At 41.7% G+C, this 57,671-nt stretch carries 50 protein-coding genes, 2 tRNA genes and 1 riboswitch (1 of these 53 running past the window's edge); of the genes, 21 read left to right on the forward strand and 31 right to left on the reverse strand.

The genetic code is table 11. The features are described 5' to 3' along the window. Window positions 1–3 precede the first annotated feature (3 nt). From F975_RS01380 to secA, 4 genes are all read right to left on the reverse strand, one after another. Window positions 4–80 (reverse strand) — tRNA-Pro (locus tag F975_RS01380). A gap of 246 nt (window positions 81–326) precedes the next feature. Further along, window positions 327–1,547 carry a bifunctional glutamate N-acetyltransferase/amino-acid acetyltransferase ArgJ gene (gene argJ, locus F975_RS01385; RefSeq protein WP_004749675.1) on the reverse strand — a complete coding sequence of 407 codons (1,221 nt, stop codon included), beginning with the start codon at window positions 1,545–1,547 and terminating at the stop codon, window positions 327–329. A gap of 138 nt (window positions 1,548–1,685) precedes the next feature. Further along, on the reverse strand, window positions 1,686–2,003 hold the full coding sequence (locus F975_RS01390) for a hypothetical protein (RefSeq protein WP_004749676.1): 318 nt from the start codon (window positions 2,001–2,003) through the stop codon (window positions 1,686–1,688). Window positions 2,004–2,137: 134 nt separating this feature from the next. Further along, window positions 2,138–4,867, reverse strand: a complete 2,730-nt coding sequence (gene secA / locus F975_RS01395) for a preprotein translocase subunit SecA (RefSeq protein ID WP_004749677.1) — start codon at window positions 4,865–4,867, stop codon at window positions 2,138–2,140. 282 nt (window positions 4,868–5,149) lie between these two features. On the opposite strand from secA, the gene F975_RS01400 reads away from it, so the two are divergent. Both F975_RS01400 and F975_RS01405 read left to right on the forward strand, forming a co-directional pair. Then, complete coding sequence (locus F975_RS01400) at window positions 5,150–5,791, forward strand: peroxiredoxin (protein WP_004749678.1); 642 nt, start codon at window positions 5,150–5,152, stop codon at window positions 5,789–5,791. 123 nt (window positions 5,792–5,914) lie between these two features. Continuing rightward, window positions 5,915–6,514 (forward strand): dual specificity protein phosphatase family protein, encoded by a 600-nt coding sequence (locus tag F975_RS01405; protein WP_004749679.1) that lies wholly within the window; start codon window positions 5,915–5,917, stop codon window positions 6,512–6,514. A 2-nt stretch (window positions 6,515–6,516) separates the two neighbouring features. On the opposite strand, the gene F975_RS01410 is transcribed toward F975_RS01405, so the two are convergent. From F975_RS01410 to F975_RS01435, 6 genes are all read right to left on the reverse strand, one after another. Beyond that, window positions 6,517–7,704 carry an SPOR domain-containing protein gene (locus F975_RS01410; protein WP_004749680.1) on the reverse strand — a complete coding sequence of 396 codons (1,188 nt, stop codon included), beginning with the start codon at window positions 7,702–7,704 and terminating at the stop codon, window positions 6,517–6,519. Beyond that, entirely contained in the window at window positions 7,704–8,978 is a 1,275-nt protein-coding gene (gene folC / locus F975_RS01415; protein ID WP_034425548.1) for a bifunctional tetrahydrofolate synthase/dihydrofolate synthase, read from the reverse strand. The genes F975_RS01410 and folC overlap by 1 nt, the downstream gene beginning before the upstream one ends. A gap of 1 nt (window position 8,979) precedes the next feature. After that, complete coding sequence (accD, locus tag F975_RS01420) at window positions 8,980–9,873, reverse strand: acetyl-CoA carboxylase, carboxyltransferase subunit beta (protein WP_004749682.1); 894 nt, start codon at window positions 9,871–9,873, stop codon at window positions 8,980–8,982. 2 nt (window positions 9,874–9,875) lie between these two features. Then, window positions 9,876–10,673 (reverse strand): tryptophan synthase subunit alpha, encoded by a 798-nt coding sequence (trpA, locus tag F975_RS01425; RefSeq protein ID WP_004749683.1) that lies wholly within the window; start codon window positions 10,671–10,673, stop codon window positions 9,876–9,878. A 421-nt stretch (window positions 10,674–11,094) separates the two neighbouring features. Then, the gene (gene trpB / locus F975_RS01430) at window positions 11,095–12,324 is read right to left on the reverse strand and encodes a tryptophan synthase subunit beta (protein WP_004749685.1); all 1,230 of its coding nucleotides are present in this window, start codon (window positions 12,322–12,324) and stop codon (window positions 11,095–11,097) included. After that, complete coding sequence (locus tag F975_RS01435) at window positions 12,299–12,949, reverse strand: phosphoribosylanthranilate isomerase (RefSeq protein ID WP_034425550.1); 651 nt, start codon at window positions 12,947–12,949, stop codon at window positions 12,299–12,301. Before F975_RS01435 ends, trpB begins: the two co-directional genes overlap by 26 nt. Window positions 12,950–13,083: 134 nt before the next feature. Further along, a riboswitch (cobalamin riboswitch) is annotated at window positions 13,084–13,277 on the forward strand. Between the two features lie 36 nt (window positions 13,278–13,313). Between F975_RS01435 and F975_RS01440 the strand changes: the two genes are divergently transcribed. The 5 genes from F975_RS01440 to F975_RS01460 all read left to right on the forward strand — a co-directional run bounded on the left by F975_RS01440 (window position 13,314) and on the right by F975_RS01460 (window position 19,483). Continuing rightward, window positions 13,314–15,170 carry a TonB-dependent receptor plug domain-containing protein gene (locus F975_RS01440; protein ID WP_004749688.1) on the forward strand — a complete coding sequence of 619 codons (1,857 nt, stop codon included), beginning with the start codon at window positions 13,314–13,316 and terminating at the stop codon, window positions 15,168–15,170. A gap of 87 nt (window positions 15,171–15,257) precedes the next feature. Beyond that, on the forward strand, window positions 15,258–15,830 hold the full coding sequence (locus tag F975_RS01445; protein WP_004749690.1) for a cob(I)yrinic acid a,c-diamide adenosyltransferase: 573 nt from the start codon (window positions 15,258–15,260) through the stop codon (window positions 15,828–15,830). A 48-nt stretch (window positions 15,831–15,878) separates the two neighbouring features. Next, a complete protein-coding gene (locus F975_RS01450) occupies window positions 15,879–16,604 on the forward strand; it encodes a glycerophosphodiester phosphodiesterase (RefSeq protein WP_004749691.1) in 726 nt (241 codons plus the stop codon). A gap of 160 nt (window positions 16,605–16,764) precedes the next feature. Beyond that, window positions 16,765–17,928 carry an acyl-CoA desaturase gene (locus F975_RS01455; protein ID WP_004749692.1) on the forward strand — a complete coding sequence of 388 codons (1,164 nt, stop codon included), beginning with the start codon at window positions 16,765–16,767 and terminating at the stop codon, window positions 17,926–17,928. 112 nt (window positions 17,929–18,040) lie between these two features. After that, window positions 18,041–19,483: a protein adenylyltransferase SelO gene (locus tag F975_RS01460; protein WP_004749693.1), complete on the forward strand. Its 1,443-nt coding sequence runs from the start codon at window positions 18,041–18,043 to the stop codon at window positions 19,481–19,483. A gap of 32 nt (window positions 19,484–19,515) precedes the next feature. On the opposite strand, the gene F975_RS01465 is transcribed toward F975_RS01460, so the two are convergent. After that, on the reverse strand, window positions 19,516–20,202 hold the full coding sequence (locus F975_RS01465; RefSeq protein ID WP_004749694.1) for a response regulator: 687 nt from the start codon (window positions 20,200–20,202) through the stop codon (window positions 19,516–19,518). Window positions 20,203–20,206: 4 nt separating this feature from the next. Next, on the reverse strand, window positions 20,207–21,886 hold the full coding sequence (baeS, locus tag F975_RS01470; protein ID WP_034425553.1) for a sensor histidine kinase efflux regulator BaeS: 1,680 nt from the start codon (window positions 21,884–21,886) through the stop codon (window positions 20,207–20,209). Window positions 21,887–22,029: 143 nt separating this feature from the next. On the opposite strand from baeS, the gene F975_RS01475 reads away from it, so the two are divergent. From F975_RS01475 to F975_RS01495, 5 genes are all read left to right on the forward strand, one after another. Continuing rightward, window positions 22,030–22,425 (forward strand): hypothetical protein, encoded by a 396-nt coding sequence (locus F975_RS01475; RefSeq protein ID WP_004749696.1) that lies wholly within the window; start codon window positions 22,030–22,032, stop codon window positions 22,423–22,425. Window positions 22,426–22,706: 281 nt separating this feature from the next. Beyond that, complete coding sequence (locus F975_RS01480) at window positions 22,707–24,509, forward strand: acyl-CoA dehydrogenase C-terminal domain-containing protein (RefSeq protein ID WP_004749697.1); 1,803 nt, start codon at window positions 22,707–22,709, stop codon at window positions 24,507–24,509. A gap of 134 nt (window positions 24,510–24,643) precedes the next feature. Beyond that, window positions 24,644–26,422: an acyl-CoA dehydrogenase C-terminal domain-containing protein gene (locus F975_RS01485; RefSeq protein ID WP_004749698.1), complete on the forward strand. Its 1,779-nt coding sequence runs from the start codon at window positions 24,644–24,646 to the stop codon at window positions 26,420–26,422. A 119-nt stretch (window positions 26,423–26,541) separates the two neighbouring features. Next, entirely contained in the window at window positions 26,542–27,027 is a 486-nt protein-coding gene (locus F975_RS01490) for a phosphate-starvation-inducible protein PsiE (RefSeq protein ID WP_004749699.1), read from the forward strand. A gap of 46 nt (window positions 27,028–27,073) precedes the next feature. Continuing rightward, window positions 27,074–27,520: a hypothetical protein gene (locus tag F975_RS01495; protein ID WP_004749700.1), complete on the forward strand. Its 447-nt coding sequence runs from the start codon at window positions 27,074–27,076 to the stop codon at window positions 27,518–27,520. Between the two features lie 133 nt (window positions 27,521–27,653). Here the strand turns inward: F975_RS01495 and F975_RS01500 are convergent, their stop codons facing one another. Together F975_RS01500 and znuD are read right to left on the reverse strand one after the other, a co-directional pair. Continuing rightward, complete coding sequence (locus F975_RS01500) at window positions 27,654–29,117, reverse strand: phospholipase D family protein (RefSeq protein WP_004749702.1); 1,464 nt, start codon at window positions 29,115–29,117, stop codon at window positions 27,654–27,656. 103 nt (window positions 29,118–29,220) lie between these two features. After that, entirely contained in the window at window positions 29,221–31,236 is a 2,016-nt protein-coding gene (gene znuD, locus F975_RS01505) for a zinc piracy TonB-dependent receptor ZnuD (RefSeq protein WP_004749703.1), read from the reverse strand. Between the two features lie 121 nt (window positions 31,237–31,357). On the opposite strand from znuD, the gene F975_RS01510 reads away from it, so the two are divergent. From F975_RS01510 to F975_RS01535, 6 genes are all read left to right on the forward strand, one after another. Continuing rightward, window positions 31,358–32,131 carry a DUF4184 family protein gene (locus F975_RS01510; protein WP_004749704.1) on the forward strand — a complete coding sequence of 258 codons (774 nt, stop codon included), beginning with the start codon at window positions 31,358–31,360 and terminating at the stop codon, window positions 32,129–32,131. A 132-nt stretch (window positions 32,132–32,263) separates the two neighbouring features. After that, window positions 32,264–34,051, forward strand: coding sequence for an aspartate--tRNA ligase (aspS, locus tag F975_RS01515; RefSeq protein ID WP_004749705.1), 1,788 nt, complete (start codon window positions 32,264–32,266; stop codon window positions 34,049–34,051). A gap of 313 nt (window positions 34,052–34,364) precedes the next feature. After that, window positions 34,365–35,249, forward strand: coding sequence for a lysophospholipid acyltransferase family protein (locus tag F975_RS01520; RefSeq protein WP_004749706.1), 885 nt, complete (start codon window positions 34,365–34,367; stop codon window positions 35,247–35,249). A gap of 147 nt (window positions 35,250–35,396) precedes the next feature. Next, the gene (locus F975_RS01525) at window positions 35,397–35,615 is read left to right on the forward strand and encodes a hypothetical protein (protein ID WP_004749707.1); all 219 of its coding nucleotides are present in this window, start codon (window positions 35,397–35,399) and stop codon (window positions 35,613–35,615) included. Window positions 35,616–35,657: 42 nt separating this feature from the next. Continuing rightward, a complete protein-coding gene (locus F975_RS01530; protein ID WP_004749710.1) occupies window positions 35,658–36,710 on the forward strand; it encodes a glycosyltransferase family protein in 1,053 nt (350 codons plus the stop codon). Beyond that, window positions 36,703–37,545 carry a glycosyltransferase family 25 protein gene (locus tag F975_RS01535; RefSeq protein ID WP_004749711.1) on the forward strand — a complete coding sequence of 281 codons (843 nt, stop codon included), beginning with the start codon at window positions 36,703–36,705 and terminating at the stop codon, window positions 37,543–37,545. Before F975_RS01530 ends, F975_RS01535 begins: the two co-directional genes overlap by 8 nt. A 4-nt stretch (window positions 37,546–37,549) precedes the next feature. Here F975_RS01535 and F975_RS01540 read toward each other — a convergent pair whose 3' ends face one another. The 17 genes from F975_RS01540 to F975_RS01620 all read right to left on the reverse strand — a co-directional run bounded on the left by F975_RS01540 (window position 37,550) and on the right by F975_RS01620 (window position 54,780). Next, complete coding sequence (locus tag F975_RS01540) at window positions 37,550–38,206, reverse strand: hypothetical protein (RefSeq protein ID WP_212749268.1); 657 nt, start codon at window positions 38,204–38,206, stop codon at window positions 37,550–37,552. 165 nt (window positions 38,207–38,371) lie between these two features. After that, window positions 38,372–38,584 carry a glycosyltransferase family protein gene (locus tag F975_RS01545; protein ID WP_034425558.1) on the reverse strand — a complete coding sequence of 71 codons (213 nt, stop codon included), beginning with the start codon at window positions 38,582–38,584 and terminating at the stop codon, window positions 38,372–38,374. Window positions 38,585–38,605: 21 nt separating this feature from the next. Then, the gene (locus F975_RS01550; RefSeq protein ID WP_004749716.1) at window positions 38,606–39,454 is read right to left on the reverse strand and encodes a glycosyltransferase family 2 protein; all 849 of its coding nucleotides are present in this window, start codon (window positions 39,452–39,454) and stop codon (window positions 38,606–38,608) included. Between the two features lie 55 nt (window positions 39,455–39,509). Continuing rightward, entirely contained in the window at window positions 39,510–40,247 is a 738-nt protein-coding gene (locus F975_RS01555; protein ID WP_004749717.1) for a hypothetical protein, read from the reverse strand. 179 nt (window positions 40,248–40,426) lie between these two features. Next, window positions 40,427–41,491 (reverse strand): glycosyltransferase family 4 protein, encoded by a 1,065-nt coding sequence (locus F975_RS01560; protein ID WP_004749718.1) that lies wholly within the window; start codon window positions 41,489–41,491, stop codon window positions 40,427–40,429. A 16-nt stretch (window positions 41,492–41,507) separates the two neighbouring features. Next, the gene (rfbC, locus tag F975_RS01565; protein WP_004749719.1) at window positions 41,508–42,083 is read right to left on the reverse strand and encodes a dTDP-4-dehydrorhamnose 3,5-epimerase; all 576 of its coding nucleotides are present in this window, start codon (window positions 42,081–42,083) and stop codon (window positions 41,508–41,510) included. Window positions 42,084–42,107: 24 nt separating this feature from the next. Next, complete coding sequence (gene rfbA, locus F975_RS01570) at window positions 42,108–43,007, reverse strand: glucose-1-phosphate thymidylyltransferase RfbA (RefSeq protein ID WP_004749721.1); 900 nt, start codon at window positions 43,005–43,007, stop codon at window positions 42,108–42,110. Beyond that, window positions 43,004–43,912, reverse strand: a complete 909-nt coding sequence (gene rfbD, locus F975_RS01575) for a dTDP-4-dehydrorhamnose reductase (protein ID WP_004749723.1) — start codon at window positions 43,910–43,912, stop codon at window positions 43,004–43,006. Before rfbD ends, rfbA begins: the two co-directional genes overlap by 4 nt. Before the next feature lie 10 nt (window positions 43,913–43,922). Next, window positions 43,923–45,002, reverse strand: a complete 1,080-nt coding sequence (gene rfbB, locus F975_RS01580; RefSeq protein ID WP_004749724.1) for a dTDP-glucose 4,6-dehydratase — start codon at window positions 45,000–45,002, stop codon at window positions 43,923–43,925. 83 nt (window positions 45,003–45,085) lie between these two features. Continuing rightward, complete coding sequence (locus F975_RS01585; RefSeq protein WP_004749725.1) at window positions 45,086–46,117, reverse strand: ELM1/GtrOC1 family putative glycosyltransferase; 1,032 nt, start codon at window positions 46,115–46,117, stop codon at window positions 45,086–45,088. After that, window positions 46,110–47,105, reverse strand: coding sequence for a glycosyltransferase (locus tag F975_RS01590; protein WP_004749726.1), 996 nt, complete (start codon window positions 47,103–47,105; stop codon window positions 46,110–46,112). The genes F975_RS01585 and F975_RS01590 overlap by 8 nt, the downstream gene beginning before the upstream one ends. Before the next feature lie 12 nt (window positions 47,106–47,117). Continuing rightward, the gene (locus F975_RS01595; protein ID WP_416201875.1) at window positions 47,118–47,891 is read right to left on the reverse strand and encodes a polysaccharide deacetylase family protein; all 774 of its coding nucleotides are present in this window, start codon (window positions 47,889–47,891) and stop codon (window positions 47,118–47,120) included. Window positions 47,892–47,936: 45 nt separating this feature from the next. Continuing rightward, window positions 47,937–48,827, reverse strand: coding sequence for an ELM1/GtrOC1 family putative glycosyltransferase (locus F975_RS01600; RefSeq protein ID WP_004749728.1), 891 nt, complete (start codon window positions 48,825–48,827; stop codon window positions 47,937–47,939). Window positions 48,828–48,893: 66 nt separating this feature from the next. Then, window positions 48,894–49,820 (reverse strand): branched-chain amino acid transaminase, encoded by a 927-nt coding sequence (locus F975_RS01605; RefSeq protein WP_004749729.1) that lies wholly within the window; start codon window positions 49,818–49,820, stop codon window positions 48,894–48,896. Between the two features lie 26 nt (window positions 49,821–49,846). Next, window positions 49,847–52,591, reverse strand: a complete 2,745-nt coding sequence (gene glnE, locus F975_RS01610) for a bifunctional [glutamate--ammonia ligase]-adenylyl-L-tyrosine phosphorylase/[glutamate--ammonia-ligase] adenylyltransferase (protein WP_034425645.1) — start codon at window positions 52,589–52,591, stop codon at window positions 49,847–49,849. 76 nt (window positions 52,592–52,667) lie between these two features. Next, entirely contained in the window at window positions 52,668–53,939 is a 1,272-nt protein-coding gene (locus tag F975_RS01615) for a sensor histidine kinase (protein WP_004749732.1), read from the reverse strand. Window positions 53,940–54,693: 754 nt separating this feature from the next. Next, window positions 54,694–54,780: transfer RNA gene (locus F975_RS01620), tRNA-Leu, on the reverse strand. Window positions 54,781–54,961: 181 nt separating this feature from the next. Between F975_RS01620 and queA the strand changes: the two genes are divergently transcribed. The 3 genes from queA to F975_RS01635 form a co-directional block, all read left to right on the forward strand. Further along, complete coding sequence (queA, locus tag F975_RS01625) at window positions 54,962–55,993, forward strand: tRNA preQ1(34) S-adenosylmethionine ribosyltransferase-isomerase QueA (RefSeq protein WP_004749733.1); 1,032 nt, start codon at window positions 54,962–54,964, stop codon at window positions 55,991–55,993. 107 nt (window positions 55,994–56,100) lie between these two features. Next, entirely contained in the window at window positions 56,101–57,126 is a 1,026-nt protein-coding gene (locus F975_RS01630; RefSeq protein ID WP_004749734.1) for a hypothetical protein, read from the forward strand. A gap of 19 nt (window positions 57,127–57,145) precedes the next feature. Continuing rightward, a protein-coding gene (locus tag F975_RS01635; RefSeq protein WP_004749735.1) for a LemA family protein crosses the window boundary here: on the forward strand, window positions 57,146–57,671 show its 5' portion. It continues 44 nt past the right edge of the window; the window shows 526 of its 570 coding nt (coding positions 1–526); it begins with the start codon at window positions 57,146–57,148; its stop codon lies beyond the right edge, outside the window.

Below are 57,671 nucleotides of genomic sequence, written 5' to 3' on the forward strand. Positions count from 1 at the left end.
AATTGGTCGGAGCAGTAGGATTCGAACCTACGACCCCCTGGTCCCAAACCAGGTGCACTACCAGGCTGTGCTATGCTCCGATTCATCTCAGCTTTCGCTATATCGCACATCGTGCGGTACGGTGTGCATTCTAGGCGTGAGTCCTGTTTTGGTCAATACCTGAAATCAAAAAAATTTGCTTTTCTTTACTCAAAAGCCTATTTATTCAGCATTTTTATCATTTTTGTGTTTTTTTTAAACATTTTCCTCTTATTTTCAAGCATCTATCTCATAAAAAAATAAAGCCCCATCTAAATGATGAGGCTTTAAAAAATCAAAATCTTAAATTATGAACGATAATCGGCATTGATTTTCACGTAGTCATAAGAAAGATCGCAGGTATACACAGTATCTTTTGCTGTACCACGCCCCAGATCCACTCGAATAGTCATTTCAGATTGTTGCATTACGCGTGCGCCAGCTTCTTCTGTATAATCTGTAGCCGCACCACCATCTTTGCAAAGTTGAACTTCATCTAGCCAGACCTGAACTTTTTCCACATCCAAATCCTGAATTTTGGCATAGCCAATTGCACACAAGATACGACCCCAGTTTGGATCTGATGCAAAAATTGCGGTTTTAACCAATGGTGAATGTGCAATGCTATAGGCAACTTCACAGCATTCATCAGTGTTTTGCCCACCTTCAACCGTTACAGTAATAAATTTGGTTGCGCCTTCACCATCACGCACGATGAGTTGAGCCAAGCGCTTCATGACACGAGTCAAAACTTCTGCAACGATTGCATAACGAGCATCATCTGCTGACTGGATTTCCTGACCACCCGCCTGACCTGTTGCCACAAAGATGCAAGAGTCATTGGTTGAGGTATCACCATCAATGGTAATGCGGTTAAAAGACTGATTTGCAGTATCTTTTAAAAGTTTTTGTACAAGATCACGCGCAACAGGCGCATCAGTTGCCACAAAAGACAACATGGTTGCCATATTTGGGCGAATCATACCCGCACCTTTACTGATACCTGTCATGGTGTAAGTTACACCATCTAACTCAAACTGTTCAGATGCACCTTTTGGTGTGGTATCTGTGGTCATGATGCCTTTAGCAGCATCCACCCAAGCGTCAGCTTGCAAGCTATCAAATGCAGGCTGCAAGCCAGCAATAATTCGATCGACAGGTAATTGCTCACCAATCACACCTGTTGAAAATGGCAAAATTTCTTGGGTCACTACACCAGCAACATTGGCTAATGCCTCACAAATTTTTTGAGCATTCTGTAGACCCAATGTGCCTGTACCCGCATTGGCATTGCCTGTATTGATGACCAAATAACGGGCATTTTTTTCTAGTAAATGGGCTTTTGAAATGCGCACTGGTGCTGCACAAAAAGCATTTTGAGTAAACACGCCTGCAACGTGCGAGCCTTCAGCAAACTCGAAGATCACCAGATCTCGTCGGTTTGGGTAACGTACATGCGCTTCTGTAGAGCCAATTTTTACACCTTTTACCACATGCATAAGTGGCATTGTAACGTCACCAACAGCCATTTTAAGAATCCATTTTTAGAAGTTAAATAAAGCTCTAGCTTATTAGATATGTCAGTAAAAATCGAGCCTCTGTGAAACAAACCCCATGAAAAAACCAGCCATATTGGCTGGTTTTTTCTATCGTATTTAACAAATTGGCTATCTAGATTGTTCCATGCTGAGCAAGGACTGCTCTGCTTTTTGCTGGCTTTCTACAGATAATGCTGGATTTGTTGCCACTATGCGCTTTACTGTTGCGGTGTTTGCAGGTGCAATCGCTGTTGTCTGAATTTGAATCAGGCGCCCTTGTGTATCACCCAATGCGTAACGGATTCCAGTACGCGGGCTAATCACCATAGTCGTATTACCTTGTACAATAGTTTGTGCAGTTGTAATAACTGATTGTGTATCTGCAGCAAAGCTTAAGCCTGGAGCAAAACATAGAGACAGCCATATTACCTGTTTAATTTTTTTCATGGTCACACCAATACTTTAAGGTTTTACACAGTGAATTTTGCCTAAAAGTGTACTGGAATTTAGTGACTGAGCCTATGACCTTGCAATAAAAAAGCAGAACATCTTGTTCTGCTTTTGTAAAACTACTGTCAGGCTTAGATTTTACCGTGACATTGCTTATATTTTAGACCTGAACCACATGGGCATGGTGCATTACGGCTCGCTGGCGGAATAATACTATTTTTGTCCAAACTAATATTAGTTTCTGCATCTTCCTCGCTACCGTCCATCAATGTTGCACCTGTCAGACCATCAACATTGTCATGTTCAAATGACAAACGCATCGAATCTGCCTGCTGTTGCTGGCGTGCTTCCATTTCTGCAAGCTCTTCAGGTGTTGGAACATGCACCAACGATAAGTCTGTCACGACGTCAGATTTGATAGCACCTAGCATATTCACAAACAGGTTGAAGGCTTCTTTTTTGTATTCCTGCTCAGGGTTTTTCTGCGCATAACCACGCAAATGAATCCCCTGACGCAAATAATCCATTGCAGCCAAGTGATCTTTCCAGTGGCGATCGAGTGCGTTTAAGACGAAATGACGTTCCAGCATCGCTGCCGAATCTGCACCCATCTGCTCACGGCGCGCACGATAACGTGCAACCACTTCATCAGCAATACGTTCAACCAAACCTTCTTCGTCGAGGCGGCGTTCTTCATCTAGCCATTGTTGAATTGGCAACTCGATGCCCAGATCTGTACTGAGTGCTTTTTCCAAGCCTTCAATATCCCATTGATCGTGGATAGACTCAGGTGGAATAAAGTTGGCGATCAAACCCTTCATCACATCATGGTGCATTTCTTCAACATATTCTTGCAGGGTATTTTCTGCTAAAACTGCATCACGTTGTGAGTAAATGATTTTACGTTGTTCGTTGTTAACATCATCGTATTTCAATAAGTTCTTACGGATGTCAAAGTTACGTGCTTCAACTTTACGTTGGGCATTTTCAATTGAACGACTGACCATTTTATGTTCAATGGCTTCATCTTCTTTTAAGCCCATGGCGCGCATCATGCCAACCACACGATCACCCGCAAAAATACGCATCAAATCATCTTCTAAAGATAAATAGAAACGTGAAACACCTGGGTCACCCTGACGTCCTGCACGACCACGCAACTGGTTATCGATACGACGAGACTCGTGGCGCTCTGAACCGATAATATGCAAACCGCCTGCATTTAGGACAATCTCGTGATCACGTTGCCATTCGGCTTTTAGGCGCGCTTCATCTTCCGCAGTCGGGTTTTCAATTTTTGCAAGTTTAGCTTTCCAGTTACCACCAAGCAAAATATCAGTACCACGACCTGCCATGTTAGTGGCAATAGTCACTGAATCTGGGCTACCTGCTTGGGCAATAATATCTGCTTCACGCTCATGCTGTTTTGCATTCAGCACTTCATGTTTGATGCCTGCAGCAGTCAATTTTTGTGACAGAATTTCACTGGCTTCAATGGTTGCCGTACCCACCAGAATCGGCGCTCGGGTTTCCTGAATGCGTTTAATCTCCGCCACAATCGCGCTGTATTTGCCATTACGATTGAGGTAAATCAGGTCATTATGGTCTTGACGAACCATTGGACGATGCGTTGGAATCAAAACTACATCTAAACCATAAATTTCTTTCATTTCTGCCGCTTCTGTATCGGCAGTCCCCGTCATACCTGAAAGTTTCTTGTATAAACGGAAATAGTTCTGGAATGTTGTGGTAGCAAGTGTCTGGTTTTCTGGCTGGATTTCCAAGCCTTCTTTAGCTTCTACGGCTTGATGCAAGCCTTCAGACCAGCGACGACCAGGCATGGTACGACCTGTATGCTCATCGACAATGACCACTTCACCATTGTGAATAATGTAGTGTACGTCGCGCTGAAACAAGAAGTGAGCACGAATTGCCGCTGACACATGGTGAACCAAATTCAAATTAGCCGCAGAATACAGACTCTCGCCTTCTTGCAATAAACCCATCTGGATCAGTTCACTTTCTACAGCTTCATAACCAACTTCGGTCATTTCAACTGACCGTTGTTTTTCATCGATCCAGAAATGCCCACCATCAGCCACTTTTTCTTCTTTTTGTGGATGCAGTTTTGGTGCAATGGCATTAATTGCAGCGTAAAGCTGCGAAGAATCTTCACTTTGACCTGAAATGATCAACGGTGTACGCGCTTCATCAATCAAGATGGAGTCGACTTCATCGATGATGGTATAAACCAAACCACGCTGTTTTTTCTCAGCTAGAGAAAACACCATGTTGTCACGCAAATAGTCAAAACCAAATTCGTTGTTGGTTCCGTAGGTAATGTCTGCTTTGTAGGCAAGTGCTTTTTCATCTGGCGCTTGCATTGAATAAATTGTGCCAACCGTCAACCCCAAGAATTCAAACAATGGGCGGTTTAACTCTGCGTCACGCTGTGCTAAGTAATCGTTCACAGTAATGACATGCACACCCTGACCTGTTAAGGCATTTAAATAACACGCCAAGGTTGCCATAAGGGTTTTACCTTCACCTGTACGCATTTCGGCAATCTTACCTTCATGCAAGGTAATACCACCAATGAGCTGCACATCATAGTGACGCATTCCCATAATCCGTTTACCCGCTTCGCGGCAGACCGCAAATGCTTCAGGCAACAGGTCGTCTAAACTTACCCCAGTTTGATAACGATCTTTAAATTCTTGAGTTTTTGCAGACAACTCTGCATCGCTAAGAGCGGCTATCGTCGGTTCGAGCGCATTGATTTTCTCGACAATTTTACGCATGCGTTTCAGTTCGCGCTCATTTTTTGTACCGAAGATACCTCCGATCAGACCTGCCAACATGGATAAGCTCTCTAAATTTTGCTAGTCAAAAATGAAAAATGAATTTCTAATTAGACGTTATTATGGAGTTAGATTTTTGAAGTACAAGTTTTTTACGTAAAAAGCCGCATTTTTTTTCAACTTATCCACTTTAAATCACATCAATTACCACTAGAAAATTTGATCTAAAAACTTCTCACTTATCTTTTTTATTCATATCAACATAAGAAAGCTGTATTTTCCATGCAAAAGAACTGGTTCATAGTGAAACCCATCAACCCATAAAAAGTTTTGAGGTTTCACATGAGTTTACGTCTTGGCGATACTGCACCGAATTTTCAGCAACAATCCAGTGAAGGGCAAATCGATTTATATGAATATTTAGGTCAGCACTGGGGCATTTTATTTTCACACCCTGCGGACTACACACCCGTATGTACCACAGAGCTCGGTTATACCGCAAAACTGCAAGATGAGTTTGCAAAACGCGATGTCAAAGCGATTGCCTTATCTGTCGATGATGTTGAGTCACATCAGGGCTGGATTAAGGACATTAACGAAACTCAAGCGACAACTGTTAACTTTCCAATTTTGGCAGATAAAGATCGTAAAGTTTCTGAGCTATATGGCTTCTTGCATCCAAATGCCAGTGAAACCACCACGGTTCGTTCTTTAGTGATTATTGACCCGAATAAAAAAGTCCGTTTAATCATTACTTATCCCGCATCAACAGGGCGGAATTTCAACGAAATTTTACGTGTCATTGATTCACTACAATTAACCGACCACTATAAAGTCGCCACCCCTGCTAACTGGCAACATGGTGATGATGTCGTGATTGTACCGAGCTTAAAAGATGAAGATGAGTTAAAAAAGCGTTTTCCTAAAGGCTATACTGCCGTAAAACCGTATTTGCGTTTAACACCACAACCCAATCTAAAATAAATTTTGTAAAAACTGTCTAAAAATTTCTCCAAGCCTATTTTTTAATAGGCTTTTTTTTACACAAAACCTGCTGTAACAGACCAAAATTGTTATTAATTTAAAGCAATTCTACGACGAATGTTCATGATCATGCAGGTTCGATCTTATCGCTGGTTTATTATCGCCATAACAACTGGTCTGTTTTTACAAGGCTGTATGCAAAGCAGTGCTTTACCCGATGCTCAGCGCCCTCCAAACTGGGGAATTGCTGTAGATAAACACTACAATTTTTATCGTGTTAACTCATGGCTATACCGTAGTGAACAACCTTCATCCGAATTACTCCCCTATTTACAACAGCAACAGATTGATATTGTTATTAACCTGCGGGTTCATAATGAAGACCTTCAATTACTCAAACATACTCCTGTTCAGTTATTTCATATCCCAATCAATACCTGGGATATTCAACGACAAGATATTGTCAAAGTCATGCAGATTTTACAGACAGCAAAGGCACAGCATAAGCGGGTATTGATTCATTGTTATCATGGCTCAGACCGTACAGGTACGATGGTGGCTATGTCACGCATATTATTAGAAAACTGGTCGGTTAACGATGCAATCAATGAGATGAAACATGGAGGTTATGGCTTTCACCCTATCTGGATGAATATTGATGGGTTATTTAAAACTAAAAATATTGACTGGATGCGTCAGCAACTGACACATCCAACCCAATAAAATTAACGCTGATCGAGTGGTACCCAGTCAATAATCCACGCTGATTTCATGCCTAAGCTACTGTCAGCTTGGATTTTTCGACGCGCTGTATCTGCAGTTTCACGATCTTTCGCAGGACCCACCATTACCCGAATACCTTTCGAGGTTGGGCTAGTCACCACTTTATAACCTTTAGCACGTAGCTTGGAAACTGTAGCATCTGCATTCGCCTGATTTGCTGCAAGTGATACCTGTACCATCCACTTTTTCTTACCTTCGAGCAAATCCCGTGCTTTGTCAGCATCAGCTTTTTTGTCTTTTTTCTTAATCTCCGTATCTTGATCATCATCTGCTTTTTTCTTCGCATCTAAAGCAGCTTTATGTTTGGCTTCTAATGCCTTTTTATGTTTGGCTTCTGCAGCATCGGCTTTACGCTTTTCTTCTGCATCCGCTTGGCGCTTTTCTTCCGCATCCGCTTTTTTCTGTGCTTCTAATTCAGCTTTCTTCTTGGCTACTGCCCGACGATGAGCTTCTTCATCTGCTTTCTTTTGTTCATCTGCTTCTGCCTTTTTCCTAGCCTCTCGTTCAGCCTGCTTTTTCGCCTCCAAATCAGCCTGTCTTTTCGCTTCTGCATCTGCCTTTTTCTTGGCATCTACAGCCGCTTGATGCTTGGCTGCTTCATCATCAGCGAGCTTCTTTTTTGCAGTAGAATCTACCTGATGTTGTTGATCTGTGGCTTTACTTTTACTATCAGCCTTAATCTGATGTTGTTGATCTGTCGCTTTATTTTTACTGTCAGGCTTAACCTCAGGTGGAATATTGTCAGAATCGCCCTGCCCTGTGCGGCGTTTATTAATTTCGGCATATTCTTCAGCTGCTTTACGTGCAGCGTCTGCCTCAGCCTGCTGTTGTTGTTGTAGATATTGCTGAGTACGCGCTTCTTGTTCAGCTACCGCGCGCTCACGTGAGCGCTTCTGTTCTTCAAGCAAGCGTTTTTCGGTTTCAACATCCACAGTTAATGGCTGTAAAGCCTGCATATTGCCAGCTTTTTGCGTTGTTTTTTGTTGCTGTGCTGTTGTCATCTGAGCTGAGGGAGTAGCTTGCTTATGCTTTAATTCTTGTGTGCCTTTGACCAGCAGTGCGGCAAGTAACACACCACCTCCCAATAAAACAACGCCTCCCATCCAACGTTGTTTGTTATTCATTGACATTATTCAATGTACTCCCAAACCGCTTCTAAGGTATGAAACGAACCACAAACTAAAATCAGTTGTTGATCTTCTACATGATCCAGAGCAGATTGAAAAGCCTCTTTCACATTTGCAAAATGTTGTGTCGCTGTGTTGTGTAAAGCTTGTTGGATCTTCTCAAGTCTTGCCGCACGAGGTACAGTCAACTCCGCAATATGCCATTTAGACACCACAGGGCTGAGTAGTTCAACGACAGAATCTATATCTTTATCGGCAAGCATCGAAAAAACTGTAACAACTTCAGAATACTGTTTATTGTATTGCATAAATTTCTGCAATTGCTTTAACAAAAATTCAACACCATGCGGGTTATGCCCTGCATCAAAAATCACCGTTTTATTCTGAATTTGACGAACTTCAAAACGCCCGGCAATCTTTGCAGTTTGAATTCCTGCACAAATTGCCTGATCAGAAATTGCCAAACCACTTACCAAAACAGCAGCAACCGCGGTTGAAATATTATCGAGTGCCAAATGTCCTTTAGGTAATCGTAAAGTCGACGCAGGTGTCGCAAATAACCACGTTTCTGAATCATTTTCCTGATAAAAATAATCGCGATTGAGCACATGCAACTGTGCCTGGCATTCCTGTACTTTATTCTGAATCGCTTGTGGAAGCTGTTGCTGCCCCGCAAAAATCACAGGAATGTTTGGACGAATAATGCCTGCTTTTTCAAAGGCAATTTTTTCAATGGTATCACCGAGCCAATCGACATGATCCAAACCAATATTGGTAATCACGGCAACATCAGGTTCAATGACATTGACCACGTCTAAACGCCCGCCAAGCCCAATTTCCAGAACCCAGACATCGCATTGTTTTTGCTGAAAAATCAGAAATGCTGCAAGCGTTGTAGCTTCGAAAAATGATAGGCTTAAACCACATTCACGGCGGGCTTGATCGACTTGTACAAAAGCATCAACCAACTCTTGATCGGTGGCTTCCAAGCCTGAAATTTTGACGCGTTCATTAAAACGGTAGATATGTGGAGACTGGTAAAGTGCCACCTTATAACCTGCCTGCTGTAAAATAGCAGCGATGGTGGTCGTAGTTGAACCTTTACCATTGGTTCCTGCAACAGTAATGACTTTGGCAGAAGTTTGAGTCACTTTTAATTTTTGCGCAACAGGAATGACGCGCTCTAAGCCCAAATCAATTCCTGTTACATGCACATGACCCCAATAGTTGAGCCATGTGTAAAGACTATCCGTAGCTTGTGGTGCTATTGTGTTCAATTTAGATATTCATCAGCTTACTTACGATTCGATATACAGTATCACGTAATGCATGACGATGAACAATTTGATCGACTACACCATGATCAAGCAAGTATTCAGCACGTTGGAACGGTTCTTCGAGTTTTTCACGTACAGTTTGCTCAATAACTCGTTTACCTGCAAAACCAATCATGGCTTTCGGTTCAGCAATATGAACATCACCCAACATTGCCAATGATGCAGTCACACCACCATATACAGGGTGAGTAAGCACCACGATATAAGGCAAGCCTGCTGCTTTCACTTTTTCAATTGCAGCAGAAGTACGCGCCATTTGCATCAAAGACAACATGCCTTCTTGCATACGTGCACCGCCTGAAGCAGCAAAACAGATGAACGGTTGTTTTTTCGCAATCGCGCTTTCAGCTGCCTGTACAAAACGATCACCGACCACTGTACCCATTGAACCGCCCATAAAGTCGAATTCAAAAGCACAAGCTGTCATTGCTACGCCTTTTAAAGTACCTTGCAAAACCACCAATGCTTCAGACTCGCCAGTTTTCTTTTGCGCTTCTTGCATACGTGCAGGATATGGCTTGCTATCTACAAAGTTCAATGGATCTTTAGCAATAAATTCCTGACCAAGCTCGGTATCTACCTGATCGAAGAACCATGTTAAACGCTCACGCGCACGCATACGCAAATGTTCATCACACTGTGGGCAAACATAGGCATTAAAGCTCATTGCTGTTAGTGTGATCAATGAACGGCACTCTGGACATTCAACTGTCGGTTCAGTAAAACTTGCCTTTAATGTTTCTTGGGCATCTGGTACATGGATTCCAGGAACTGGGCGATCAGTCCAAGGTGTCGATGGGTTCAGAACTTTACTTGGTTTAACTTCTTGATTCATATTCACTCATCGAGCGCAGCTCGAAGCTCCTTGACTTTATTAACCGTTTGTTCTGCGGCTTGTTCCGGTGGCAACGTTGCAAAAGGCTTAACGAGAGCACTACCGACAATCACGGCATCAGCAACTGCTGCCATAGCTTTTGCAGTTTGTGCATCGTTAATCCCAAAACCAACCCCAACAGGAATGCTGGTTTGTGCTTTAATTTTTTCGATACGTTTTGCTGCTTCAGACGTATCTAAAGTTGCTGCGCCTGTTACACCTTTCAGTGACACATAATAAATAAAACCACTGGCTTGTTTTATGACATGTTGAATACGTTCATCAGTTGACGTTGGTGCTAACAGGAAAATCTGATTCATGTTGTATTGGCTTAACACCTGATTAAACTGGTCAGATTCTTCTGGTGGCAAGTCCACCAACAAAACCCCATCGACACCACTTTCATGGGCTTTTTCAACAAAATTCTCATAACCAATAACTTCTATAGGGTTTAAATAGCCCATCAAAACCACTGGTGTTTCTTGATCTTTTTGGCGAAATTCTTTGACCATAGCCAAAGCATCTAGGGTATTTGTTCCACCCGCAAGCGCTCGCTCTGCAGCAAGTGCAATTACAGGGCCATCTGCCATTGGATCAGAAAAAGGCAAGCCCAATTCGATCACATCGACACCTGCATCAACCATGCGATGCAATAATGGTACTGTAACCTCTGGATGAGGGTCGCCCGCCATAACATAAGAAACCAAAGCTTTTTGTTGTTTAGATTGAAGCTGTTCAAAACGTGTGGCTAGACGAGACATAGATTTTACTTTCCTTGCATGAAAATAGTGTGTGCTGTGTTTACATGACACCGCATTGTAACGCTATTTTTTATACATTGCACAGCGCCAAAAGCTGCCTGATTTGATTCAACATTTATGAAACAATCCGCAAGCTACATTAATCAATATTTGATAGTTTTTCTCAATGATCAAACCTTCCTAATTTTTAGGCATATTCTGAATTGCTTTTTTGACTTCACACGGAATTTATAATTAATAAAAATATATAAAACAATAAATTAAATAAATGTCTAAGCTTTACTCACATGGCAAAATGTTTGCACACGCTTAAAATTTATTCGGTCTATTCATCATCAGTATTCTGCTTTTTTATAAAAATACCTCAAAAACAAAAGGCGGACTGTGATCAGTCCGCCTTTCTTTCGATTGAAATCTTGTTTTATAGTTCAACTAATGGAATACCATCTATACGTGCAACTGTCAGCAAATCTTTATCACCACGGCCTGACACGGTTGCGATAATAATCTGATCTTTTGACATGGTTGGTGCAAGTTTGGTGACATAAGCCATAGCATGTGCACTTTCAAGCGCAGGAATAATGCCTTCAATCTGAGTCAGGTCACGGAAACCTTGCAATGCTTCTTCATCGTTGATTGGAACATACTGTACACGCTTCATATCTTTTAAGAAGCTGTGCTCTGGCCCAACACCTGGGTAATCAAGCCCCGCAGAAATACTATGGGTTTCAATAATCTGACCTTGAGCATCACTCATCAGGTAAGTACGGTTACCATGCAGTACGCCAACGTGTCCAGCATTTAAAGGTGCGGAGTGTTTTCCTGTTTCAATACCATGACCTGCAGCTTCAACGCCATACATTTTGACATCGTAGTCGTTCAGGAATGGATAGAACAAGCCCATGGCATTTGAACCACCGCCAACACAGGCAACAAGTGCATCAGGTAAACGACCTGCTTGCGCTAAAATCTGCTGGCGTGCTTCGCGCCCAATGATGGATTGAAAATCACGTACCAATTGCGGATAAGGATGCGGTCCTGCAACTGTACCAATCACATAATATGTGCTGTCAACATTACTCACCCAGTCACGCATCGCTTCATTTAATGCATCTTTGAGTGTTTTTGAACCACTTTCAACAGGAACCACTTTTGCACCAAGTAGACGCATACGATATACGTTCATGGCTTGACGTTTTACATCTTCAGCACCCATGTAAACTACGCACTCCAGCCCCAAACGTGCTGCAATAGTCGCAGTTGCCACGCCGTGCTGGCCTGCACCTGTTTCGGCAATAATGCGTTTTTTACCTGAGAGTTTAGCCAGCAATGCCTGACCAATCGTATTATTTACTTTGTGTGAGCCTGTATGGTTAAGGTCTTCACGTTTTAGGTAAATTTGCGCACCACCTAAATGTTTAGACCATCGTTCAGCATGATAAAGTGGACTTGGGCGGCCAACGTAATAAGCCAAATCACGGTCAAATTCTGCCAAAAACGCTGGATCATTTTTCATTCTGTTATACAGATTTTCTAAATCTTGTAATGCAGCCATTAATGTTTCTGACACGAATCGTCCGCCATGAATGCCAAAGTGTCCTTTAGCATCTGGATATTGTGTATAGTCAATCACTTCGTTTTGCTGATCCACAATGGACTCCTTGCATAAATTTTTTGATTAATCGTTGATCTTTAATCCCTTTTTGGGCTTCTACACCACCGCTCACATCAACCGCAAAAGGTTGTGTCAGTGCGATTGCCTCGGCAATATTGTCAGGATTCAAGCCCCCAGCCAAAATCAGTGGAATATCGAGTTTCGGGAATTGCGACCAATCAAATTGTAAACCTGTCCCACCCTTTAAGTCAGGATGCCAAGCATCAAGTAAGATAGCACTTGCGCCCGCTTGTTGGTAGCGTTGAATTTCGTTAATTAGATTTAAATCAGGTTTCACCTGAATCGCTTTATACCAACGGCGTTTAGTCAGTTGTGCAATTTGCTGACAGGTTTCAGGGCTTTCATCACCATGTAACTGTAAAACATCTAATGCAACATTTTGTAGCACAGCCAAGATTTCTTCAGCACTGGCGTTTACAAATAATCCGACTGTTTGTACATAAGGCGGAATATGTGCCAGCAATTGCTGGGCTTGCTCTACAGTGACAGAACGTGGGCTAGGTGGATAAAACACTAGGCCAATCGCATCTGCACCCGCCTGTACCACACTGTGAATATCCTCTACTCGGGTAATTCCACAAATTTTTGCTCTGGTTCGCATAGATCATCTGGTTTAATAAAAAGCATACTGCCGATTAAAACGGAAAACAGACCATAAAATCTAGAGACAATTTCAGCTTTCAACACAATCTGTGTCTGTTGATTGTCTCACTCATGTAAAGCCCGTATACTTTGGCGCAATTTATAGCAACAAGTTTTAGGGAAGTTGGTGAAAACCCAACACTGCCCCCGCAGCGGTAACAATGAAACGCATATTGTTTGAGTCATTCGCTCACGTCACTGTTTTTTAAAATGGGAAGGCGAATATGCTGGTTATATCTGTAACTATAATTGGAAGTCCGAAGACCTGCTTGTTGTTTACTTCAATGAATCATTCACGGGGAGTGAATGTATGGAAGCAAACCATGTTTATGTTTAAGCTCACTGCGTTAGCTGGTGCGATTGCGCTTGCAACAGGTTTTTTAGCAGCAGCTCATGCCGCAGATAACCAAACCGCAAACAACGACCAAGATGTCGCACCTTTAGATACAATTGTTGTAACGGCATCTCGCACCGCAGAGCCAATCAGGAATGTTCCTGCCCGAATTGATGTGATTGACCAAAAAACCATTCAACAATCGCCAGTTGCGGACCTAAGTCAGCTTTTAAAACAAGATGCTGCATTAAATGTGGTGCAATCTGGTGGTATCGGTCAGATTACATCAGTGTTTACTCGCGGGACTAATTCAGATCATACCCTTGTAATGAAAGATGGTGCCGTCATTAACACTGCCCTAGATGGTAATGCCAGCATTCCATATTTGGACTTAACTGACGCTGAGCGCATTGAAGTCCTTAAAGGCCCTGCATCAGTTCAGTATGGTTCAGATGCGATTGGTGGCGTCATTCAAATTATTAGTGCTCCGCCAAAAAAATCTGGTGCATTTATCACGACCGAGTACGGTGAAAATAACACATATAAATCGATTATCGGTGCCGATCTTAAACTTGATCAAGGTTTCTACGCGCAAGTTCGTGGACAACGCATGGAAAGTGATGGCACGCCTGTTTTAAATACCACTTCTGAAAAATCAAGCTACAACCAAAAAGGCTATAGCGCAAAAGTTGGTTATGAAGATACGAACTTAGGTGGCAGTGTCAGCATTGATGAAAACAAGGGTAATAGTTATTACTATGGCGGTAACCAAGACTTTTTAAATCGCCTTATTAATGCTAAAGGTCGTGTAGAACTTTCACCAAGCTTGACTTTGAATGTTCGCTATTCACATTTTGAAGATCAGTTAACTACAAAAACAGATACAGGTTACTACAACACTTTTAGAGATGAAGGTGATGCAAACCTGAACTGGAAATTTACTGAGCATGAGAATTTACTTATTGGTGCAACCACCAAAGATGCAACCGTTCAAGGTTCATCGGTTCAAAATGGTAAAAAGACGCTTGACTCAAACGGCTACTATATTCAGCACCAATATCAAGATCATGGTATTAGCACTCAGGCAGGTGTACGTTTAGAAGATGATAAACAGTACGGCACACATACTGTTGGACAATTTGCCATTCGCGGTCAAGTCACTCCAACGACCAGTGTCTATGCCAATGTTGGTTCTGCATTTAAAGCGCCTACAGGGAACGAACTGTATTATGTCTATGAAAGTTCAATTGATGGCAACTACTATGGCAACCCGAACTTAAAGCCTGAAGAAAGCGTCACTTATGAAATCGGTTTAGACCAACAGTTACCGTTTGGTATTCAAGGCTATTTATCTGCCTATCAAACCAAGGTTAAAAATCTGATTGAATGGGTTTATGGCTGGCCAGACTCGACCTATGCCAATGTCAACCGAGCCAAGATGACAGGTGGTGAAGCTGGCTTTAAATGGAGCAAAGGTCAATACTATATTCAATCTGAATATGCTTATGTGAAAGCGATTAATGACGATACAGGTTATGATCTGATTCGTCGCCCACGCCAAACATTTACCACAACTGTAGGATTGAAAAACACCCGTTATGGTTTAAGTGCGTCACTGGTCACTAAATCGCATTCTAAAATTTATGAATCGACAAACTCAGCAAGCACCCCAGGCTACAGCACTGTGGACTTACATGCTTACTGGAATGTGAACAACAATATTAAGTTATTTACCAATATTCAGAATGTTGGTGATGTTCACTACAAAGAAGCCAACTACTATGGCGATACGTGGTACATCAACGGTGGTCGTTTAGCCACTGTCGGGGTAACATTAAGCTTCTAAACTTTTAAAAAAGTATTTTATCAGCGCATTTTTATGGATAATGTTTTTAAAGGCATTATCCTTTTTTATCATTTAAAGGAACTACTTATGGGTCACCGCTTAAGTAAAATTTCAACCCGCACTGGCGATGATGGCACTACAGGGCTTGGAGATGGGACACGTGTTGAAAAAGATGACTTACGTATCCAAACGCTCGGAGATATCGATGAACTCAATAGCGTCATCGGTGTATTACGTGCACAAGTTGTTAACAGCAATATTCAGGCAGATGAAAAACAACGCTGGGATAAAAGCTTAAGCTTGATCCAACACTGGTTATTTGATCTGGGCGGTGAAGTCTGCATTCCCAACTTTACTATGGTTCAAGAGTCCGCTTTGCTATTTTTGGAAACAGATATTGAAGCCATGAATAAATATCTGCCAATGCTCAAAGAGTTTATTTTGCCAGCAGGCTCATTATCATGTAGTTATGCGCATCAGGCACGCGCTGTGTGTCGCCGTGCTGAACGTAGTCTTATCAGCCTGCAAAAGCGTGATCAAAATATTCAGAAAACGTCACTCCTGCTACTTAACCGCCTGTCTGACTGGTTATTTGTTGCATCTCGCAGTTTGCAACTTGAAGAACATGGCAAAGAAATGTACTGGCAAAGACAAAAATAGCATTTTCAGCGTAGAATAAATTCATTATCAATTTGATTTGGCACATGAATGCAAATTATTGGTCATCGTGGTGCGCGTGGTGAAGCACCTGAAAATACCCTCGGTGGTTTTGCTTATTTAAAACAGCTGGGCATTAGGGCAGTCGAGTTCGATGTCCGCCAACTTCCAGATGACACGCTTATTGTCATACATGATGACAATTTTTTTCGGACGTCAGGAAAAGTGGGTTCTGTTTACCAAAGCCAGCGACATGATCTGGCTCACCATGATCATCGCTCCAAATGGAAAAACTGGGAAAATCATGAACCAACCCCGTGTCTATCACAGGTTCTCGATTTATTGCAGGACTTTCAGCATATTGAAGTTGAAATTAAAGCTGTTGCCGATCAAGCTCAGGCCGAACGTCTTATTGGGACATTACAACAGCAATTAAAAGGTTTTGAACGATCAGCAACCATTACCAGCTTCGATGAAAAAATCTTACAGGCATTACAGCACAGCCAAAGCCAGTTTCAACGCGGCTTACTGATTGAAGACAACATTAAAACCCAAGCTATTGAAAAAGCAATAAAATATGGTTGTGCGCGCATTGGCTGGAAAGATAAACTCGCCACACCTGATATGATTGAATTATCAAAACTGGCAAAACTTGCAGTCAGTGTCTGGACAGTCAATGATGTATCAAGAGCAAAAAGCTTACTAGATCAAGGCATTGATGGGTTAATCACAGATTTTCCAAAAACAATGCAACATCAGCTGGGAATTTTAGAGTAATATTTAGACAGAAGATATTGATCGAAAGTTTATCTTTAGCTTTTAAAATACAAGTGTATAATATTGCTAAAGCATCTATTCTATAAAGATGTCTCTGAACAGCCATCAGTATTAAATTTTTGAAGGTTGACCCTATTTACTCTTAGGAGCGTCGCTGCATATGACTCCCCTGCCCCAAGCAAAAGCACCGATTAACTGGACAGCAACCATTACGTTGTTGGGGACCCCCATTGCTGCCCTGATTGCCATACCGCTATATGCTTATTACCACGATTTTTCTGTCAGTGCGTGGGTAAGCCTATTTTTTCTACTCGCGCTGAGTAGTTTAAGTATTACAGCGGGCTATCACCGTTTATGGGCACACCGTGCCTATGAAGCGGCTCTCCCACTAAAAATTATCCTGATGCTCGGTGGTACATTTGCTGTGCAAAACAGTATTTTGTACTGGGCTTCTGGACACCGTACTCATCATCGCCATGTTGATGATATTGAACAAGATCCGTATTCGATTAAAAAAGGTTTCTGGTATGCCCACTTAGGCTGGATGATTCGTGATTATCCTGCAGCTACAGCAAACTATAAAAATGCGCCTGATTTGCTTAACGATAAAGTCGTGATGTTCCAAGACAAATACTATGTGCCTTTGGTGATTGCCGTACATGTGGTGATCTTGGGTACAATTGGCTGGGCAGTTGACGACTTGTGGGGCGTGATTTTATTAGGTGGTTTACTCCGCCTAATCTTGAGTCACCACGTAACTTTCTTTATTAACTCACTGTGCCACATGTTTGGTAAACGTCCATATACTGACGAAAATACCGCACGTGACAACTTCTGGTTAGCGATTGCAACTTGGGGTGAAGGCTATCATAACTACCACCATATCTTTCAGTATGACTACCGTAATGGTGTGAAATGGTGGCAATATGACCCAACTAAATGGCTAATCTGGTCGTGTTCAAAAGTCGGTTTGGCAAAAAATCTACGCCGTATTCCAAGCTTTAATATTAGAAAAGCAGAATTGGCAATGAAATTTAAATATGCTGAACAAGACCTCGCGGTTTATGGGCATGACATTAATGAAGACATGCGTAATATGAAACAGCATATCGCTCAAGAATATGAAGCATTTACCCACACGCTGAATGATATGGCAAAACTCAAAGAGCTTGAGTTGCAACATAAAAAAGCAGCAGTTACTGAAAAAATCCAGAAATTTGATCACAAATTAAAGCTGGATTTTCAACTGATAGAACAGCGTTTACAGCACCACCGTGACCGCTTGGAAGTATTAGTAAAAAGCCTGCGTAAGATTTCAACTTAATCTTATATCGCGATTAAAAAAAGAGATGCCTGTGCATCTCTTTTTTATTTTGTCATTCCAAAGCGAAGTTTTGTTATAGTCTTTCTGAACATTTGCAAAACCTGCCGACTATATGATTTTTAATTCCCTGTACCCTTCTTTAAATGCCAAGCTTTATCATCAGCAAGCACCTAAACCATTGCAGGGCGCGCGTGCGGGACACTTCAATGCAGCTTTAGCTACTGAATTACAATGGTCACCTGAAGAACAACAGGATTGGATTGCGATTTGTAGCGGGCAAAAAACCTTTGCTGAGTTTCCACCACTAGCAATGGTTTATGCAGGGCATCAGTTTGGACAATGGGCAGGACAACTCGGTGATGGCCGTGGTTTGCTGATTGGACAAATTCTAGATCGGCAAGGTAAAACCATTGACCTACACTTAAAAGGGGCTGGCAAAACCCCTTATTCGCGTATGGGGGATGGTCGCGCAGTGTTGCGTTCCGTGATTCGTGAATACTTGGCAGGACACGCGCTGAATGCTTTAGGTATTGCATCAAGCAATGCGATTGGATTTACCACCTCTCAACATGCTGTGCAGCGCGAGCAACTTGAACAAGGCGCAATGTTACTACGTACAACAGACTGTCATATTCGCTTTGGGCATTTCGAATGGATTAACCAATACGCGCCTGAACTACTGACAGAATTTACTCAAAAAGCCATCGAATGGTATTTTCCTGAATGTCTGACTGCGGAACAGCCAATTCTTGCTTTTGTCGATCAGGTGATTGAGCGTACAGCCAAAATGATCGCTCAGTGGCAATTGGTCGGCTTTGCTCATGGTGTGATGAATACCGATAATTTAAACATTACAGGTTCAACTCTGGATTTTGGCCCTTACGGTTTTATGGAGCGCTTTCGCCCCAACTGGATCAACAATCATTCTGACCATCAGGGACGCTATAGCTATCAAAATCAGCCAAGCATTGGGCACTGGAATTTATGGGTTTGGATCAACAACCTTGTGCCACTTGCCAAAGCTGAAGATCGTGAGCAGTTTAAGCAGGACTTGATCAAAGCCTTGGAACAGTTTGAACCGAGATTTCTAGCATTTTATCAGCAAGGGTTGGCTGCAAAAATGGGGTTGCCCGACTTTCATAAAGACAGCTTTGACTGTGGCATGGCATTTTTAAAAATCATGCAAAGTGAGCAACTGGATTACACGCAAAGCTTTTTGCGTTTACAAGACAAACAATATCGCGCCATTCAAGATGACTGCCTCGATACCCGTCAGTTTGAGCATTTCCTGCAACAATATCAGGCCATTCGCGAAAACCAAGATACTGAACAGCTTGATGCCGCCATGCGTTTGGTCAACCCGCGTTATATTTTACGCAATCATATGGCACAGACAGCGATTGAAGCCGCACAGCGCGATGACTTTAGCGAAGTGGAGCGTTTATTTGAGTTACTGGCGCAGCCTTTTACCTATCAACCCGAACGTGAACGCCCTGCCGATCTTGCACCTTTACCAAGCGATGTACCCGATGTAATGGTGAGTTGTTCATCTTAAAAAAAGGAGCGTTATCGCTCCTTTTTATTTACTTAGTCATTCGGATATTCAAAACGATACCCGACACCATACACAGCTTGTACCCATTCATGGCGATTATCATCTTCTGCAACTTCAGAAATCTTGCGGCGCAGGTTTTTAATATGACTGTCAATTACACGGTCAGCCACGTCAAAACTGTCAGGGTTAATATGATCAAGCAGCTGAATCCGTGAATAGACTTGTCCAACATGCTCTAAAAATAGTTCTAACAAGCGGAATTCGGTTGGAGTCAAATTCAAGGCTTTTTGTTTATACCAAATGCGTTGCTGAGACTTGTCAATACGAAACAGATCATTGTCTTCAGGTTCGGCTTTACGCTCTAAACGGCGTAACACGGCTTGTACACGTGCAACCAGTTCTTTTGGGCTAAAAGGCTTACAGACATAATCATCTGCTCCCATATTTAAGCCCAGTACCCGATCAATTTCTTCAGTCCGTGCAGTCACCATAATAATCGGCAAGTTAGACTGTTCGCGGACTTTACGGCAGATGGTCAAGCCATCCATACGCGGCACCATCAAATCCAGAATCATCAGGCTCGGTTTGCGTTGTAAAAAGCTGTTATAGGCTTCTTGTCCATCATGAAACATACTGACTTCATAGCCCGCCGCTTCCAAGTAGTCACGAACCAGCCCCGCTAATTCAACTTCATCTTCAACCAAAATAATATGTTTCATAAACTTATGTCCTAGGAATTTTTGGGAAAGTTAACTGGCAACGCAAACCACCCAAAGGTGAGTGATCAAAACTGAGCTTGCCCCCTAAAGCTGTCGCAATTTTGACTGAAAGTGCCAAACCTAAACCTGTGCCACCCGTACTACGGGTACGCGAATCATCAACACGATAAAAACGCTCACCCAAACGTTGCAGCTGTTCATCGGTTAAACCTAATGGACTATCATCGATAAATAATGTCCATGTCTGTTCATTTTGCGCGCTATGAATGCAAATCTTGCCGCCTTGTTCAGTATAACGAATGCTATTGCCGAGCAAATTCACCACAATCTGTTTAAAGCGGTCGACATCTAAAGACAATAACGCACCTGTACCATCCACTTCGATTTGTAATTGAGCCTGTTCAAATTTAGGGGTGAAATTAATCACCTCCTGCACCACGACCTGCCACGGATCAACCTCAGCAAAATAACAGGTCAACTGTTGTGCTTCAACCTGTGCCAAGTCTGCCAGATCTTGAGTCAGTTTCTTGAGGCTACTCACCTGACTCATCATTGAAGCAAAATGCTCAGGGGTCGGTTTACGGATACCATCTTGCATGGCCTCAATCTGTGCCTGCAACACCGCAAGCGGAGTTTTAAGTTCATGGGATGTATCGGCAACCCACTGACGTCGCGATAATTCATGTTGATGCAAAATCTCGGCAAGCTGATTCATTTGATTGGACAAATCACCCAGCTCATCATTACGTTTGACCTGCATTTTGGATTCATAGTGCCCTTTTGTTAACTCACGGGCAACACGTAACAGTTGGTGAATCGGCTTCTTAAAATAAGTCGCCAGTAACAGGGCAAGGAGTAAACTGGCAAATACCGTAACTGCATAAATCAGCAGTAAAACCTGCTTTTGGGTACTAAAGAAATTGAGGCTGAGTGCATCTTCCTGATCAAGAACAGGTTTTAAGCCCAAATATCCAACGACCTGATTATTGACGGTAATCGGGCGAAATGAAACTGCACCTGTATTTTGCTCGCCGACTATAAAATGCTTTTTCGCATCATACAAAGATAAACGCGAACTTAGCCCCAATTTATCGGGCATCGGAATAAAGCGTTTTTTGCCTTCAGGTGGCGCACTAGCGAGCAAAGATTCGCCCACTTTAGGCTTATGGTTGTCCTGTGGTGGCTTACGATTCCAGAGAGCACCATTTTTTAAAGGAAAGCTCAGGCCTTCAAACGGTTGATATTCAGAGGGCAGGTTTTCTTGCAATAATCGAATTTCGCTTACAGACAATCCTTCTTTTTTGACGGCTGTTTGCTGCTCAACGCCAGTCGGAACATTTAAAATGGTATTTTCTTTAAAATAGCGCTGCTGAAAAGCAATATCATATTGACGGCGTAACCAAACTCGTGAAAGATGATCATAATCATCAGGGTTAGGCTTGCCTTCTATTTGTAAAATCTGCGCCTGGATGGCATTGCCCCAGTCATGATAAATACTGTATACCCCAGCCAAGTTTTCAATGAGATGATCCAGTTTTTGCATTTCAACATCAGCAACATACTTGGTGAAGTTTTCCTTCATGGTCCATTGAAACACACCCAAGCTCACCGTCGTAATAATAACGGTGGTCAACAACACAGTTAAGAATAAGCGTAAGGCAATGGGAACACGCAGGTTTTTCAAAAATTCAACTCTATCAACAGCCTGATTTTTTCCATTGTAACTAACATGTGGATAAAAAACTCTCCATTGTTCCTTCATGTTGGTTGGTTAAAGTTAACACAGTAAAGTTTTTTAACTTTCGTATACAAAAAAAGGACAATAAAATGAATCGATTCGCCAAAGTTGCTTTAGTAAGTGCTACGTTGCTCAGCATGGGAACGCTAACCGCTTGTCAATCAATTATGCAACACCATGATCCTGCTGGTATGCAAGCAGGTTCACAAGAACCACATCATCGCCATCACTGGCAACATCATATGTCAGAACAGGAAATGGCAAAACATCAAGCAGCACTTGAACAATTTAAACAGGCATGTAACAACCAAACTGTTGGTGCTAAAGTTCAGGTCAAACTTGAAGATAAAACCATTACAGGTACATGCGAACTACGCTTTAAACCTGATATGAATAAAGACCATCCAATGTATCCAGCAAATATGAATAAAGATCATTCAATGTATCCAGCAAATATGCCCATGCCTGCACCTGCGACCAAATAAATCACCACAAACAAAAATGGCAGATCACTATGGTCTGCCGTTTTTGTTTATCACTCAGTCGATTGGCTAAACGCACATCAAATTATTATATAAAATCAATATTATTCAATATTTTATTATAGTAAATTCAATTTAATTTGACTTTATAGTCACACAGATTCCACGCTTCCGCTCTTGTCGAACACTGCAACTTGTTGCACGATGTAATCCATACAAAGTGCTGGGAAAGGCACATTTTAAAGACATAAAACTGGGGTTTGCCAGTACAAGAGGATATGATCATGCCACAATACAAAGCACCTTTACGTGATATGCAATTTGTCTTGCATGAGTTGCTACATGCCGAGCAGCACTATGCCAAATTGCCTGCATTTCAAGATACGGTTAGCCGTGAATTGATTGATCAATATTTAGAGGCTGCCGCAGATTTTTGTGAAAATGAACTGTCTCCACTCAACCAAATTGGCGATCGTGAAGGCTGTACATGGCATGACGGTGTCGTCACAACCCCAACAGGGTTTAAAGAAGCCTATCAAAAATATATTGAACTGGGCTTTCCTTCCCTTTCAGCAGAAGAACAATACGGCGGTCAGGGTTTGCCAAACTCGCTAGCCACTGTAATTTCAGAAATGGTGGGGAGTTCCAACTGGGCATGGGGCATGTATCCTGGCCTGTCACATGGTGCTGTACGTACCATTGAAGACCACGGTTCAGACGAACAAAAAAATACCTATTTACCGAAACTGGTTTCAGGTGAATGGACAGGTACCATGTGCCTGACCGAATCACATGCAGGTTCAGACCTCGGGATTATTCGCAGTAAAGCCGAACCTAATGCAGATGGCAGTTATGCCATTTCAGGAGAGAAAATCTTTATCTCTGCAGGTGAACACGATATGGCTGAAAATATCGTGCATATCGTACTGGCACGCTTACCAAATGCACCGAAAGGTACCAAAGGGATTTCACTGTTTATTGTGCCAAAATTCCATGTCAACGCAGATGGATCTCTAGGTGAACGCAACAATGTCCGTTGTGGTTCAATCGAACATAAAATGGGTATTCATGGCAATGCCACCTGTGTCTTGAACTTTGATAAAGCCACAGGCTACCTGATTGGCCCTGAAAATCGCGGGCTTAACTGTATGTTCACCTTTATGAATACGGCACGTATTGGTACAGCGGTGCAAGGGTTGGCGGCTTCTGAGTCATCATTCCAAGGGGCATTGGTGTATGCCAAAGAACGCCTAGCAATGCGCGCGCTTTCTGGGGCAAAACAGCCTGAAAAAGAAGCTGACCCAATTATTGTGCATCCTGCGGTACGCAACATGCTCTTGACCCAAAAAGCCTTTGCCGAAGGTGGTCGTGCCCTTGTTTACTTACTGTCTCAATATGCTGATTTGGTAGAACGTGCTGCAACGAACGAAGAACGTGAGTTTGCTGATAATATCTTGTCTTTGCTCACACCAATTGCCAAAGCTTTCTTGACCGAAACAGGCTATGAAGCAGCCAACAAAGGCGTTCAGGTCTTTGGCGGACATGGTTTTATTGCGGAACATGGCATGGAACAAATCGTGCGGGATACTCGTATTGCCTGTTTGTATGAAGGCACAACCGAAATTCAGGCACTCGATTTGCTCGGTCGTAAAGTATTGCAAACCAAAGGGGCATTATTGCGTGATTTCACCAAAATCATTTATGACTTTACCCAAGAGCAAGCCAACAATACTGAATTGCAAGAGCTGATCAGCGCGCTTGCAAGCCTGAATAAAGAATGGGGACAACTCACCAACCGTATTGGTGAACGTGCCAGCCAAAACCCTGAAGAAGTCGGTGCGGCGGCTGTTGACTACCTGTTCTTCGCAGGCTATGTGACCTTGGCTTACTTATGGGCACGCATGGCGGTGGTTGCTCAGCAACAACTGGTTCAAGGCTCAAGCGAAGTTGAATTTTACAAAGCCAAAATCACCACGGCGCAATTCTACTTCAAGAAGGTCTTACCACGCGTACATGGACATATTGCCGTGATTGCAGGCGGCTTAGAACCTCTCATGAGTCTGGATGCCGAACACTTTGCATTCTAATGCACAGAAAAAAGGCTGCCACTGTGCAGCCTTTTTTATGAAATGTCTTGCAACGATATTGTGGTGGCGATACACAATCCATCACGATAAAAATTGCTAGAGTTAAAACAAACACAAAAAACAGGTGAACAACAATGCCAATCTATAATGCCCCACTTGCCGATATGCGTTTTATTTTAAATGAGGTCTTTGACGCAGAACAGTTTTGGCAAAGCAATGAAAAGCTGGCACATTTAGATGCTGCAACTGCCGAGGCAATTTTAGAAGAAATGGCGAAATTTGCCAAAAACATTACCCTTCCTCTCAACCGTAGTGGTGATGAACACGGCGCTCACTATGCCGATGGCAAAGTGTCTACGCCAGAAGGTTTTAAAGCCGCATTTCAACAGTATGCCGAAGGTGGCTGGATTGGCTTAAGTGCCGATGAAGAATGGGGCGGTCAAAGCATGCCAAAAATGCTCACCGTACTTTCAGATGAAATGATTTTTGCCACCAACCCTGCTTTTATGCTGTATCCCCTTTTGTCCGTTGGTGCAGGTATGGCACTCAGCAGCTATGGCTCACAAGAACAAAAAGAAACCTATTTGCCAAAAATCTACTCGGGTGAATGGTCAGGTACCATGTGTTTGACAGAACCACATGCAGGCACGGATTTGGGGATTATTAAAACCAAAGCTGAACCCAATGCTGATGGTAGCTACAACATCACGGGCACCAAAATTTTCATTACAGGTGGTGACCACGACCTCACGAAAAACATCATTCACCTTGTGTTGGCCAAAACCCCAAATGCACCTGCAGGTTCACGCGGAATTTCATTGTTTATTGTGCCAAAATATCTGGTCAATCAAGATGGCTCTTTGGGCGAACGTAATCATGTTGCTCCAGGTTCAATCGAACATAAAATGGGGATCAAAGCTTCAGCCACCTGTGTCATGAACTTCGATGCTGCCAAAGGCTTTTTGGTCGGCAAAGAAAATGAAGGCTTGGCTGCAATGTTTGTGATGATGAACTATGAACGCTTGTCGATGGGGATTCAGGGGCTTGGCGCTTCAGAATTTGCCTACCAAAATGCCGCGCAATACGCCACAGACCGTCTGCAAGGTCGCAGTGCCACAGGCGTTAAAAACCCTGACAAACCTGCCGATAGTATTTTGGTACATGGTGATGTACGCCGCATGTTACTCAATGCTCGCGCCAACAACGAAGCCTCACGCGCCTTTGCGGTCTATGTGGGACAACAGCTCGACATTACCAAGTTTTCAACCGATGCCGAAGCCGTGCGCAAAGCCAATAACCGTGTTGCCCTGCTCACGCCGATTGCCAAAGCCTATTTAACCGATACTGCCTTTAATGCCGTACTCGATGCGCAAATGTGTTTTGGTGGACATGGCTATATCGCTGAATGGGGCATGGAACAATGTGTCCGCGACTTACGGATTGCCCAGATTTATGAGGGAACCAATGGCATTCAGTCCCAAGATTTGATCGGTCGTAAGGTCATTAAAAATAACGGCGAATTCTTATATGAGTACATCGAAGAAATCCGTAATTTTGTACATGACCTCGATATCGAGCTTAATTTTATTAAAGACTTGACTCTCGATGCATGTCTTGAAGTTGAAGCCATCACCCAACGTGTGATTGAACAAGCTCAAGAAGACCCAGACTTTGCCAATGCCGTTGCGGTTGATTATTTGCATATGGTGGGTCTACTCAGCTTTGCCTATATGTTTGCCAAAATTGCGCATGTGGCACAGCAAAAACAAGGCGAGTTTTATGCCAACAAACTGCGTCTTGCCCAATATTATATTGAAAAAGTTTTACCTGAGCTCAACAGCCGTTTTGCCAAGATTAATGCTGGCTCAAGCGTGATGATGCAATTTGACCCTGCCTACTTCACTCAGCAATAATTTGCTTCTATTCTAAAAAAATGCCTGATTCATCAGGCATTTTTTTATTTTATGATTTGTCATGAATTTTGCATGATGATAACTTAATCTAACAATAGATCGAATAAAGGTGTCATCTCATGCCCACTCCCAAAGATAAAATCGATCAAGTTCAACCATTCTTAGATCGTATTGGTCATTTGGCTGTTGAAAGTTTTCATTATCTGGCCTTGTTTATTATTGGCTGTATGATCGCATGGTCAGCCGTGCATACCACTATTGGTATTTTTACTGAAAAAAACTACGCCAGTATTGATGATATTTTACTGTTATTTATCTATTTAGAACTTGGGGCAATGGTCGGGATTTATTTTAAAACCAACCACATGCCTGTGCGTTTTCTGATTTATGTTGCGATTACCGCCCTGACCCGCCTGCTGATTTCCGTGATTCAGCACGACCATAAAGCCTCTCTAGACTTGCTGATTGTGACAAGCTCAATCCTGATTCTGGCAGTAGCGATTTTGATTGTGCGTTATGCCTCTTGGCATTATCCATCAGCAATTAGAGAAAAAAATGAAACTGTCAGCAAAAAACTACAGCCTCAGGATGATGAACTAGCATAATAATTGTCAGATATATTGATCAAATGAAAAAAGAGAGCTGCGGAAAGTGTCTAATTTAAATTTTGAACGTCTAGAGCAATTTTTTGCCAAAGTTCCAAGTGTGCAAACCAGCCGTATTGTGGGGCATGGTGATGATGGACAACATGCATGGTGGTTTAAGTTTTTTATTGATCTTGAGCATCCTTTAGCTTGGCAAACCGTACAGGAACTTGGACATGTTTTGAATTACTTGTCCACCAATGAGCGTTTACCGACCCAGTTTCTTCCTGTATCTCCACCACCGTATATGAATGGTGAAGCCAAAGACTTTCTAGCTTGGGTGATTCAGTGTAACCATGCTGACTTTTCACCTGACGTGGTTTGTGACTGGCTCGAAGCACGCTTACCAAACCCTGTTGATGATGAAAGCCAGTGGAAAATCAAAACAGATTTAAGCGAAATCGAATCACTGGATGACAAGGCGCTTGACCAACTCATTCCACCTCAAAGTTAATGATTTAAAATAAAAAAGAGAGGTATATAACCTCTCTTTTTTATTTTAGCTTGAATTTGCATCTTGCGTTATAGCCTGTTTATTTTTCTGCTATAGGCAGAAATACAGGAGCTTAATGAAAGAAGTCTAAACTTCAGAATGTCGACAACCCTGACCATTCCATAAAACGATATAAGGCATATTTCAGTTTCGAGCTATCTGCATACTTGCTGTAGTCCACACTGATTTGACGACCATTCAGGTTTTCCCAAGCCGTATTAAAATAACGCTGTGCATCAACAAACACAGGGGTCTGTGTCGCACCAATCACACGCAAATCAGTTTCCAGATTGTAGTTTTTCAAATTGCGTGCGGTAAAATTGGCTGAACCAAGTAACAACTCAGATTGTGTCACATTGTGCTTTAACAGCATTTTAGTGTGGGCTTGCTCGCCATGCGTGTCATTCCAACGGATCTGAATCCCCGCATCATGCAATTCTGCTGCAACTTCACGGTTTGGAATTCCATTTTTCTTTAAACCAAAAGCATCTTTATTCGGATCGAGTAACACGCGAATCTGTACGCCACGGCGTTTAGCTTGTTTCAAAGCATCAATAATTTTACGTTCTGACAAGTAGAACATCGCCAGATCAATATGATCTTGTGGTTTCGCGGTATTGATCATGTTCAGTGCTGCCCGATAAATCGCAGCTTCGGTGAGCACCTGAACCTGTGGCAGATTTTTTGCACCTTCTTGCTGCCCAATAATCACGACACCCATGTCCCCTTGTGACATTTCTGCTACGGGTTGCTCAGAGTTTAAAATATCGACAGCCACAGGGCCTGATACCAATAAAGCGACATTGTCATGATGTGAACTACCATCATGTGGGTTGGCCGAGGTCACCAGACCTTTCCAGCCCTGATCGGTATCCACCACAATCATTTTACGATGATTGGCTTTAAAATTCAGCAAGTTAAAATAACTACGCAGTGTCACCTTGCCTTGTCCAAATGGATTCGGTAACCAGCCTGCTTGCGGATTATTGCCTGCGCCCTGACAGCACAAATACCAAAAACCTGACCATACAGGATTCGGTGTCCGTAGCGGTGTGAGATTGGTTTCAATCACGTCAACACCTGCCTGACGCAACTTGCGATAGTGTTCAGGTGCAAGCCCACCATACACCGAGTTAATCGGGTCGGTAATGACTTTAATTTCGATATTTGGAGATTGAATGCGCTTTCTAATCAACGCTTGTGTCAGCTCTTGTGTCAAATGTCGTTGAGGCTGGGCATGTTCGCCCATTTCGTCATTAAATAAAAACATATCAATGACAATCGTGGTCTTAGCCTGCTCAACCAAACTCAGCATTTGATTAAAAATACGCTGATCTTGTTGTACCTTTCCTGTTGCATCAACATAAGTTTCGTCGGCAAAAAACTGCACATCGGCATGCTGCAATGCGCCCGTATAGTCAATCCCGCGTGGCAACGGTTTGACCGTATGGTACACTGCAGAAGACGCATAGCCAATAAAGAAAATACCAGCGAGCAGCCCTGCATAATGGCGGGGAGACCATTGTAACTTATCATTAATTCTGTGAAATATACGCATAAAAATAAACCTAACCCAATAGCGTCAGGCTAGGTTCTCTCTCAGATTTTTTCAAGAGTAATTTCGTGATGGGAAGCACTCCTGTCACGAATTCAGCAGCATCTTAGAAGTTAAAATCCACACCAATGGTAAAGTTACGCCCCACTTGTGGCACATTGGCAAGGAATGATTCATGCTGATAGACTTTGGCATCCAGCAAGTTGTTGGCTTGAGCATATAAACGATAGCCTGTTTTCGGGTTGACTTGTCCTGTATATGCCAAACCCAGATTTAACATGTTGTAGCCTTTGGTAGCAGTTTCATAATTGGCGATATCATCCTGATTAAACACATGATAATACTCTGCTGTTGCTGAGTAGCCATCACCAAAGTCTGCTTTGAAACGTGTCCCTAGACGTCCCCCCGGAATACGTGGTGCATTGCCTTGATTATCGAGTTTGCCACGCACATAGTCACCAAACAGACCTGCATTCCAGACCGGTGAAAGCTGATAACTCAAGTCCGCATCAACGCCATAAAAATGCGCTTGTGCCTGACTATATTGAATCAAACGAAAATCCTGATATTGATCGAGCGTTTTGGCATAAATAAAGTTATCAAACCAGTTCTGGAACACGCTAACGTTATATTTCAAACGGTCATTGTTAAAGTGCAGCCCCAATTCAAGGTTATTGGATTTCTCTTTATTTAAATTGTCATTGCCCAATTCATAGGTATTGGTCGCCATATGCTTGCCATCAGAATATAACTCCTGAGCAACAGGTAAGCGTTCTTGATGCGATGCTGTCAGTGACAGTTTATAGTTTGGAATAAACTCCCAACTGGTTGAACCTGCAAGCGAATAGGCTGTACCACTGTAGTCTTTTTGGGTGGAGTCAATATTGATATTTTGCTGGTCAATCCGCGATGACACTTCAAAATTCAGATGATTGAGCCGCTTTTGTTGTAACGCAAATAGGCTGTATTTTTTGGTCGTGTTCGGATTCATCAACGATTCATCACCATTGATACTGAGTTTTTGCTGGGTAAACTGTGTTCCAATTTGCCCTCTCCAGCCCGCCCACGGGTTGTTGCTCAAGGTAATCCGCGCATCTGTACCTTTACTGCTAAAGCGAGTATCTGGAGTATCACCCGCCATTTCGGTATGTTGATAATCGGTATAGTTGGCTTGAGCCGATAATTTGTTAAAACCTGCAAATGGATCTTTCAACTCGGTTTTAATGTCGTAGCGTTTTTCCTTTAAGTTAATCCAGCCTTGTGCATCATCCCCACCAGCCACTGCTGTGCCACAACCGACCAAGCTGTTGCCGCTGCGCTCACAGGTGCTATAAAGTTCGTTATCGGCAGGAATACCATATTGGTCATGGCGCTGGCTAAAGGAAATTCCTGTATATCCTCGGTCATAAATCCACGACAGGCCCACATTATAGTCTTTGGAATCTGCAAAAGTGCTGTCCTGACGACGATCTTCGCTTTGCAGATCTTTTGGCAAAATATAGTTATTGGCATCGCGTTTTAAGCCACCCAGACGCAGTGCAAACTGATCGCCTAATCCAATCGTGGCATTGCCAGAATACAGCAGTTCATCACTTCCTGAGTTATAGCGCACGCCTGCACGACCACTATAGCCACCTTCAGGCATTTTCGTGGGAATCTTATCATCCACCACATTGATCAAACCACCGACAGATCCTGCAGCATATAACAAGGCTTCAGGGCCTTTAAGAATCTGAATTTCCTGTGCCGAATTCGGATCCACTGTCACTGCATGGTCAGGTGACACACTTGATACATCTAGGGCATCTCCCCCATTTTGGATGATTTTGACACGTGCCCCATCTTGTCCACGAATCACAGGGCGACTCACCCCGCCTGTGTACTGTGCCGAATAAACCCCTGCCTGACCATTTAAAGCATTACCAATCGTAGTTGCACCTTCAATCAAGGTTTTCTGATCGACAACAACATCACCAGCAGTTGAATTTACTTTTGGTTTTTTGGTGACATGAACTTGAATAGTAGGTAAATCGCTTTCTTCCACAGATGCATCTTGCGCCATGACGTGTTGAATCGCCAGCGATAAAATGGAAAGAGCAAACACATGTTTCTTAAAAGGCATTGTAGGCATCCAGTGCTAAATTTGTTGTTATATTATAACGCATCTTTTTATTTACAAGACTCATTCGTGCTTTATCTAGAATTCCGTTAAAATTTTACTTTTCTATTCCTAAATTATTGTTATGGCATTTACTGTGTCGCACATGTTGTTTGCACCTGCGATATATCGGCTCAGTCAGCGGCAGTTTCCACTTGCTGCAACTGGCATGGGTTGTATGACCCCAGACCTGTTTCGCCTATTTACCCAACAGAACATAATGATCAGTCATTTATGGCAAGGCCTGATTTTCCCTGACCTACTCATTGGTCTATTCTTTTCGGGCTTATGGTATGGTTTGTATCGTCCTGTGATTTTTACAGGTCTAGGGCTCATCGCACCGCTCCCTCAATACAGCCTCAAATTTTTCATAACAACCATTTTTGCTATTTTACTGGGAACAATCAGTCATTTCTTTTGGGACAGTTTCACTCATCTAGACGTCCGCACATGGTTTGCACGCGATTTTTTACAGCAACAAGTTGAAATTTTTAAACAACACAGTTACCCATTGCATTACATCTTACAAATCAGTACATCTTTGCTCGCGTTGCCTTGGCTATGGATTTGGTCAAAGCGTTATATCGCCAAATATCGGCAAAACTCCAGATTACCCTCGTTCGCTCAACGACAATTTTTACAGCGTTTATATGCTTGCGCTCTACTCTGTGGCATTGGCATGCTGAGTGTTTATCTGTCGCATCATTTTGAGTTTGGGGAAAATAACGATGAACTGATCGGACGGAGTTTTAAAGCCTTTGTACAAGGTTGGCTACTGTGTTTTAGCATCGGTTGTGGCTTGTTTTTATGGAAATATTCACAAATTCAACCTGCTAAGAGATCGTTACCGCCACATTAACATGCCTTGGCGATGGTTTTTTCGCACTAAACCTTGAGCAACATGACCTAAAAGGGCATAATCGCTGATTGATTCGCGGTACGCTGTTTACGTATACGCTCCTATTGCCAATATAGTTTGGATTTAAAAAACATGATGCGAACTCATTACTGCGGTTCTTTAACCGAAGCCCAAATTGACCAAACCGTGACCCTGTGCGGTTGGGTACACCGTCGTCGCGATCACGGTGGTGTGATCTTCCTTGATATGCGTGACCGTGATGGTCTTGTGCAAGTGGTTATTGACCCAGATACTCCTGAAGCTTTCGCAACAGCAGATAAAGCACGTTCTGAATTTGTATTAAAAATTACAGGTCGTGTCCGCCGCCGTTATGCAGGCACAGAAAATGCCAATATGGTGAGCGGTCAAATCGAAGTTTTGGGTAAAGAGATTGAAGTTCTTGCTGCTTCTGAAACACCTCCATTCCCACTGAATGACGAAAACACCAACATTTCTGAAGAAATTCGTTTGAAATACCGTTTCTTGGACATCCGTCGTCCTGAAATGTTAGATCGTTTACGTTTCCGTTCTAAAGTCACCAACCTGATCCGTAACTATTTCGAAGATCACGGTTTCCTAGACGTTGAAACACCGATCTTGACACGTGCAACCCCAGAAGGTGCGCGCGACTATCTCGTTCCAAGCCGTGTTTCAAATGGTAGCTTCTATGCGCTTCCACAGTCGCCACAATTGTTCAAACAGTTGTTGATGGTCGGTGGTATTGACCGTTATTACCAAATCGCAAAATGTTTCCGTGACGAAGACTTGCGTGCAGACCGTCAGCCTGAATTTACCCAAATCGACGTTGAAACATCGTTCATGAGTGACGATGACATCATGGATTTGATGGAAGGCTTAACAGTTAAAATGTTCAAAGAATTGTTGAATGTTCAATTCGACAAATTTGAACGTATGACCTATGCCGATGCAATGCGTGACTATGCATCTGACAAACCAGATATGCGTATTCCGTTGAAACTGGTTGACGTTGCAGACTTGATGCAAGACGTTGAATTCAAGGTTTTCGCAGGCCCTGCTAAAGATCCTAAAGGCCGTATTGTGGCTTTACGCGTTCCAGGCGCAGGTTCACTTCCACGTAGTGCCATCGATGAATACACCAAATTCGTAAGCATTTACGGTGCAAAAGGCTTGGCTTACATCAAAGTCAACGAACTTGAAAAAGGTATCGAAGGTCTTCAATCTCCAATCGTGAAATTCATCGAGCCAATCGTGCTTGATTTGTTGAAACGCGTTGGTGCTGAAAATGGCGACATCGTATTCTTCGGCGCAGACAAAGCTAAAGTTGTAAATGACGCAATGGGCGCACTTCGTGTGAAAATTGGTCATGACCTTAAACTTGCAACTTGCGAGTGGGCGCCACTTTGGGTTGTTGATTTCCCAATGTTCGAAGAAACTGACGATGGCAAATGGACGTCTGTTCACCATCCATTCACGCTACCAAAATCTTCCGTTGAAGAGGTTAAAAACAACCCAGGCGAAGCATTGTCTGTAGCGTATGACATGGTCTTGAACGGTACTGAAATCGGTGGTGGTTCACTTCGTATCTATACTTTAGAAATGCAAAAAGCCATTTTTGAAGCATTGGGTATTAGCGAAGAAGAAGCTGAAGAAAAATTCAGCTTCTTGTTAAATGCGTTGAAATATGGTGCACCTCCGCACGGTGGTTTGGCATTTGGTTTAGACCGTCTTGTTATGCTCATGACTGGCGCTTCTTCAATTCGTGATGTGATTGCATTCCCGAAAACCAAAACTGCTGAATGTCCATTGACTCAAGCCCCTGCACCAGTTGAAGCGAATCAATTGCGTGATTTAGGTATTCGTTTACGTGAAAAACCAAAAGCTGAAGTGAAAGAAGCTTAATCTTTGACTTCGCTAAAAAAACCCTGCCTTGTGCAGGGTTTTTTCTTGCAATAAATAGAGATTCTTCTTAAAAAATGCCACTTTTAACAATCGGGTTTCAAATTTCCTTTTGAGTTTTTCTCCAATCACGCTTACAGTACGCGGCGATAGTCTATATTCTGCTGCAATGGTTCTTGCCCTAATTATTCTATTGATCAATTTATTTTGTTTTTAAGATGCTCATCTCTTTTTGATTTTATCTATCTTAGATTTTTAAGTTTCTTTGCAAAATTTTCTCTCACCATATCTTTTAAAAAGATTCTTGAGTCAAAATATGGCTATTTATTTATTACTCAAATTTATTGCAATTTTTCCGCTGCCATTTTTACAAAAAATCGCGACTTGGGCGGCTTACATCCTCTTCCACACCAACTCCTCCATCAAACGGATTACCACGATTAATCTGGAATTGGCTTATCCAGAGCTCGAGCAAACCGTTCTACAAGAACGCATTCGCCTGAGTATCCAAAGCCAATGTCTGACATATATCGAATTTGTGAAATGCTGGGGAATGCCACCTCAGTATAGCCTTGACTTACTTAAGAATGTTCATGGTGCCAATCTGTTAGAAAAGGCTTTAGCCAATAAAAAAGGCGTCATTGTAGTTATTCCTCATTTTGGTTGTTGGGAACTCTTAAACGCATGGCTAAACATATATACACAACCGATGATTATGTATAAACCCAGCAAAACCAAGGGAATGAATCGCTATATTTTGGATGCACGCCAAAAATTTAACGCGACCTTAGTGCCGACAGATAAAGTAGGCATACGCCAGATTTTTAAACATCTTAAACAGGGCGGTCTCACCGTGGTTTTACCCGATCATTTACCAAAACCATCTGGTGGAATTTATTCTCTGTTTTTTCAACAAAATACATTGTCAGCAACCCTTGTATCTAAAATGGCGGCTCAGACTCAATGTAATGTGATCGGTTTAAGCTGTATCCGTAATAGTGAACTGTCGAGCTTTGATGTGCATTGCACCGAATTACCGCAAACGATTCTCTCGAAAGATTTACAGCAGTCTGTCGATAGTTTGAATCTCACCATGCAAGAGATGGTTAATACCGCTCCCGAACAATACATCTGGTCGTACAAGCGTTTCAGAAATTGTTATGGCAATATTAATATTTATCGCAAGCAATCAATAACTTAAAGTTTAGTGTGTAAATCTGGTAATTGAGAAAACTCAGCTAGAAATTTATATGAATCTGTATTGCCTTCAGTCAATTATTTTTATTCATTTGAGCTCAATTCTTAACAGTGGCATAATAAGGTGCTTTTTTTATATCAGGTGAAAACCATGGCTATGCGTCCAGAAGTCCGCCGTCGTTCCTTGGTGGTGATTGTGTTTTCTTTAGCCCAATGGGGCATTATGAACTATATTATTCATAATCAGCTTATGAACATCACCACAAGCCAACGTGTTTTATACTTCTGTTTCAGCAGCTTATCTGCTGCCCTACTCATTTTCTGTGCACTGATTTATATGGTGCTGAAGGGTAATGCGGATAATCAGTAAGACCTAAATTCTTGTTCATCTTATTATTATGGAACAGTAACATTGCGCCATTCATCTTTAAAAATCTTGCATATTGCAAATTTCAAAACTGACAATAATGGCTCAATGTTTTACAACACCGATGCCAAGATTCAACATGGTTTAATTGAGCTTGGGCACTATGTGCATGCCTTTGACTATAAATACATGGTCAGAAAAAGTAACATTTTCAATACCACTTCCCTCTCTCATAAAAAAACTCATCAGCAACTGATTGAACTTTGTCAAAATGTGCACTTTGACCTGATTTTAATTGGGCATATCCATTTACCAAAAGAATTACTCAAGCAACTTAAAGCGATTAACCAAGCCAAAGTTGCCATGTGGTTTGTTGATCCAATCAACGAACCTCACCGTCTTGACCATTTCAAAGAAATGCATAGCGAAGTCGATCATGTCTTTGTTACAACGGCCGGACAGCACTTACAGAATCTATCCGAAGTCTGTGATCATCCTGTATTTGCATTTACGCCAAACCTGAGTTTGCATTCGATTGAATATGCGCGTGAAGACTGGCTCAAATTTGACTATGACTGTATTTTCTGCGGTTCAAATAGTAAATATCCTGAACGTGAGCAATTTATTAGCCATTTAACCGAGCAGCTTCCTGAGTTCAAATTTAAGCTTGGTGCATGTTTAGGACGACCGTCTCTATTTGGGCATGAATATCAAGCTGCTGTCCGCAACAGTTTAATGGGCATTAACTACTCAAAGTATAATGATATTTATATGTATAGCAGTGACCGTCTTGCTCAGCTTACAGGAATGGGATGTTTAGTTTTTACTGCCCAAACACCAGGTCTAGCAGAATTATTTCCTGAAGATAGCGTGGTATATTTTCAAGATACTTCTGATTTACTTGAGAAATTAAAATACTATCAGCAGCATCCTGAAAAAGCTGTTGAAATTGCACAGCGTGGTTATGCACTTGCACATTCAATTTTTGAAGCCAAGTATATTCTGCAACAATGGTTAAATTTGATTGATCAGCAGCCATTAAATTCTCCTTGGCAAGCTGAAATCTATGCTAAAGGGCAACGTATTACCCATGTCTAAGTCTGCGAAAGTTCTATTTATTTGTATCTCTCTCAAACAAAGTATAGATCGTCGCAAAGCGATAGAGCTTGAATTTATCAAATTACGCCAAGCAATTTCTGATATTGACATTGAACTTGAGTTTTTTGATGCGATCTATGGTAAAGACTTGACTACCGAAACACTTGCTCTGATCAATATTGCACGAGAGCAAGCTGGTCAGTGTAAGCGTCCGATGAGTACAGGCGAAATCGGCTGCATGCTTAGTCACTTATTTTTGTGGCAACGTATTTCAGAGCAACGTTATACAGCTTATGATCGTGTAGTGATTATTGAAGATGATGTCTATCTTGCTGCACACCATCAACATACAGCGCAATTACATAGCATGCTCAATCACCCTGCTGAGTTTATTTTTCTCAGTGGGCACTCCAAAAAAGCCCGTACACGTATTTTAGGCTATGTTTCAAAAGATAAGACCTATTTCAATATGCTCGGTTCTCGCTATCAATACACTATGGCATGTGCTTATAGTGTCACAGCCAATGAAGCGACTAAACTGGTGAGAAAAATGTTGGCAAAAACTACGGTTGCCGATGACTGGAAATATTTACTCTCAGAAAAATCCGAAATTCCATATTATTATTTCTTTGAACAAGGTGGCGAAAATGACAGCACGATTGATGCTTCAGATCAAAATCGCAAAGATTTTTTAGTACAATATAAAGAAAATCGTTTTGCTAAAAATGCTTATAAAATATGGCAAGATATTCAAACAAGAATAGCTCTTATTCTTTCCTTTAGAAGAAAGAATATCCTTATAGAATATATCAACAATATAGTTAAAAAATTATAAAAAACTAATGTAACCGTTTATAGATACTACGATAGATTTTTTGCTTTCTCGACCTAATTTTATTTATAACAGTACTCAGTTTCAGAATAACTAAACTCACTAATGATCTTTCTTTTTCAATCCAAAAAAGTTTAGATAGATTTTCAAAATTTGCAATTACATTAAATAAAGGATCTCTATTTTTCCTCAAATTAAAGTATTTAATATCACTGTCTAAATTCAATTGATCTAATACTGTTAACTCATAAAAATCAGAAGAATTTTTAACTGAATAAACTCTACAGATATATTTCTCAAAAGATATTAATGCACTATTATTCTTAATATAATTATATTCACTTCTCCAATGTATCGCAAAAGGATTGTTTTCACATAAAAAATCCTTATTTCTCACCAACATTGCTTGACTACCTATAATAATTTTATTTAAATAGTGACGCACACCTCTATAAGGAAAATGCGCAATCCAAATATCACTATTATTTTTTCTAATATCTTTATTTATTTTAGATGATAAGCTATGGTTTCCTTGGCTAATAGAATAATCTAAATATCTATCCTTATCATGAGAGAAAAAGACCTTATCACCATCTTTACTTTTTATTTGAAACCTTCTATTCATCGAGATAAAAATATCATGCTCTAAATTTTCTTGTGTCATAACATAATCATATCGCTCCAAATTAAAAACTTGAGCTGGTTTTAAACCATTTAAAAAATTTATACTATTAACAACTAAAAATTCATCTGCATCAAGTGCAAAAAACAAATCAAATTTTTTATTTATTTTAGATATTCGGTGATAAGATTTTGTAGTTATTTCTGATTAAAAATGGGCTAAAGTATTATCTACCCACAACGTAATATTAAAACCTTCAGATATTAATTGATTAATAATATCTACTGTTCCATCAGTAGAGTTATTATCTATAATATATAAAGAATCCAAAAATTTCATATTCCATCTAATAAAATTTTCAATAATGTCTTCTTCATTTTTAACCATAGAAAATCCTATAGCTATTTTATCTCCAATCATTTCCTCTACCTTTTCATAAAATTAGCACCTAGGATGCTTACCTCTTATAAATGTTTTAAGAACTAAATTTACATCATGGAATGAGAACTTAATTAACTTTCGATAAATTAATTTAAAAAGTTTTAGGCTTCTACTCCATGTACTTGAACTATAATATTTTAAAGTTAAGACATTTTCATAAATAAATTCATCTCTACGCCATGGTGTTAACTCTTCCTCAGTTAATGATAAAGAATGATTCAAACATGTATTTGAGGAAAATTTAAATTGATGACCTTGTTGAATAAACTGATTTATACGAGTAAAGAATGTAGTATCCACACCATAAAAGGCAAAGTGTGAATCAAAAATTTCCATATTTTGTAATTTAAAAAATGTTTTTATACGATTTGAAATAATTAATCCAGAACCTACCGAATAAATAGAACTTGGTTGAATAATATCACCACGTTGTTGTAATAATTTAGAATTCACCATAGGAAACCGTGGTTTTAAATCACAGCGTGCCCTAATTTCAGGTAACTCAAAATCAACATCATTTAAATTAAATAAAACATCCTGATATTGCTCATTGATTTCAGTGTCATCATCAAATAATACATAATAATCAGCATCATAATCTTGAATAAAATCGTTATAAATCCAGCTAAGCGGTTTATTTTGCAATTGGTTCTGCAATGTAACTTGCTGATGAATCTGACTTAATTCCTGTATACATAGATCATTTTCTGAAATAGCTTCTGGGCCATTATTGACAATCAAAAGCTGAGACAAGGGGTATTTAAATTTCAGTAAATCATGAATAGTTAAAGACTTTTCTAACGTCTTACCATAAACAATCACAACAAGCGCGATTTTAAGCTGTGCCATTATGTATACTTACCTAACAATAAGCAGTTCTTATAGAGAACTGCTTTTCATTATCTTAAAAAATTTTTTTATACCACTGTTTAATTTTTGGCTTCTTCACAACACACCCGATATCATCAAATGATGTAGATGAAATAAAACCTTCCGTTGAGAAGCGATTATTTAACACATCATCACAACGCTGTAAAAATAGTTTTACATTATCAGCATGGCGGCTTTGAAATAAGTGATAGACACTGTTCGCAAAGACTGTTCCAATTCCATAATAGCCATAGTTACCTAATAACCAAATGCCTTCACGTGGTTCGCGCTCAAAGCAAGTTGGGTATAAGGTTCTATAACGAATGCCTTTTTTCTCTGCAATATAAGCCAGTTGTTCAGCAACATCAGCTTGTTTGTTTTGCATAAATGAAGGTTTACCAAGCGTTTGGTAACATGATGGTGTTATGAAAAAGAACGCTGGTGAAGCAAATATATGCATTGCAGGATGAATATGGTTCGATGCTTGAGCACAGCCGAGAAAAGTATCATGCTGATAAACATACTGAGCAGATTTCTCAACAATTTCACGATTTAGCGGAATTAAATCAGGTTCAATAATCGCCACCACTTTCGCTGTAGACTGACCAATGACTCGATCTAGCCATTCACCATGTGGCATATTTTCTTCGGTATATTTTACGTTTAACCCCAAATGTTGCATCACTTTTTTATGTGCAGCCAAAATATCCCGATCGAAATTATCCCAATGAAAAGAATGAAATTCAACTTCATCTAAGTTTAATAGTTCCATTCAGGAAACTCTCAAATATTATAAATCTTGCCGTATTATAGAAACATTTGTTGAAGATATTAGAAATATTTATTTATTTATACAAAGTTCTTACATAATTTGCCCCATTCGCCATACCTTCACAAAAGATAAAAGCCAAAATCAATATTGGCTTTTATCTCATTTAAATAGCTTGATATCTAATTGCTTGAACGATAATACGCAACAACATGCTCTACAAATTGATTATGTGCTTTAGCAATCTGCTCAAAACAGTATTTTTCTAATGCTTCTTTTTTGCCTTGCTGAGCGAATTTTAAAGCTTCATCTGGATGTTGAATCAAATATTCAATACCATCTGCAAGACTTTGTGCATCATCAGCTTTGGCACACCAAGCATTTACGCCATGCTTTGCTGTCTGGCGAATCCCGATATCATCCGTAGTGATCAGGGTTTTACCCCATGCAAAGGCATCTAAAATACCAATACCCTGAATTTCAGTAATTGATGGCAACGCCACAATATCGGCATTTTGTAATAGTGCAATTTTGTCCTCACCGCCAATCCAGCCTGGGAAGCTGACCTTATCCAGTAACTGTAATTGTTCAGCCTGATGCTTATAGGTCGTAAGCATTTCACCTTGACCTGCCAGCACTGCAGTAAAATCCACACCCTTTTTACGCAAAATCGCTAAAGCGTCTATGAGCACATGAACGCCTTTATTGGGCACCATACGCGTTAACATCACAATACTTGGCGGAACACGAATTGGGCGTGGCTCAGCCACCACTTTGGGTAAATAAGTTAAATTAGAAATCACTTGCTGTGGTTTTGCAGCACGCTCTTCAGGCGTTTGGCGCTTTTGTACCAGCTCTTGTACATATGGCGTGATATGAATAAATGCATCGGCACGTAAGGTACGTTTAACGTTATGACTGTGGTTAACTGCAATTACTGGAATCTTTTTCGACATTCCCAACATGGCATTTTTAAATAACCAGACAGCTTTACCACTATGGGCAATAATCACATCTGGTTGCTGCTGCTCTATGAACTTACGAATTTTTAATGCCGCAGTGACACTGTAAAAACCTTTGTTCGGGATCACTGTGATTGGCCATTCACCACTTTTGAGATGCTGATTTTCAGTACCACGCAGCAAAACCACTTCATGCCCAAAGCTTTTTAAGGTATTAGCAATATCCAGCATTGCCTGCCAGCGACCACCTGTTGCATCGCCATAGACTGCATTAAGAACTTTCATAACAAATACCTATAAATTAAAACAATGCCTGCGCAGTAAGTGCCTGTGCAAATGTTGCAGCTTCTAAATCTTTTGCAGTCAATTTAAGCTGCATATCTGCTTCTATTGGCCAATCAATTGCAAGCTCAGTATCATTCCATACTAAACTACGCTCACACTCTTTCGCATAATAATCAGTTGTTTTATATAAAAACTGCGTATTGTCTTCTAAGGCAATAAAACCATGGGCAAAGCCCGCAGGAATCCAGAACTGACGATGATTTTCACCTGTCAGTTCGACTCCCACCCATTGTCCAAATGTTGCTGAATCTTGACGAATGTCGACCGCAACATCCCATGCGCGACCTTGCACCACACGTACCAGTTTGCCCTGTGCATGAGGGTTAAGCTGATAATGCAAACCACGCAACACGCCTTTTTGTGACATAGAATGATTATCTTGAACAAAGTTTGGAATATCGAGGTTACGCTCTGCCAACGCCTGTTCAAAGTTTTTCTGATTAAAACTTTCCATAAACCAGCCACGCTCATCAGCAAATACACGAGGCTCAAAAATCAACAAATCTTTAATCTTGGTTTCAATAATATTCATGCTATGTCACTCAATCTGGTTACTTTAGGCTTGTTTTGCTTGGTGTTCTTGATGCAATTTTAACAAATACTGACCATAACCCGTCTTTTTAAAGAAATTGGCACGCGCCAACAACTGATCAGAGCCGATCCAGCCGTTGTTAAATGCAATTTCTTCCAAGCATGCCACTTTAAGTCCTTGACGGTGCTCAACTGTTTGTACAAATTGGCTCGCTTCCAGCAATGAGTCGTGTGTACCCGTATCTAGCCATGCAAAACCACGCCCCAACAACTCAACGTTCAACTGATTTTGATGTAAGTACACATTATTTACATCGGTAATTTCCAGTTCACCGCGTGCCGATGGTTGAATATTTTTAGCAACTTCGACCACACTATTGTCATAGAAATACAGGCCTGTCACAGCATAGTTTGATTTTGGCTGTGTCGGCTTCTCTTCGATGCTAATCGCTTTACCTGTTGAGTCAAATTCAACAACGCCAAAACGCTCAGGATCATTGACATAGTAACCAAAGACTGTGGCACCTGAAGTCTGTGCTGATGCACGTTTAAGCTGCTGGCTAAAACTTTGACCATAGAAAATATTGTCGCCTAAAATCAGACAGACATTATCCTGACCAATAAACTCTTCACCCAAAATAAAAGCTTGTGCCAGACCATCAGGTGATGGCTGAACCTTATAAGACAACTTGATACCAAGTGCTTCACCTGTACCCAGTAATTTTTCAAAATTTGGCAAATCTTCAGGTGTTGAAATAATCAAAATTTCAGAGATACCCGCCAACATCAGCACAGATAACGGATAATAAATCATCGGTTTATCGTAAATTGGCAACAATTGTTTTGATGTCCCCATCGTAATTGGATATAAACGGGTACCCGAACCACCAGCAAGAATAATGCCTTTACGTTTTATTTGACTCATACGATGATTTCTCCTAGGACTTGTTCCACACCTTGCTGCCAATGCGGCAAATGCAGATGAAATTGTTGTTGTAATTTTTGGGTATTTAAACGTGAGTTTAAAGGACGTTTTGCTGGTGTTGGGTAAGCAGTGGTTACAATCGGATGTACCTGTTGCAACTTCAAGACCAGACCTTTGTGTCGAGCTACATCAAATATATATTGTGCATATTCGTACCAAGAGGTTTCACCCGAAGCCGCGAGATGATAATGCCCACACAATTGTTGCTGTTGTTCAGCCGCTTGTAAACTGTAATAGCAAATTACCTGTGCAGTCACATCAGCAATTAAAGCTGCACCTGTAGGTGCACCAATCTGATCAGCAATAATGCTAAGTTCTTCTTTGGCTTGCGCTAAGCGCAGCATGGTTTTTACAAAGTTCTGACCATGCGTGCCATAGACCCAAGACGTACGAAAATTCAAAAATTGTACAGCACTTTGCTCAAGTGCCACTTCGCCTGCACGCTTGCTTTGACCATAGACATTTTGTGGTGCAGTTACATCTTGCTCCTGCCATGCCTGTGTACCTTGGCCAGAGAATACATAATCAGTGGAATAATGAACTAACAAGGCATCCACTGCTTGGCACTGTTCAGCCAAATGTTTAACTGCCAAATGATTAATGAGGTTGGCTTGTTCAGCTTCTGATTCAGCCTTATCGACAGCCGTATATGCCGTAGCATTGACTACAATGTTCGGCTGAACTTGCTGAATGAGTTGAGTGATCACATCAAAATTGGCGATATCACCACACAAGCCTTGTGCATTAGTATGGCGATCTAAGGCAATCACCTCCCCTAAAGGCTGCAAAGCACGTTGTAGTTCCCAACCCACCTGACCATTTTTACCCAATAAAAGAATTTTCATTCGTCATACCTTACTGGGCCGATTCAGCATGATACTGTTGTGTTAACCAGTTTTTATATTCACCACTTTGTACGTGCGCAATCCATTCCTGATTATTCAGATACCACTCGACCGTTTTGCGTAATCCTGTTTCAAAACTTTCTTGTGGCACCCACCCCAAGTCTTGCTGAATCTTGCTGGCATCAATCGCATAACGTAAGTCATGCCCAGGGCGATCAGTCACATAGGTGATCAAATCTTGATAATGGACAACACCCGTCGGCTTATTCGGTGCAAGTTCTTCTAGAAGCTGACAAACGGCTTTAACCACATCAATATTCTTTTGTTCGTTATGCCCACCAATGTTATAGGTTTCACCTACTTGTGCCTGAGTCACGACTTGATACAGTGCACGTGCATGATCTTCTACATACAACCAGTCACGAATCTGCTGACCATTGCCATAAACAGGCAACGCACGACCATTCAAGGCATTCAGAATAATGAGTGGAATCAGTTTCTCAGGAAAATGGTATGGGCCATAGTTATTGGAACAGTTAGTAATCAGTACAGGTAAACCATAAGTACGATGCCATGCACGAACTAAATGATCTGAACTGGCTTTACTCGCTGAATAAGGCGAACTTGGGGCATATGGTGTCGTTTCATGAAATAAATCATCAGTGCCTTCTAAGTCGCCATACACTTCATCCGTAGAAATGTGATGAAAACGAAAAGCCTGCTTTTTCTCAGTAACTAACCCATTCCAATATTGGCGAGCGGCTTCAAGTAGCTGGTATGTTCCTAAAATATTGGTTTCAATAAATGCGGCTGAGCCTGTAATTGAACGATCCACATGTGACTCGGCTGCCAAATGCATAACCGCATCAGGCTGAAAATCTGAAAATAGTTGATCTAGCGCAGCGCGGTCACAAATATCAGTTTGTGAAAATTGATAGCGAGAATTTTGAGCAATACTTGATAAAGACTCTAAATTCCCTGCATAAGTCAATTTATCGACATTTAAAACTTCATCTTGGGTATTTTGAATAATATGGCGAATGACAGCCGAGCCAATAAAGCCTGCACCACCTGTGATTAAAATTTTCATCTTAAAATCGTAATACTAAAAATTCTGCTTAGTATAACCAATTCTCTATACACAACAGTTAAGAAATCACGGAGGATTCTGACTTAACTGCAAGCAAATAGCTGTTTATGTAATTGTTGTGCCAACATTTCACTCGGCTCAAGCGTTAAGGTATGCTGCTGTTCTACTTTAAACGTAGTATTGAGCTGTGCAATTGAAATGACTTGCAAAAGCTGTTGTTGACTCAAGCGCTCAAGTACATTGTGAAATTTTTCATCGGGCTGCCAATGCTCAGGCAAATAAGCAACCACAGGACGCATGGCAGAAACACTTTCCATCAGCATAGACATTGAATCTGCACTACAAAATACACGTGTCGAAACTGCCAAAAACTGATGCAAAACCGAACGTGGCTGTTCTGCCCACCACACGACATCCGCAATACACTCAAAGTTCAGGTATTGCTGCAAAATTCTTTCCGCCTGTTGGCCTGTACGGCGTGAGGTGCTAAGCAACCATTTAATCCGATGCTGACGTGCCAGCAGGTTCATCTGTTTTGCCAGTTGAACCCAATCCTGTTCCTGATACTGTGCTCCCGCGCCATCTCCACCGATCAGCATCGTCCATACTTGCTGCTCGACATGCGGATGCTCAGAGTGCCATTGCTTGCCATGCTGTTCCAAGGTTGCCTGACTTAAAGGCATCGGCGACACAGGTAAGCTAATAAATGGTTTTGGCAAATCTGGTTCGAGCACCAAAATTGCATCAAACAATTCAACTTTGAGTTGACGCAGTGAACCACAGAAAATATTTTTTGCTCCAAATGCCCTAGACAACCACACAATGGCATAGGCACTATTTCCACCTGCACCGACCACAATATCTGGATGTGCATTTGGCAGAGCATCTCCCTGATAAAACTGATCAATTTTTTCTGCTTTAGGAATTTTATAGTTGAGTAGCCACGTTAAAGGTCTGCGATAAAACTTGTGCTTTAAAGTCAGTTCAATCCAATGCACCTCTAATTCAAAATCGCGTTCCAGAGCAAACAGTACACCTTTAGACTGATTAAAATGCCCTGGTACACCATCACTCACCACCCAAACGGTTTTTTTTGTTTGGTTCAAATTAGACATGGCTGAGTTCCTGATAAACTTGTAAAGTATTGTGTAATACAGCTTCTAGCGTTAACTGTTGCTGGGCATATTGATAAATCGGTTCTGAACGCTCAGTCAGTTGCTCAAAATGCTGCACATGCTGTTGAATTAAATCATGTAAAGCAGTGACATCATCCGCAGGGCACATCAGCTCAGGCGGCAAAATTTCTGCAACCATACCAACATCCGTTGAAATCACAGGGCAATGCACCAAAAGTGCTTCAGCCAGTGTATAAGGGCCACCTTCATTACGCGATGAGATTACCAAAAAATCTGCCTGCTGCATCACCGTCGTAATATCATTGCGATGTCCAAGCAATTCAATACGATCTGTTAAAGCATACTGCTGAATTTTTTCTTGTAGCAACGCTCGATCTGGCCCCTCACCAACAATCCAGAGTTTGGCATCAATTCCTCGCCATGCTTCAACCAGTAAATCAAACCCTTTGGCTGGCACGAGACGTGCAACCGCAATCGCCTGTAAGGGTTGATGTGGCTGTTTTTGTGCTGTCTGAAGTACAGGCGGCTGAATCCCATTTAATACCACACGCACACGGTCTTGCTGACTAAACTGATTGGCGACCCGTCGACTCACTGCAATAATTCGATCATATTTTTCAAATGCCTGAACATTACGTTTTAGGTTATGCAGTGTCGCTACACTTGGAATTTTGAGCCATTTCAGCATTGGTGCAATCATTGATACGGCTTTGTTGGCTTGCACATGCAGGACATCGGCATGAGTGGCTTTGATGGCTTGATACAATTGCCACAGCAAAATCGGGTTTTTACGGCTTTTGCTTAAATCCAAGGCTTTAAATTCAACACCACTGACCCGCTCTGCATACTTCTCATGAGCGATGAGTGTCACCTTTTGTCCTGCCTGTGCCAAACCATTTGCCAGTTCAACCACATGCTTTTCCAAGCCACCTTCTTCGTCACCTGCCATGACCATACAAATATGCATTGTTATTCTCTCTTATAGCCCGCGCTGACCCAGTTTCAGGCGACATTTCACTGCAAATATCGAATCTTTACCACTAATCTTGATACGCTGTAACTGCATAAAATCAGGCTGTGCAGTATCAATGCCTTCTTTAGTGGTCACGGCATTGCAATAACCTGCCTGTTTTGCCAGTTCAACATCACGCTGGCTATAAATCCCAAAAGGATAAGCAAAACTGGTCACAGGTTGCCCAATCATCTGTTCGAGTTGTTGTTTCGATTGCACCAGTTCTTGCAAACATTCTTTATCTGTCAACTTGTCTAAGTTGGCATGGGTCATGGTATGTGAACCAATTTCCACACGACCACTATGGGCTAGAAACTGAATTTGCTGATCACTCAATTTAGGCTCACGTGCCAGTTCGCCACTATTATGATGGGCTTTTTTATAGGTCGACCAGTCGCGGTCATGACGGTCAACCACCACATAAATCGTGGCTTTGGCCTGATATTTTTCTAAAATCGGATAGGCATTTTCCAAGTTATCCAGATAGCCGTCATCAAAAGTAATCGCCACGGTTTTTTCAGGATGTTTGCCCCAGTCCTGCTGAAGTTCCTGCATGGTGACAAAATGAAAACCTTGAGCTTTCATCCACGCCACTTGCTTTTCAAATTCGGCAGGAGTCACACGCAGTTTATTGAATTTTGCGCCATCAATATGCTCACGCACCATGTGATACATCAAGACACGCGGACGTTTCCAATCAATTGCAGGTTTCCACCACGCATATTTATAACTAAATGCCATCACCGCAAGCAGCACAATCAGAGCCAAATAAATCACATGGTTAACCTAACAAGATTGAAGTAAATATGTTGCCACACGCTCTGCTTCTTTAAAAGCGCTTGCCGCAGGCAGTTGTTCTAAATGGGTTGTCGAGGAGACAAATTGTTTTTGTAACAGCCCATCAACGGCTTGCGTAATACGGTCTTGCTTGAGCCGATCAATCTCAATCAACCCAACACGACAACCTGCGGTCAGCGCTTCAAACAGCATCGATACACTATCTTCAGTCACCCAAACCGCTTCGGCTTTTTGCATTTCTTCAAAAATCCAGCCTTGTGGCGTTTGTTCTACAGGGAAAATCTGTAGCTGAGCCGCATAAGGTTGTTGTTGTAATTGAGTTAGAAAATCACTCGGAGTACGGCGTGAAGTGGTTAAAATAATCGTTGCTTGTGGCTGATGCTCGGTAATATTTTTAATCGCTAACAGCACCTTTTCAGTATTCCATCCATGACGTTTGGATGAACCACCCAAAGCAATCAAAATTCGGTTGGCTTGATGACGTTGCTGATTCACGATCGGATTTAACGCACCTTGGGTCACGATCACTTGGTCCGATGCAGGCACAGCATCATGCTCGGGAATCACAGCATAATCAAAACAACTAAGAGGTAAACTTGGTTTCATTAAAATCACGGTTTTGGCATGTGGGTAAACTTTCTCCATGAGCCACACGCGCAAATGGGTATGGCTCCCGACACCAAAAATAAAGGTCGGCGTTTGCTCAACCTGTACACACTGCCGAGAAAAAATCGCACCCATCAAACTCAAAATCGGCAAATCAGCAATCGAGATTTCCTGAAAAGAGCTGTTCGCATGTTGACGCTGCATCGCCAGATACAATCCCAAGGCTTGGGAACGATGCCCCGCCTTACCATCACTGATATACACCACATGCATACTGATTTTTCCACTCACATAAAAAAAGCGAAACCGAAGTTTCGCCCTTATCTTAACTGATTCGACTTATTTTACATAAGTTAACCAGTGTTCGTATTTCGGATTTTTACCTTGAACCGCATCAAAGTAAGTTTGTTGAATTAACGTAGTGATTGGACCACGGCAACCTTCACCAATTTGACGGTCATCGTATTCACGAATCGGAGTCACTTCAGCAGCAGTACCTGTAAAGAATGCTTCATCAGCGATGTAGAATTCATCACGGGTAATACGACGTTCAATCACTTCAATACCTAAATCTTTGGCAATGGTAATAATCGTTTGACGGGTAATACCATCAAGCGCACCGCCTGCAATATCAGGAGTATGCAATTGACCATCTTTCACCAAGAACACGTTTTCGCCAGAACCTTGGCACACGTAACCTTGTGGATCCATCAACATTGCTTCATCGTAGCCTGAATGAGCCACTTCCTGATGCGCAAGAATCGATAAAGTATAGTTACCAGATGCTTTTGCTTTACACATAGTCACGTTTGGATGGTGGTGCGTAAATGAAGAGGTTTTTACGCGAATGCCTTTCGCCATCGCTTCTTCACCAAGGTATGCACCCCAGCCCCATGCTGCAACTGCGGCATGAATCGTATTGTCAGTTGCGGCAATACCAAGTTTTTCTGAACCAATCCAAATAAGCGGACGTAAATAGCAAGAAGCCAATTTATTTTCACGTACTACATCGATTTGCGCTTGCTCTAACGTTGCCTGATCAAATGGAACTTTCATTTGATAAATTTTTGCAGAGTTAAGCAAACGTTTGGTGTGTTCTTTTAAACGGAAAATCGCAGTTCCTTTTGGTGTTTCATAGGCACGGACACCTTCAAACACACCCATACTGTAGTGTAATGTATGGGTTAAGACGTGAATTTTTGCATCACGCCAATCTACTAATTTTCCATCTTGCCAAATAAAACCATCACGATCAGCCAAATTCACGGCACACACTCCAAATTTTCACATCATTATTCACTGTCCAAGGCTTGTGCGCTTGGATCAATTAATCTCTGCCATAACTTGCAAACGATCTCGCGGGTGTCGCGCCATTGTGCAGCTTGAACTTGCATGTTTTTGTTTGCAAGTGCTAGACGGTGGCTCTCGGCTCGTTCACTGAGATAAGCTTGAATCAAAGCCTGCGCATCTTGGCTGGGTAAGCAATCTAACCGCGCAGCATCTTCAAGGATTCGGACATTGTCAGAGAAATGGGCGAGATCGGGCTTCGTCCCACTCCATGCCAACACCATATACTGTGCCATAAATTCAATGTCAACGATACCACCTGCATCCTGTTTTAAATGAAAAATCCCATCTTTTTTTTGCTCTTTGCTTGAGCCTAAATGGTCTTTCATTTTCTGCCGCATTTTTAAGACTTCAGTCTGAACTTCACTTTCATCTCGTTTTTGCGTCAGAATTTCACAGCGAAGCTGCTCAAATTGCTGTCTTAAACCCAAATCCCCTGCAATAGAACGCGCACGAACCAGTGCCTGATGCTCCCAAAGCCATGCACTTTTCATTTGATATTGCTCATAAGCTTTCAGGCTGGTCACCAGCACTCCAGCTTCACCTGAAGGGCGCAAGCGTGTATCAATTTCATAGGCACGACCATCAAGAGTTTGCGTGGTCATTAGCGACATAAATTTCTGTGCGACACGCAAAGCAAACTCAAAACCGCTAATTGATTTACGTCCATCGGTATCGGCCTGTTCATCCAGATAATGAATAAACACCAGATCCAAATCTGAACCATAGCCCAGTTCAATCCCGCCGAGCTTACCATACCCAATTACAATAAAACCTTTTTGATCGATCGAGCAGCGTTGACCATCTTGCGTGACAGGATAACCATGCTTTTGCGCCACCATTTCATATGCCAGATGTAAGGTAGCTTCGACACAGACTTCAGCAATATCGGTCAGGGCATCAGAGACTTTCATTAACGGGCTTTCGGCAAGGACATCACTGGCAGCAACTGCCAATACATGGCTTTTCTTAAATAAACGCAACACACGCATCAGGTCTTCCACCTGATCCAGTTCAATGCGCAATAACTGATAACGCATGGAAGCTTCCAGGTCAACACGGCGTGGCAGCTCAAAGTCCATCGACAAGAATTCATCCAGCAGTACGGGATAATGCGTCAGCTCCTCACAAATCCACGGACTGACTTCTGACATTTTCACCAAGCGCTGCAACGCCCCTTTATTTTCAATCAGCATCACCAAATACACGGTACGGCGCATCACCGACTCAATCAGCGGCATCAGGCGCAGCAATGCCACTTGTGGCTGCTCAGCTTGTAAAATTGCAGCAATCAGTGGCGGCCAAAAAGCTTTTAAACGTTCAACCGCTTTGGCAGGTAATTTTTTAATGGCATGTCCGTGCCAGAATTCATGAATCAGGTTTTGTGCATCATCATCCAGTACAGCAAGTAACTGTTGCTCGAGTTCAGTACTATCCGCATCATGCTGATCAAATTCATTTTCCCGAATCAGGTTTTTAAACTGCAAGCTGACCTTGTCACGTTTCTGGTTTAGCACATCGAGAAACTCATCCCATGTGGCATAACCCAAAGTTTCGACCATACGCTGACGCAGTGCAGGCTCAACAGGCAGTGCTTGGGTTTGCTGATCATTGAGTGCCTGAATCGCATGTTCTACCCGACGCAAAAACAGATAGGCATCTTCAAGGTCACTTACAATGCGTGGCTCAAGTAAACCCACTGCCCCAATATGCTCAAGGCTAGTCAAACAGGTACGGTCTTGCAGTTCCAGTTTTGAACCACCGTGAATCAGCTGAAACACCTGCACAATAAATTCAATTTCACGAATACCGCCTGCGCCCAGCTTGATGTCATCGTGAATATTGCGGCGTGCCACCTCACGTTCAATCATCTGTTTCATTTCACGCATGGCTTCAAAGGCACTGTAGTCAACATAACGACGGAACACAAAAGGACGGGTCATTGTCATTAAGCTATCGCCTTTTTCTCCCGTAATGACTCGCGCCTTAATCCACGCATAGCGTTCCCACTCACGTCCATGCTGAATCAGGTATTTTTCTAAGGCGACATGACTAATCGCGAGTGCCGAACCATCTCCCCACGGGCGTAGGCGCATATCTACCCGAAACACAAAACCTTCTGCGGTTATGTGATCCAGCAGATAAATCAGCTTTTGCCCCCATAAAATACAGAACTGCTGTATTTCAATACATTTACGCCCATTGGTTTCACCTTGCTCATCGAAGGCAAAAATCAGGTCAATATCACTGGATAAATTCAGTTCTTGCGCACCGAGCTTGCCCATACCGATCACGATCAGATCTTGTACCTGACCATCATAACCCATCGGTTCACCATATTTTGCCAATAACGCTGGCAGCGCAAAGGCTTTGGCAGCACAAATACAGGCATCAGCAAAATCGGAAAGTTCACGAGTAAGTTGTGGCACGGTAGTCTGTTGGTTAGCGTCTTGCCAAATCCAGCGAAACATCAGACGGGCACGTAAAATTCTTAACTGACGCATCCATTGAATTTCATCATCGATACCTGCAAGCGTTTGCTCAACATAAGCAAAAATTTCTGTGGTTGATAAAGTCTGATGAAAAGGATGATCTTGGTCATCTTGCTGTAATTGCTCAGCATACTGTGCCAAGACTTGTTCTGCGTATTGACTGGCGTGAAGTGTTTTTTGTAATTGATCGTGATTCATGATCAGCATATTTCCCCTATAGCTAAGCTAGTTATAGCAGGAGAAATAAACTTTTGGAAAATAAAAGTGAGCTTTTTTAGTGCGCAGCCAACTGATCTTGGTGTAATGCTAATGCACTATGTTCATCTTGGGCTTTCGGCAAGATCACCGTAAAAGTTGTGCCCTGACCTTCTTTGGAAATGACCCGAATTTCACCATGATTTAAGTCAACAAAGCGTTTACACAGCACCAGACCCAAGCCCGTTCCACGCTCACCTGCCGTACCTTTTAGCGAGGTTTTAATGCGTGGCTCAAATACATGCTGCACCTGCTGCTCAGTCATACCCAAGCCTGTATCGGTTACAGATAGTTGAATCTGTTCCCCATGCACACAAGCGCTAATCGTGACTTGGCCCGTGCCATCAACAGGTGAAAATTTCAAAGCATTTGAAGTTAAATTCTGTAGCACCGAGGTCAACATATTAATGTCAGCAAACACTCGAATATCATCAGGAACCTGATCTACTAAGCGGATTGTCTTTTTCAAAGCGAGGCTGCTCAGCACATCCATGACAATATGACTGCACTGTTTGAGCTTAAAATTAATTGGATGATAAACAAAATGCCCGCCCTCGGCCATCGCCCAGTCGAGCAGGTTTTCGAGCAGATTGTAAGTGGACTTGGCCGTGTCATTCAAATAACTGGCAATATTTTGAATACTGGCATGATCTAGAGTATCGAGTTCTTCGGCTAAAACATCGGAAAAGCCCAGTAAGCCATGAAAAGGGGCCCGCAAATCATGTGCAATAATTTGAAAAAACTTGGTACGGCTATAATTCAGTGCTGAAAGCTGCTCATAGGCTTCTTTAAGTTCGGTATGTTCAAATTTCAGCTCGATATAGCCCAGCATAGCTTCCAATAACACTTCAATCTGTTCAATGTCCTCAGGATGAAATTCATCTGCGACCTGATCAAAAAACACCAGTTGACCAATACTGTTTTGATTCACCACCAGATTTAATGCAAGCAACCGCTGATGATCAAAAAAATGATGTTTCAAGTGTTCTGAAAATTTTGAATAGTTTGGATGTTTTGGAGAAATGACAACAGCATCTTTGGTATAGCAGGCTTGCAGTTGAGCTGCCAATTCAGGATTTGCAGGATAAGCTTGAAAGCCTTGTTGGGTAACAAACCAAGTATAAGGTTCATGATGAAATGCCCAAGCGGCAAATTCCACATTGAGTAAACGGCGTGCCATTTTCAAAAAAATGTCGATCTGATTGCGCGAGCTAGTAACCCCCAATAATAAGGACAGCTTACAATCACTCATTTGATCGGCTTGGTTGAGTTCTAACAATTTTGGCTGCATGCCTCGCCTCACATATCCATCCGTACTGGCATTGTTTTCAAGTATTACCTTAATGAAAACCCCGTTCCCAATTAACAAAATAACACACTAAAGTCATTTTTCTAAAACAAACATTAAATCATTTTATTTTTTTGTAACCAATACCTTTCGATCATAGCTATATAAATCATAAGGTTTTTTGCTTTTTTCAAAATTATCTATGCTCATTTTTTTGCCAACTAGATCACTAATTTTAAAAGAAAGTCAATTGCAAATTATTGTGATGAAAATTCGCAACACATTTCACTCAAAAATTCCAGAAAACTGTATGCATGAAAAAAGTAACCGTCAATTTGGAGCAAAAATAAGCCTGCCAGATTAAGAAAACATGACATAAAATTGAATCAAAAATTTTCTACTCATTCACAAAAACTCTCAATGAATGTATCGGCTGCCAAAGCCACCTCACCCGATGATCAAACAGACTGTCTTTAGTACAAAAAAACTGAGCAAGAGCAGTTTTAGCTGTTCTTTAGAGATCAGTAGATCCAATGTGGGGAATCGCAAAGATTAGCTTGCTTCACGATTATATTTTTAGGCAGCAAAAATCCGCTCTGGGTATTTTTATTTTGATTAGCAAAAAATAAATTTAAAGGTAAAAAACCAGTCAACAATTAAATACTTTTCTATTGGAATAATATAAATTTATATTTTTTATAAACAAAAAAAACCGAAGCATTTGGCTTCGGTTTTTTAAATCTTGGTACCAGATTTATGGTCCCGAGGGTCGGACTCGAACCGACACGTTCTCTCGAACAGTGGATTTTGAGTCCACCGCGTCTACCAATTTCACCACCTCGGGATTAAGTATGGCTGGTTTACGCTGTGTATATTATCCTATTTTTAAAATGTGTCAACGCCATTTCTACACCATTGCTCACTTTTAAAACAAACAATTGATACTTTGGTGTTTTTTTCAGCAAAATCGACCATAAAAAGAAAAAAGTTTATAATAGCTGCAATCTATTTTCCAGATTTTGGCTATGCAACTCTCTGACTTTAACTTTGAACTCCCAGATCATCTGATCGCCCGTTACCCGCTTCAGTCACGTACTTCATCACGTTTATTGCATTTACATGCCGACGGAAAATATCAAGATCACTGTTTTACCGATATTTTAGAACTGTTCAATCCTGGCGATTTAATGATTCTAAATGATACCAAAGTCATGAAAGCCCGCCTGAAAGGCAAACGCGCTACTGGCGGAGCAGTTGAGGTGTTGGTTGAGCGCATGCAAGATCAATTTGTTGCGCACTGCCACATTAAAGCCAGCAACTCCCCTAAAGCTGGTGCAGAGCTGTTTATCGGTGAAGATGAAGTCAAAGTGACGGTTCAAGGACGTCATGAAAACTTATTTATTGTGGAATTTTCGCAGCCGATCCTCACCGTACTCGATCGTTATGGTCAGTTACCGATTCCACCGTACTTTAACCGTGAAGCCGAGGCAATTGATACCGAGCGTTATCAAACCGTGTTTCATGACCCCAATAAACTCGCCAGTGTTGCTGCACCCACTGCAAGCCTGCACTTTGACCAGCAGCTTTTGGCTGAGCTAGAACAAAAAGGCATACAAAAAAGTTTCGTGACTCTACATGTGGGTGCAGGTACCTTCCTGCCTGTACGTACTGACAATATCGAAAACCACATTATGCACAGCGAATGGTGCAATGTACCTCAGCACACTGTTGATCTGATTCGTGAAACGCAAGCTCGTGGTAATAAAGTCATTGCGGTGGGAACCACTGCAACCCGTGCCCTTGAAAGTGCGGCTCAAGCCCATGGTGGAAAAATTGACGCTTGGACAGGCGATACACAAATCTTTATTTATCCTGGATATCAGTTCTGTGTAGTAGATCGTTTAATTACTAACTTCCACTTACCTGAGTCAACATTGTTGATGTTGGTTTCAGCACTCTCGAATCAAGAGAATATTTTAAATGCCTACCGACACGCAGTGAAACAGCAATACCGATTCTTTAGTTATGGCGATGCCATGCTGATTGACCGTGCATAACGCTATTAAACGAGACTAAAAGGCTACTTCAAGTAGCCTTTTTTTATAGATTACAAAAAACATAAAGAATGGTTAAAATAGCGCTGTTCAATTTGAGTTGTATCACCATGCCGATGGATGCCCTCCAGCAAATCCTACATATTCAGCGCAAGAAAAATCAGCAAGTCATGCGTAATGTAGCGCGCCTGTGGGATATTGGACAGAAAGCTCAAACGCCTGATGAACTGCTGGATGCGTTACATCCTTGGGGTGAAGATCGCGATTTACGCTTTTATAATGTATTGCCCATGTTTTTGGTGATTGCCAGTGTTCTGGTACTGATTTTAGGCGGTTTGCTGCATCATTATTTTCCATTCTTTTTTACACTACTGGCAAGCGTTGGTTTAGGTTTCTGGGCTTATCTCATTCATGAAAGCCAAAAACCGATTGATGAAGTGATTCAGTTTTTACGTGAACGCATGCTCAGCCTGCGGTACAATTTACACTTTCAAAAACTCCCTGACAACTTTACTGATCCGAGCAGAACCTTTTCAGTGCTGGCACAGCTCAAAGCCATGTTTCCACTATTTTCCAAAGGCACTGAAGTCAATCGACTGGATTACTTTGCGTCAACTACATGGTTACATGACGGGCAACGCTACCCTGTGATTATTTTTCAGTATGATTATATTGTTGAGGTTGCGACCACCAACCAGCGCGGCGAGCGCAATGTGATTCGGAAAATTAACAAACGCCAATGGGGTGCATTTATCTTTGATGCACCTGTGCTGGGGTTAGCGATTAGCAATACGGGCAATGATTTTTTCCCGCCTTATATCCAGGAATGGGAAACCAGCGATATTCAGACCAACCGTAAACTGGATATTTATGGCTGCGATGCACATGAGACTGCCAAACATATCACTCCGAGTTTCACATTAAAACTGTATGATTTTTTTGAGAAATTTACAGGAGATTTACTGTTTCACCCACGCGAAAGTATTGTATGTTATTTAGGGGAACAAGACTTGTTTCGACTACAAAGCAAACAGGTCGAGATTCAAGAGATTTCTCACTTACGCGGACATCTAAGAACGCTGGGCATGCTGGAATACAATTTATTCAAAGAACATATGCTCAAACTATTATCATAATTTTTATAGGATTCTATTCATGTTTGGCTTTATTGTCTTTTTCGGTTTTTTTATTGTGCTGATCGTTTGGGGAATCATGATCCGCAATAATATTGTGCGTTATCTAAATGCGACACAACGTTCATGGGCAGAAGTGGCGAACTTTGAGCTACAGAAAGTCAAAACACTGGATCATCTTGAGCAAACCCTTGCCCAATATACTCATTTTGAAAAAAGCACGCTGGAAAAAGTGACTGAACTACGCCAACAGATCATGAATTTGAATCTACACCACACTGACACTTCACATTTACAGCATATTGAACAACTCAACCAAGAGTTGATACGCAATCTAAACCTTGTGGTCGAAAATTACCCTGAACTTAAAGCCGATCATCTGTACAGTCAAATGATGCAGGAAATTCAGGAGCAAAATGAAAATGTCAGTGCGGCAATTAGTATTTTTAACCGTAACGTGGAAGCCTTCAATAACCAGATTGAAGTCTTCCCGAATAATATGATTAATACGATGACTTTGTCGAAAAAACCCATTCGCCCATTTCGTG

Source organism: Acinetobacter brisouisimilis (genome assembly GCF_000368265.1).
Taxonomy (GTDB): domain Bacteria; phylum Pseudomonadota; class Gammaproteobacteria; order Pseudomonadales; family Moraxellaceae; genus Acinetobacter.

Bases quoted from the DNA above. Each gene is read 5' to 3' on its own strand.
- argJ (WP_004749675.1), bottom strand. From the start codon at position 1,547: ATGGCTGTTGGTGACGTTACAATGCCACTTATGCATGTGGTAAAAGGT.
- F975_RS01390 (WP_004749676.1), bottom strand. From the start codon at position 2,003: ATGAAAAAAATTAAACAGGTAATATGGCTGTCTCTATGTTTTGCTCCA.
- secA (WP_004749677.1), bottom strand. From the start codon at position 4,867: ATGTTGGCAGGTCTGATCGGAGGTATCTTCGGTACAAAAAATGAGCGC.
- F975_RS01400 (WP_004749678.1), top strand. From the start codon at position 5,150: ATGAGTTTACGTCTTGGCGATACTGCACCGAATTTTCAGCAACAATCC.
- F975_RS01405 (WP_004749679.1), top strand. From the start codon at position 5,915: ATGATCATGCAGGTTCGATCTTATCGCTGGTTTATTATCGCCATAACA.
- F975_RS01410 (WP_004749680.1), bottom strand. From the start codon at position 7,704: ATGTCAATGAATAACAAACAACGTTGGATGGGAGGCGTTGTTTTATTG.
- accD (WP_004749682.1), bottom strand. From the start codon at position 9,873: ATGAATCAAGAAGTTAAACCAAGTAAAGTTCTGAACCCATCGACACCT.
- trpA (WP_004749683.1), bottom strand. From the start codon at position 10,673: ATGTCTCGTCTAGCCACACGTTTTGAACAGCTTCAATCTAAACAACAA.
- F975_RS01435 (WP_034425550.1), bottom strand. From the start codon at position 12,949: ATGCGAACCAGAGCAAAAATTTGTGGAATTACCCGAGTAGAGGATATT.
- F975_RS01440 (WP_004749688.1), top strand. From the start codon at position 13,314: ATGTTTATGTTTAAGCTCACTGCGTTAGCTGGTGCGATTGCGCTTGCA.
- F975_RS01445 (WP_004749690.1), top strand. From the start codon at position 15,258: ATGGGTCACCGCTTAAGTAAAATTTCAACCCGCACTGGCGATGATGGC.
- F975_RS01450 (WP_004749691.1), top strand. From the start codon at position 15,879: ATGCAAATTATTGGTCATCGTGGTGCGCGTGGTGAAGCACCTGAAAAT.
- F975_RS01455 (WP_004749692.1), top strand. From the start codon at position 16,765: ATGACTCCCCTGCCCCAAGCAAAAGCACCGATTAACTGGACAGCAACC.
- F975_RS01460 (WP_004749693.1), top strand. From the start codon at position 18,041: ATGATTTTTAATTCCCTGTACCCTTCTTTAAATGCCAAGCTTTATCAT.
- F975_RS01465 (WP_004749694.1), bottom strand. From the start codon at position 20,202: ATGAAACATATTATTTTGGTTGAAGATGAAGTTGAATTAGCGGGGCTG.
- F975_RS01475 (WP_004749696.1), top strand. From the start codon at position 22,030: ATGAATCGATTCGCCAAAGTTGCTTTAGTAAGTGCTACGTTGCTCAGC.
- F975_RS01480 (WP_004749697.1), top strand. From the start codon at position 22,707: ATGCCACAATACAAAGCACCTTTACGTGATATGCAATTTGTCTTGCAT.
- F975_RS01485 (WP_004749698.1), top strand. From the start codon at position 24,644: ATGCCAATCTATAATGCCCCACTTGCCGATATGCGTTTTATTTTAAAT.
- F975_RS01490 (WP_004749699.1), top strand. From the start codon at position 26,542: ATGCCCACTCCCAAAGATAAAATCGATCAAGTTCAACCATTCTTAGAT.
- F975_RS01500 (WP_004749702.1), bottom strand. From the start codon at position 29,117: ATGCGTATATTTCACAGAATTAATGATAAGTTACAATGGTCTCCCCGC.
- znuD (WP_004749703.1), bottom strand. From the start codon at position 31,236: ATGCCTTTTAAGAAACATGTGTTTGCTCTTTCCATTTTATCGCTGGCG.
- F975_RS01510 (WP_004749704.1), top strand. From the start codon at position 31,358: ATGGCATTTACTGTGTCGCACATGTTGTTTGCACCTGCGATATATCGG.
- aspS (WP_004749705.1), top strand. From the start codon at position 32,264: ATGATGCGAACTCATTACTGCGGTTCTTTAACCGAAGCCCAAATTGAC.
- F975_RS01520 (WP_004749706.1), top strand. From the start codon at position 34,365: ATGGCTATTTATTTATTACTCAAATTTATTGCAATTTTTCCGCTGCCA.
- F975_RS01525 (WP_004749707.1), top strand. From the start codon at position 35,397: ATGGCTATGCGTCCAGAAGTCCGCCGTCGTTCCTTGGTGGTGATTGTG.
- F975_RS01535 (WP_004749711.1), top strand. From the start codon at position 36,703: ATGTCTAAGTCTGCGAAAGTTCTATTTATTTGTATCTCTCTCAAACAA.
- F975_RS01540 (WP_212749268.1), bottom strand. From the start codon at position 38,206: ATGACACAAGAAAATTTAGAGCATGATATTTTTATCTCGATGAATAGA.
- F975_RS01545 (WP_034425558.1), bottom strand. From the start codon at position 38,584: ATGATTGGAGATAAAATAGCTATAGGATTTTCTATGGTTAAAAATGAA.
- F975_RS01550 (WP_004749716.1), bottom strand. From the start codon at position 39,454: ATGGCACAGCTTAAAATCGCGCTTGTTGTGATTGTTTATGGTAAGACG.
- F975_RS01555 (WP_004749717.1), bottom strand. From the start codon at position 40,247: ATGGAACTATTAAACTTAGATGAAGTTGAATTTCATTCTTTTCATTGG.
- F975_RS01560 (WP_004749718.1), bottom strand. From the start codon at position 41,491: ATGAAAGTTCTTAATGCAGTCTATGGCGATGCAACAGGTGGTCGCTGG.
- rfbC (WP_004749719.1), bottom strand. From the start codon at position 42,083: ATGAATATTATTGAAACCAAGATTAAAGATTTGTTGATTTTTGAGCCT.
- rfbA (WP_004749721.1), bottom strand. From the start codon at position 43,007: ATGAGTCAAATAAAACGTAAAGGCATTATTCTTGCTGGTGGTTCGGGT.
- rfbD (WP_004749723.1), bottom strand. From the start codon at position 43,912: ATGAAAATTCTTTTATTGGGTAAAAATGGTCAGGTGGGTTGGGAACTA.
- rfbB (WP_004749724.1), bottom strand. From the start codon at position 45,002: ATGAAAATTTTAATCACAGGTGGTGCAGGCTTTATTGGCTCGGCTGTC.
- F975_RS01585 (WP_004749725.1), bottom strand. From the start codon at position 46,117: ATGTCTAATTTGAACCAAACAAAAAAAACCGTTTGGGTGGTGAGTGAT.
- F975_RS01590 (WP_004749726.1), bottom strand. From the start codon at position 47,105: ATGCATATTTGTATGGTCATGGCAGGTGACGAAGAAGGTGGCTTGGAA.
- F975_RS01595 (WP_416201875.1), bottom strand. From the start codon at position 47,891: ATGGCATTTAGTTATAAATATGCGTGGTGGAAACCTGCAATTGATTGG.
- F975_RS01600 (WP_004749728.1), bottom strand. From the start codon at position 48,827: ATGCATGTGGTGTATATCAGTGATGGTAAGGCGGGGCATCGTTCCCAA.
- glnE (WP_034425645.1), bottom strand. From the start codon at position 52,591: ATGAATCACGATCAATTACAAAAAACACTTCACGCCAGTCAATACGCA.
- F975_RS01615 (WP_004749732.1), bottom strand. From the start codon at position 53,939: ATGCAGCCAAAATTGTTAGAACTCAACCAAGCCGATCAAATGAGTGAT.
- queA (WP_004749733.1), top strand. From the start codon at position 54,962: ATGCAACTCTCTGACTTTAACTTTGAACTCCCAGATCATCTGATCGCC.
- F975_RS01630 (WP_004749734.1), top strand. From the start codon at position 56,101: ATGCCGATGGATGCCCTCCAGCAAATCCTACATATTCAGCGCAAGAAA.